Source organism: Streptomyces sp. RLA012 (assembly GCF_056270325.1).
The window spans coordinates 9677507-9734516 of record NZ_JBWDPA010000002.1 but is presented as its reverse complement, the minus strand read 5'-3'; the positions used below and the strand labels follow the sequence as shown (position 1 = coordinate 9734516).

General features: G+C 66.8%; 51 protein-coding genes and 15 pseudogenes (1 of these 66 only partly in view). 36 read left to right on the top strand and 30 right to left on the bottom strand.

All coding sequences use genetic code 11. From position 1 onward, the window contains the following. Window positions 1-715, top strand: the end of a protein-coding gene (locus tag RV986_RS44265; RefSeq protein WP_475922757.1) for a golvesin C-terminal-like domain-containing protein. It extends 1532 nt beyond the left edge of the window; 715 of the gene's 2247 nt are visible here — the last part of the coding sequence; its start codon lies off the left edge, out of view; its stop codon occupies window positions 713-715. 232 nt (window positions 716-947) lie between these two features. Here RV986_RS44265 and RV986_RS44260 read toward each other — a convergent pair whose 3' ends face one another. Beyond that, complete coding sequence (locus RV986_RS44260; RefSeq protein WP_266427633.1) at window positions 948-1577, bottom strand: DUF6461 domain-containing protein; 630 nt, start codon at window positions 1575-1577, stop codon at window positions 948-950. A gap of 647 nt (window positions 1578-2224) precedes the next feature. Here RV986_RS44260 and RV986_RS44255 point away from each other — a divergent pair. After that, window positions 2225-3853: a major capsid protein gene (locus RV986_RS44255; RefSeq protein ID WP_475922756.1), complete on the top strand. Its 1629-nt coding sequence runs from the start codon at window positions 2225-2227 to the stop codon at window positions 3851-3853. A gap of 72 nt (window positions 3854-3925) precedes the next feature. Here RV986_RS44255 and RV986_RS44250 read toward each other — a convergent pair whose 3' ends face one another. Further along, window positions 3926-4333, bottom strand: coding sequence for an HNH endonuclease family protein (locus tag RV986_RS44250; protein WP_475924655.1), 408 nt, complete (start codon window positions 4331-4333; stop codon window positions 3926-3928). A gap of 219 nt (window positions 4334-4552) precedes the next feature. Here RV986_RS44250 and RV986_RS44245 point away from each other — a divergent pair, with 219 nt between their 5' ends. The 3 genes from RV986_RS44245 to RV986_RS44235 all read left to right on the top strand — a co-directional run bounded on the left by RV986_RS44245 (window position 4553) and on the right by RV986_RS44235 (window position 7024). Continuing rightward, window positions 4553-5350 carry an IS5 family transposase gene (locus tag RV986_RS44245; protein WP_475922755.1) on the top strand — a complete coding sequence of 266 codons (798 nt, stop codon included), beginning with the start codon at window positions 4553-4555 and terminating at the stop codon, window positions 5348-5350. Between the two features lie 311 nt (window positions 5351-5661). Next, complete coding sequence (locus RV986_RS44240) at window positions 5662-6852, top strand: IS110 family RNA-guided transposase (protein ID WP_475922754.1); 1191 nt, start codon at window positions 5662-5664, stop codon at window positions 6850-6852. Then, entirely contained in the window at window positions 6803-7024 is a 222-nt protein-coding gene (locus RV986_RS44235; RefSeq protein ID WP_475922753.1) for a transposase, read from the top strand. Before RV986_RS44240 ends, RV986_RS44235 begins: the two co-directional genes overlap by 50 nt. Here the strand turns inward: RV986_RS44235 and RV986_RS44230 are convergent. The 3 genes from RV986_RS44230 to RV986_RS44220 form a co-directional block, all read right to left on the bottom strand. Beyond that, window positions 6981-7517, bottom strand: coding sequence for a hypothetical protein (locus RV986_RS44230; RefSeq protein ID WP_475922752.1), 537 nt, complete (start codon window positions 7515-7517; stop codon window positions 6981-6983). The two genes, RV986_RS44235 and RV986_RS44230, sit on opposite strands and share 44 nt — an antisense overlap. Window positions 7518-8226: 709 nt before the next feature. Next, the gene (locus RV986_RS44225) at window positions 8227-8697 is read right to left on the bottom strand and encodes an N-acetyltransferase (RefSeq protein WP_475922751.1); all 471 of its coding nucleotides are present in this window, start codon (window positions 8695-8697) and stop codon (window positions 8227-8229) included. Window positions 8698-8967: 270 nt separating this feature from the next. Beyond that, window positions 8968-9555 carry a TetR/AcrR family transcriptional regulator gene (locus RV986_RS44220; RefSeq protein WP_475922750.1) on the bottom strand — a complete coding sequence of 196 codons (588 nt, stop codon included), beginning with the start codon at window positions 9553-9555 and terminating at the stop codon, window positions 8968-8970. A gap of 310 nt (window positions 9556-9865) precedes the next feature. On the opposite strand from RV986_RS44220, the gene RV986_RS44215 reads away from it, so the two are divergent. Continuing rightward, window positions 9866-10740 (top strand): IS5 family transposase gene (locus RV986_RS44215; RefSeq protein WP_475922749.1). Its coding sequence is split into 2 segments (ribosomal slippage): window positions 9866-10210 and window positions 10213-10740, totalling 873 coding nucleotides; the frame shifts between segments, so codons are not numbered across the junction. A gap of 73 nt (window positions 10741-10813) precedes the next feature. Here the strand turns inward: RV986_RS44215 and RV986_RS44210 are convergent. After that, window positions 10814-11182, bottom strand: coding sequence for an ASCH domain-containing protein (locus RV986_RS44210; RefSeq protein ID WP_475922748.1), 369 nt, complete (start codon window positions 11180-11182; stop codon window positions 10814-10816). A 244-nt stretch (window positions 11183-11426) separates the two neighbouring features. On the opposite strand from RV986_RS44210, the gene RV986_RS44205 reads away from it, so the two are divergent. Next, window positions 11427-11897: a helix-turn-helix domain-containing protein gene (locus RV986_RS44205; protein WP_475922747.1), complete on the top strand. Its 471-nt coding sequence runs from the start codon at window positions 11427-11429 to the stop codon at window positions 11895-11897. A 26-nt stretch (window positions 11898-11923) separates the two neighbouring features. Then, on the top strand, window positions 11924-12568 hold the full coding sequence (locus RV986_RS44200) for an IS630 family transposase (protein WP_475918978.1): 645 nt from the start codon (window positions 11924-11926) through the stop codon (window positions 12566-12568). Between the two features lie 13 nt (window positions 12569-12581). On the opposite strand, the gene RV986_RS44195 is transcribed toward RV986_RS44200, so the two are convergent. From RV986_RS44195 to RV986_RS44175, 5 genes are all read right to left on the bottom strand, one after another. Beyond that, window positions 12582-13049, bottom strand: a complete 468-nt coding sequence (locus tag RV986_RS44195) for a nuclear transport factor 2 family protein (RefSeq protein ID WP_475922746.1) — start codon at window positions 13047-13049, stop codon at window positions 12582-12584. A 183-nt stretch (window positions 13050-13232) separates the two neighbouring features. Then, window positions 13233-13646, bottom strand: coding sequence for a nuclear transport factor 2 family protein (locus RV986_RS44190; protein ID WP_475922745.1), 414 nt, complete (start codon window positions 13644-13646; stop codon window positions 13233-13235). 118 nt (window positions 13647-13764) lie between these two features. Continuing rightward, window positions 13765-14526 carry a pirin family protein gene (locus tag RV986_RS44185; protein WP_475922744.1) on the bottom strand — a complete coding sequence of 254 codons (762 nt, stop codon included), beginning with the start codon at window positions 14524-14526 and terminating at the stop codon, window positions 13765-13767. 128 nt (window positions 14527-14654) lie between these two features. Then, window positions 14655-15053, bottom strand: a complete 399-nt coding sequence (locus RV986_RS44180; RefSeq protein ID WP_475922743.1) for a nuclear transport factor 2 family protein — start codon at window positions 15051-15053, stop codon at window positions 14655-14657. Window positions 15054-15553: 500 nt separating this feature from the next. Further along, window positions 15554-16051: a cupin domain-containing protein gene (locus RV986_RS44175; protein WP_121413285.1), complete on the bottom strand. Its 498-nt coding sequence runs from the start codon at window positions 16049-16051 to the stop codon at window positions 15554-15556. A gap of 148 nt (window positions 16052-16199) precedes the next feature. Between RV986_RS44175 and RV986_RS44170 the strand changes: the two genes are divergently transcribed. The 3 genes and pseudogenes from RV986_RS44170 to RV986_RS44160 form a co-directional block, all read left to right on the top strand. Continuing rightward, window positions 16200-16841: a TetR/AcrR family transcriptional regulator gene (locus tag RV986_RS44170; protein ID WP_475922742.1), complete on the top strand. Its 642-nt coding sequence runs from the start codon at window positions 16200-16202 to the stop codon at window positions 16839-16841. Window positions 16842-17734: 893 nt separating this feature from the next. After that, entirely contained in the window at window positions 17735-19969 is a 2235-nt protein-coding gene (locus RV986_RS44165; RefSeq protein WP_475922741.1) for an ATP-binding SpoIIE family protein phosphatase, read from the top strand. 57 nt (window positions 19970-20026) lie between these two features. Beyond that, window positions 20027-20491: pseudogene (locus RV986_RS44160) on the top strand (MOSC domain-containing protein); the annotation flags it as partial. 105 nt (window positions 20492-20596) lie between these two features. Here RV986_RS44160 and istB read toward each other — a convergent pair. Both istB and istA read right to left on the bottom strand, forming a co-directional pair. Next, window positions 20597-21370, bottom strand: coding sequence for an IS21-like element helper ATPase IstB (gene istB, locus RV986_RS44155; protein ID WP_475920473.1), 774 nt, complete (start codon window positions 21368-21370; stop codon window positions 20597-20599). After that, window positions 21367-22906 (bottom strand): annotated as a pseudogene (gene istA / locus RV986_RS44150) (IS21 family transposase). The gene istB and the pseudogene istA overlap by 4 nt, the downstream one beginning before the upstream one ends. Before the next feature lie 252 nt (window positions 22907-23158). Between istA and RV986_RS44145 the strand changes: the two are divergent. Continuing rightward, a pseudogene (locus RV986_RS44145) lies at window positions 23159-23227 on the top strand (hypothetical protein); the annotation flags it as partial. Window positions 23228-23529: 302 nt separating this feature from the next. Here RV986_RS44145 and RV986_RS44140 read toward each other — a convergent pair. Continuing rightward, window positions 23530-23742 carry a hypothetical protein gene (locus tag RV986_RS44140; protein ID WP_475924752.1) on the bottom strand — a complete coding sequence of 71 codons (213 nt, stop codon included), beginning with the start codon at window positions 23740-23742 and terminating at the stop codon, window positions 23530-23532. Here RV986_RS44140 and RV986_RS44135 point away from each other — a divergent pair. Then, window positions 23741-23965 (top strand): annotated as a pseudogene (locus RV986_RS44135) (sulfurase); the annotation flags it as partial. The gene RV986_RS44140 and the pseudogene RV986_RS44135 sit on opposite strands and share 2 nt — an antisense overlap. Further along, complete coding sequence (locus RV986_RS44130; RefSeq protein WP_475924654.1) at window positions 23862-24365, top strand: 2Fe-2S iron-sulfur cluster-binding protein; 504 nt, start codon at window positions 23862-23864, stop codon at window positions 24363-24365. The pseudogene RV986_RS44135 and the gene RV986_RS44130, both read left to right, overlap by 104 nt. Window positions 24366-24474: 109 nt before the next feature. Here RV986_RS44130 and RV986_RS44125 read toward each other — a convergent pair whose 3' ends face one another. After that, window positions 24475-25224 (bottom strand): glucose 1-dehydrogenase, encoded by a 750-nt coding sequence (locus RV986_RS44125; RefSeq protein ID WP_475922740.1) that lies wholly within the window; start codon window positions 25222-25224, stop codon window positions 24475-24477. Window positions 25225-25690: 466 nt separating this feature from the next. Here RV986_RS44125 and RV986_RS44120 point away from each other — a divergent pair, with 466 nt between their 5' ends. From RV986_RS44120 to RV986_RS44100, 5 genes and pseudogenes are all read left to right on the top strand, one after another. Further along, window positions 25691-26560 carry an IS5 family transposase gene (locus RV986_RS44120; protein WP_475922739.1) on the top strand — a complete coding sequence of 290 codons (870 nt, stop codon included), beginning with the start codon at window positions 25691-25693 and terminating at the stop codon, window positions 26558-26560. Between the two features lie 567 nt (window positions 26561-27127). After that, window positions 27128-27862: a beta-phosphoglucomutase family hydrolase gene (locus RV986_RS44115; RefSeq protein WP_475922738.1), complete on the top strand. Its 735-nt coding sequence runs from the start codon at window positions 27128-27130 to the stop codon at window positions 27860-27862. Continuing rightward, a complete protein-coding gene (locus RV986_RS44110) occupies window positions 27859-30267 on the top strand; it encodes a glycoside hydrolase family 65 protein (RefSeq protein WP_475922737.1) in 2409 nt (802 codons plus the stop codon). Before RV986_RS44115 ends, RV986_RS44110 begins: the two co-directional genes overlap by 4 nt. 117 nt (window positions 30268-30384) lie before the next feature. Continuing rightward, a pseudogene (locus RV986_RS44105) lies at window positions 30385-31208 on the top strand (IS5 family transposase). 23 nt (window positions 31209-31231) lie between these two features. Next, window positions 31232-31558: a hypothetical protein gene (locus tag RV986_RS44100; protein ID WP_475922736.1), complete on the top strand. Its 327-nt coding sequence runs from the start codon at window positions 31232-31234 to the stop codon at window positions 31556-31558. 21 nt (window positions 31559-31579) lie between these two features. Here the strand turns inward: RV986_RS44100 and RV986_RS44095 are convergent. Continuing rightward, a pseudogene (locus RV986_RS44095) lies at window positions 31580-31690 on the bottom strand (IS982 family transposase); the annotation flags it as partial. A 157-nt stretch (window positions 31691-31847) separates the two neighbouring features. Between RV986_RS44095 and RV986_RS44090 the strand changes: the two are divergent. Then, window positions 31848-32357 (top strand): ISL3 family transposase, encoded by a 510-nt coding sequence (locus RV986_RS44090; protein ID WP_475922735.1) that lies wholly within the window; start codon window positions 31848-31850, stop codon window positions 32355-32357. Further along, window positions 32245-32763, top strand: coding sequence for a transposase (locus RV986_RS44085; protein WP_475922734.1), 519 nt, complete (start codon window positions 32245-32247; stop codon window positions 32761-32763). The genes RV986_RS44090 and RV986_RS44085 overlap by 113 nt, the downstream gene beginning before the upstream one ends. 977 nt (window positions 32764-33740) lie before the next feature. On the opposite strand, the pseudogene RV986_RS44080 reads toward RV986_RS44085, so the two are convergent. Together RV986_RS44080 and RV986_RS44075 are read right to left on the bottom strand one after the other, a co-directional pair. Beyond that, a pseudogene (locus tag RV986_RS44080) lies at window positions 33741-34573 on the bottom strand (alpha/beta fold hydrolase). Between the two features lie 566 nt (window positions 34574-35139). Then, window positions 35140-35703, bottom strand: a complete 564-nt coding sequence (locus RV986_RS44075) for a winged helix-turn-helix transcriptional regulator (RefSeq protein WP_475922733.1) — start codon at window positions 35701-35703, stop codon at window positions 35140-35142. Between the two features lie 56 nt (window positions 35704-35759). Here RV986_RS44075 and RV986_RS44070 point away from each other — a divergent pair, with 56 nt between their 5' ends. From RV986_RS44070 to RV986_RS44040, 7 genes and pseudogenes are all read left to right on the top strand, one after another. Next, window positions 35760-37175, top strand: a complete 1416-nt coding sequence (locus RV986_RS44070) for an MFS transporter (protein WP_475922732.1) — start codon at window positions 35760-35762, stop codon at window positions 37173-37175. A 1346-nt stretch (window positions 37176-38521) separates the two neighbouring features. Further along, window positions 38522-38963, top strand: a pseudogene (cynS, locus tag RV986_RS44065) (cyanase). Between the two features lie 76 nt (window positions 38964-39039). Continuing rightward, entirely contained in the window at window positions 39040-39459 is a 420-nt protein-coding gene (locus tag RV986_RS44060; RefSeq protein WP_475922731.1) for a nuclear transport factor 2 family protein, read from the top strand. Between the two features lie 208 nt (window positions 39460-39667). Further along, window positions 39668-40114 (top strand): hypothetical protein, encoded by a 447-nt coding sequence (locus tag RV986_RS44055; protein ID WP_475924197.1) that lies wholly within the window; start codon window positions 39668-39670, stop codon window positions 40112-40114. A 52-nt stretch (window positions 40115-40166) separates the two neighbouring features. Next, window positions 40167-41006 carry a transposase family protein gene (locus tag RV986_RS44050; protein WP_475916468.1) on the top strand — a complete coding sequence of 280 codons (840 nt, stop codon included), beginning with the start codon at window positions 40167-40169 and terminating at the stop codon, window positions 41004-41006. Beyond that, window positions 41003-41167, top strand: a complete 165-nt coding sequence (locus RV986_RS44045) for a hypothetical protein (protein WP_475922730.1) — start codon at window positions 41003-41005, stop codon at window positions 41165-41167. Before RV986_RS44050 ends, RV986_RS44045 begins: the two co-directional genes overlap by 4 nt. A gap of 485 nt (window positions 41168-41652) precedes the next feature. Further along, window positions 41653-42084 (top strand): zinc-binding dehydrogenase, encoded by a 432-nt coding sequence (locus RV986_RS44040; protein WP_475922729.1) that lies wholly within the window; start codon window positions 41653-41655, stop codon window positions 42082-42084. A gap of 75 nt (window positions 42085-42159) precedes the next feature. Here the strand turns inward: RV986_RS44040 and RV986_RS44035 are convergent. The 4 genes and pseudogenes from RV986_RS44035 to RV986_RS44020 all read right to left on the bottom strand — a co-directional run. After that, window positions 42160-42337 (bottom strand): annotated as a pseudogene (locus tag RV986_RS44035) (IS630 family transposase); the annotation flags it as partial. Between the two features lie 94 nt (window positions 42338-42431). Further along, entirely contained in the window at window positions 42432-43220 is a 789-nt protein-coding gene (locus RV986_RS44030; protein ID WP_475922728.1) for an aquaporin, read from the bottom strand. 180 nt (window positions 43221-43400) lie between these two features. After that, window positions 43401-44309, bottom strand: coding sequence for an alpha/beta hydrolase (locus tag RV986_RS44025; protein WP_475922727.1), 909 nt, complete (start codon window positions 44307-44309; stop codon window positions 43401-43403). Between the two features lie 498 nt (window positions 44310-44807). Then, window positions 44808-46195, bottom strand: a pseudogene (locus RV986_RS44020) (IS1380 family transposase). A gap of 258 nt (window positions 46196-46453) precedes the next feature. Between RV986_RS44020 and RV986_RS44015 the strand changes: the two are divergent. Both RV986_RS44015 and RV986_RS44010 read left to right on the top strand, forming a co-directional pair. Further along, window positions 46454-47077 carry a cysteine hydrolase family protein gene (locus RV986_RS44015; RefSeq protein ID WP_475922726.1) on the top strand — a complete coding sequence of 208 codons (624 nt, stop codon included), beginning with the start codon at window positions 46454-46456 and terminating at the stop codon, window positions 47075-47077. A gap of 52 nt (window positions 47078-47129) precedes the next feature. Beyond that, a pseudogene (locus RV986_RS44010) lies at window positions 47130-47231 on the top strand (IS5/IS1182 family transposase); the annotation flags it as partial. A gap of 297 nt (window positions 47232-47528) precedes the next feature. Here RV986_RS44010 and RV986_RS44005 read toward each other — a convergent pair. Then, entirely contained in the window at window positions 47529-48008 is a 480-nt protein-coding gene (locus RV986_RS44005) for a LysR substrate-binding domain-containing protein (RefSeq protein WP_475924653.1), read from the bottom strand. On the opposite strand from RV986_RS44005, the gene RV986_RS44000 reads away from it, so the two are divergent. From RV986_RS44000 to RV986_RS43985, 4 genes are all read left to right on the top strand, one after another. Further along, window positions 47970-48209 carry a hypothetical protein gene (locus RV986_RS44000; RefSeq protein WP_475924751.1) on the top strand — a complete coding sequence of 80 codons (240 nt, stop codon included), beginning with the start codon at window positions 47970-47972 and terminating at the stop codon, window positions 48207-48209. The genes RV986_RS44005 and RV986_RS44000 overlap by 39 nt on opposite strands. A 58-nt stretch (window positions 48210-48267) precedes the next feature. After that, entirely contained in the window at window positions 48268-49191 is a 924-nt protein-coding gene (locus tag RV986_RS43995) for an NADP-dependent oxidoreductase (RefSeq protein ID WP_475922725.1), read from the top strand. Between the two features lie 143 nt (window positions 49192-49334). After that, on the top strand, window positions 49335-49964 hold the full coding sequence (locus RV986_RS43990) for a nuclear transport factor 2 family protein (protein ID WP_475922724.1): 630 nt from the start codon (window positions 49335-49337) through the stop codon (window positions 49962-49964). A 166-nt stretch (window positions 49965-50130) separates the two neighbouring features. Then, window positions 50131-50655 (top strand): DUF1622 domain-containing protein, encoded by a 525-nt coding sequence (locus RV986_RS43985; protein ID WP_475922723.1) that lies wholly within the window; start codon window positions 50131-50133, stop codon window positions 50653-50655. A 109-nt stretch (window positions 50656-50764) separates the two neighbouring features. Here RV986_RS43985 and RV986_RS43980 read toward each other — a convergent pair. The 4 genes and pseudogenes from RV986_RS43980 to RV986_RS43965 all read right to left on the bottom strand — a co-directional run. After that, a pseudogene (locus RV986_RS43980) lies at window positions 50765-50913 on the bottom strand (IS5/IS1182 family transposase); the annotation flags it as partial. After that, window positions 50907-50996, bottom strand: a pseudogene (locus RV986_RS43975) (Ku protein); the annotation flags it as partial. The pseudogenes RV986_RS43975 and RV986_RS43980, both read right to left, overlap by 7 nt. 131 nt (window positions 50997-51127) lie before the next feature. Beyond that, window positions 51128-51331, bottom strand: a pseudogene (locus RV986_RS43970) (dihydrofolate reductase family protein); the annotation flags it as partial. Window positions 51332-51596: 265 nt separating this feature from the next. After that, window positions 51597-52208, bottom strand: a complete 612-nt coding sequence (locus RV986_RS43965; protein ID WP_475922722.1) for a TetR/AcrR family transcriptional regulator — start codon at window positions 52206-52208, stop codon at window positions 51597-51599. Between the two features lie 237 nt (window positions 52209-52445). On the opposite strand from RV986_RS43965, the gene RV986_RS43960 reads away from it, so the two are divergent. Beyond that, entirely contained in the window at window positions 52446-52892 is a 447-nt protein-coding gene (locus RV986_RS43960; protein ID WP_143604809.1) for a nuclear transport factor 2 family protein, read from the top strand. A 502-nt stretch (window positions 52893-53394) separates the two neighbouring features. Then, entirely contained in the window at window positions 53395-55284 is a 1890-nt protein-coding gene (locus tag RV986_RS43955; protein ID WP_475924652.1) for a transposase domain-containing protein, read from the top strand. Here RV986_RS43955 and RV986_RS43950 read toward each other — a convergent pair. From RV986_RS43950 to RV986_RS43940, 3 genes and pseudogenes are all read right to left on the bottom strand, one after another. Then, window positions 55247-55663 (bottom strand): transposase family protein, encoded by a 417-nt coding sequence (locus RV986_RS43950; protein WP_475922721.1) that lies wholly within the window; start codon window positions 55661-55663, stop codon window positions 55247-55249. The genes RV986_RS43955 and RV986_RS43950 overlap by 38 nt on opposite strands. 332 nt (window positions 55664-55995) lie before the next feature. Then, window positions 55996-56699: pseudogene (locus RV986_RS43945) on the bottom strand (IS6 family transposase); the annotation flags it as partial. Window positions 56700-56732: 33 nt separating this feature from the next. Further along, complete coding sequence (locus RV986_RS43940; RefSeq protein WP_475922720.1) at window positions 56733-57008, bottom strand: hypothetical protein; 276 nt, start codon at window positions 57006-57008, stop codon at window positions 56733-56735. Window positions 57009-57010: the final 2 nt, after the last annotated feature.

Below are 57010 nucleotides of genomic sequence, written 5' to 3'. Positions count from 1 at the left end.
AGGCAAGGAAGAGATCACCCTCGGGTGGGGCATCACGGGGCGTATCTCTGCGTACCCGGAAGCATCGGGCGAGGCCGACCTCGGGAACACTCTCGGGGATCTGGACGTCCGCTGCGATGACATGACCAAGGGTGCTGCGAACGCCGGATGCGTCTTCCCCGCCTACACCCCGACGTTCACCGTGAACACAGACCGATACCCGGCGGCTGGCGCCTATTACTGGCTCATGAAAGAAAAGAACAGTAACCATTTCGGCAGTAGGGCGCACAACACGCCGCTGCACTACCTAAGAGACGGACAAACCGACAACCGGAAGGTGGTGTGCCCTGACAGTTGGGTGGGACGCATCGAGACTCCGGATGCCAGCTGCGACGAGTACGCTTTCGCCACAACGAACGAGAGCGCCGGCGTGCCGGACAACGGAGTCACCAAAGGCGACCAGTGTGCGCAGTACTACGCCACGCCACTGAACGACACCATCTGGACGCTGTACTACGACGACAACTACCGCCTGCCCACCTGGTCGGAGAAGTGCGGTCGGGCCAGCATCCCGTTGGGCCAGAACACCGGCGCCCTGGCACCATTCGGTCGCACCGGGGGCTTCGTCTGGTACAACCGGATGCTTGGAGATGACCCGTTCTGGCTAGCCACGCCGGGCTTCGACCACTGCACCTCGGCGGATACCTCGTGCACCTTCCAGCGTACCAATCCCTAGCCAGAATTTCCGGGCCGGATCGTCTCTCTGGCAGATTTTCCTGCTGTTCAATCACTATGCGAGGCAGATCAATTTGTGACACCCACATCGACATCTTGCAAGGAGACTCCTTGTAGGAGCGCTCCTCTTTACGGTTGGTGTCCAACGATTGCCCAGTTGGGAATTCGGGCCGGCAGTTAGTGACACATGAGGGGGTGGCGTCCGCCCGGACGCCACCCCCTCATTCGTGTATTCAGGCGTTGCTGTTCAGCGAGTCGAGGGAAGGACTTCCGCTCACTGCTACCAGCGGCAGCCTGCCATCCTCCAATAGATCGCGTGGCAGTGAGATCCCGAAGTGCTTCTCGATCACCCCCAGCGACATGGCGATCCGCAGGCTGTGCCGCGCACTGCTCACCTGAAGGTAATCGCCTGTCGGCAGAATGATGCCCGCCGCTTCCAGCTCCTCCTGGAGCAGATCCGGCTGGGATCCCCAGCGCCTCCGTTCCTCGCCGAGGCCGAACGAGCACAGCAGCTCGCTGTCGGCAGCGTACGAGAAGAAGGGAGGTGGATGGAATGCCTGAGGATCGAGATTTACCGCCTCGACACCATTGCGCGAAATGCCCTTGAGGATGTCGTGTCTGGTCCCGGGGGCTTCCCCGTATTCGGCGGCGAACGCCCACCCCTGCGTTTCCCCGACCCGGGCGACGCCGATGTCTGCATCGGTAAGAAGCTCGACGGCTTCCCGGGCAGTCGCCAGCGGCTTCGTGCCGCCTGGTGAAGCGCCAAGCCGTACAGCCAGCTCTTCCGGCGTGATCCCGCGGGCGAAGGTAACGCTGTAATGCCACTCGGACTCCACCAGCCAGCGCACACCGCGATTCGTCATGTCCTCATCTTGCCGCATGGCTTCGTCGCCGCGACAGCAATCTGCTCTGCAGGCTATCCCTGGAGCCCGGCCCTCCGGCTACACGCAGTGGTCTTGATTCAGAACTACTTGGCGGCCGCATGCACCATCGGCGTACCACCTGGCTTGCTGCGCCAGATGCTCGTGGCCATTCGGCGGCGCCCTTTCGCGCGGCCTGACTATAGCCGCGGACGGGACGGAGTCACCTGGCGGCCGGGCAGGCGCCGGGCGTCAGTTGGCTGCAAGGGGGTTCGGCAGGACAGGGGCACACAGCGGGCATCCGCGCAGTCCAGCGGAGCAGCAGGTTGGTCTTGCCGGGGAGGGTGGGAGAGGAGAGTAGGTGGCGATCTCGGGGATGTGGGTGTCCGCGCCGTGGTGCAGGAGTTTCCCTCCCATGGACTTGTCGGATCGAGCCGGGGGGCGGAAGGTGGCCCAGGCACCCAACCCCGAGCGCCCTTGGCCCGTGTGGTTCTCCGCACCGCCGGGATGCCCCAGAGGCTAAAATGGTCAGCTTCGCTCCTGATTGTCCACCTGGGTCCTCTCATCAGGGCAGCGGGCTACTATTCCCCCTGACGACCGCTGGTTTTGGGCCGGGTCCCTCCAAGAACGATCATTTGGAGTCCCGCCCCATGGAAGAGTTCTCCCTTCCCGAGGACATCACCGCCCTCACCGACGAAGAGCTGGATAACCTCCTCGACGGCGCCGTCAGGGCATTCGACGCGAAGGCGGGCAGCAGCACCGTCACCGCCGACGACCTGGCCAAGCTCCGCGAGCTGGCCACCGCGGTCAACGGCATCCGTGCGGAGAAGGCAGAGCGGATCCAGGCCGCCGAGCAGGCCGCCGCCGAGATCGAGCAGCTTGCTGCGGCCATTCGCGGCGACGACTCGGAGGAGCCCACCGCCTCCGCCGACCCGGAGCAGCCGGTCGAGCCCGAGCCGGCCGCCGAGCCCGAGCCCGCCAAGGGGCCCGTCACTGCCTCCGCGGTCGTCACGCAGCGCGCCCTCGATCTGTCCCGGGTCCGCGCCCACCAGCCGCGCGTACTGCCCGCAGACCCGAACCCGCGCCCGGAGATCACTGCCTCCGTCGACGTCCCCGGCTACCATCCCGGCCAGGCACTCGACATGGCAGGTGTCACCGAGGGCATCATCCGCCGCGCCAACGCCCTCAAGACCGCCGGCGGCGGCGTCGGCCTGACCGCCTCGTACCGGCTGCCCTTCCCTGAGCAGCTCATCGTCAACGACAGCTCCTCGGGTACCGAGGGCACCCGCGCCGTCGTCCTCGCCGGCGACCAGTCCCGCCTCAACGGCGGCGACCTCGTCGCCAGCGGCGGATGGTGCGCGCCGTCCGAGACCGTGTACGAGCTGACCGGCATGTCCTGCCCAGAGATGCTGTGGGACCTCCCGGAGATCCAGCTCGCCCGAGGCGGCCTCCGGTACTTCCCGATGCCGAGCCTCGATGTCGCGGCGATGACGTTCGTACACACCGAGGCCGACGACATCTCCGGCGCCGTCAAGCCGTGCTTCCGCATCCCCTGCCCGGACCCCGTCGAGGTCCGCTGTGAGGCCATCGGCGCCTGCCTGGAGTCCGGCATCCTGACGCAGCGCCACTTCCCGGAGCTGGTGGCGTACTACCAGTCCCTCGCGATGGTCGCGCACGAGATCCGCATCAGGCAGGAGCTGTTCACGCAGGCCGTCGCCGCGTCGACCGCCGTCACCATCGCGGCGACGTTCGGAGCGTTCTCGGCGATGTTCGCCGCCGTCGCCCTCCAGGCGGCGGACATGACGGAGAAGCTGTCGCTCTGCGCGAACATCAACATCGAGGTCGTCTTCCCCTGGTGGGCGCGCAACTTGTTCCTCGCGGACATCGCCCGCCAGAACGGCGTGCCGATCAGCGACATCAGCACGCGGGACGTCATCAACGCCTTCGCCGAGCTGGGCATCTCCATCCAGTGGGCACGCGGCCTCAATCCGGCTGTTCCCACTGAGATCGGCGGCCCGACCCCGGCCGTCGACTGGCCGAGCAGCATCCCGTTCCTCATCTACCCGGCCGGAACGTTCGAGGCCGGACGCGGCGGCGAGATCAGCCTCGGGGTAATTCATGACAGTACGAAGTTCTCCGTGAACGACTACACGGCACTTTTCACCGAGGAGTGCAGTGCGTTGATTACCCGTAATCAGGAGGCGCGCGTCGTGACCGTGCCGGTCTGCCCCGACGGCCGCACCGGCGAGCAGCTCGGCATCACCTGCCCGATCGCCTGACCCACAGACGGCCGCGGCCCCGTCCCCAGCGAAGGGGGCGGGACCGCTATACAGAAACGGGCCAGGATGTCTCTACAGGTTCCGCGCCTCCCAGTTCTGCCTGCACTGCTGGCACCTGACGTGCCCTCGTCCGTCGACCTTCACGTCCGCGGCGGGGCCAATCACCGGATGCCCATTGCGGTACACGGTGCGCGCTGGCTTCGGCGCGCGGCGGGAAGCTTGCCAGTGCTTCGTACACAGGCTCTTGGCGACGTAGGGCCGTCCACAGTCATCGGCGGAACAGGTGTCGTTGGCGGGCCGCCCGTTGCTCGACCGTTCGGCGCTCACGTTCTCAGCGTGCTTCACAGCCTTCAGGTGCGCAGGGTTCACGCATCGCCGGTGCAGACACGCCTGTCCGCCAGGACAGTCGGCGGGGACGTGGCACCTGTGGTCGATGACCAGCTCCCCCGGGACATGGCCCGTGGCGTAGACGTACGCCATCCGGTGTGCGGGGGCGTGCATCCAACTTCCGTAGTTCTGGCCCGTCAGAGTTCCTGTCCACGGCCAACAGGCCTCAGTAGCTGTTGTCGTTCCGATCTTGAGGTTTGTCGGTCGAACGGAAGTCTCGATTGGGTGGTCGCGGGGCGTGTGGCGCATACAGAGGGGGCCTCCTGAACAGCTCGTTGGTGTCGAATCACCGAGCTACATCAGGAGGCCCTGGTGCCGCAGTGTTCCGTGTCGATGGCCGGGCAGTCCAGTTCGGTCACCCGGGAGTGTGACTGCCTGGCTCACCGGTTCGGGAACGCCGCCGACAACCCGATGCGCGAGCGCCGGTACCCGACCGACATGACGGACGAGGAGTGGGCCGTGGTCCGCCCGCTGCTGCCGGTGCCGGGCTGGATGCGCGGCCGCGGCGGGCAGCCGGAGGCGTACTGCCACCGGCAGATACTGGACGCGGTCCGCTACCTGGTGGACAACGGCATCAAGTGGCGCGCCATGCCGGCCGACTTCCCGCCGTGGGACCGGGCATACGCGTTCTTCCGCCGCTGGCGTGACCATGGCCTGGTCAAGGAGTTCCACGACCGGCTGCGCGTGAAGACCCGCGAGAGGTTGGGGCGGGACACGGAGCCGAGCGCGGGTGTGATCGACTCGCAGTCGGTCAAGGCGGACGCCGTCGTCGGCTGCGACAGCCGCGGCTTCGACGGCGGCAAGCTGATCAACGGGCGCAAGAGGCACGTCGTGGTCGACACCCTCGGCCTGCTGCTGGGCGTGATGGTCACCGCGGCGGACACCGGCGACCGCGCCGCCGCGCAGGTCCTGCTGCGACGGGTGGCCGACGCGCACCACCGCCTCGCCCTGGTCTGGGCCGACGGCGGCTACACCGGCAGCCTCGTCGAGTACTGCCTGGCCACACTCGCCCTGGTCCTCGCGATCGTCAAACGCAGCGACGACCAGAAAGGGTTCGTGGTGCTGCCCAAGCGGTCCTACCTTGTTCGTGGGTTGGACGGGCCGTCGTAAGGTCCAGAGACCCAGAGACACCAGGTATGGCTTCCAAGCGGTTGCCCTCGATGGTTCCATCCACCTGGCCGCCCGGTCCTACCTTGTTCGTGGGTTGGACGGGCCGTCGTAAGGTCCAGAGACCCAGAGACACCAGGTATGGCTTCCAAGCGGTTGCCCTCGATGGTTCCATCCACCTGGCCGCCCGGTGTCTCACGACGACTCGGCCGCTGATTAGGAGCTGCGAACGCCTTCGAGCGGATCGCTGAGTAGGACCACGCCGGCGAGGTCGTCCGGGAGAACAGAGCGTCATCGAACGACCGGAGGAACAGGTGGCCCAGATCTGGGCGGGTACGGACATCGGCAAGACCCATCACCACTGCGTGGTCCTCAACGTGGAGGGCGCACGGTTGCTGTCGCGACGGGTCTTGAACGACGAGCCGGAGCTGCTGGCCCTGCTCGCCGATGTGCTGGCCCTCGACGAGGACGTGGTCTGGGCGGTCGACGTCGCCGACGGCATGGCCGCACTGTGGATCAGCCTCTTGCTCAACCACGGCCAGCACCTCGTCTACATACCCGGCCTGGCGGTTAACCGGGCTTCGGCCGGCTACCGGGGCATAGGCAAGACCGACGCGAAGGACGCCACCGTCATCGCCGACCAGGCCCGGATGCGCCGAGACCTGACCGTCCTGAAGCCGGACGACGAGCACGCCATCGAACTGCGGATCCTCACCAGCCGTCGGGCCGACCTGAACGCCGACCGCACCCGCCGGATCAACCGCCTGCGCGGCCAACTCACCAGCATCTTCCCGGCCTTGGAGCGAGTCCTCGACCTGGGCAACGCCGGGCCGCTGATTCTGCTGACCGGCTATCAGACGCCGGCCGCTCTGCGTCGAACCGGCCGCAGGCGCCTGGAGACCTGGCTGCGGAACCGTAACACCCGCAGTCCCGAAGCCCTGGCCGAGGTCGCCCTGGAAGCGGCTGAGCGCCAGCACACCGCCGTCCCCGGGGAGAAGATCACGGCGCAGGTGATCCATACCCTGGCCAAGGAGGTGATGAGCCTCAACGAGCAGATCACCGAGATCGACAAGCTCATTGCGGCCCGGTTTCGCGACCACGAACTCGCCGAAGTAATCTCCAGCATGCCCGGCATCGGCCCACTGTTGGGCGCAGAGTTCCTCGCCGCCACCGCCGGCGACATGAGCCGCTACGGCACCGCTGACCGCCTGGCCAGCCTTGCCGGAGTTGCCCCGGTCCCCCGGGACTCGGGCAACATCAGTGGCAACCTGCACAGGCCCAGGCGCTATCACCGCGGGCTGCAACGCGTCTTCTACACCTCCGCGCTGATCAGCATCCGCAGCTGCGACCAGTCGCGTCGTTTCTACGAACGCAAGCGCGCCGAAGGCAAGCGGCACATCCAGGCCGTCCTCGCCCTGGCCCGACGACGCGTGAACGTCCTGTGGGCTCTCATCCGTGACGGACAGTGCTACCAAAGCAACCTCCCCGTCACTGCTGCGGCTTGACAACATCATTAGGAGGTGGATCGTCGAGCGGTTCTTCGCCCACCTGATGCGCACCCGCCGCCTGGCGCGCGACTACGAGCGGCGCACCACCAGCGCCGAGGCGATGGTCTACTGGTCGATGACCCTGCTCATGACCCGCCGCCTGGCCCGGCCACGGCCTGCGCGAGCGTGAACCGGCCCGGCGCGGGCTCGGCCAGCCAGCCGCGCGCGACCAGGCGCTTCGCCTTCGACCGCAGTGCTTCCACCCGCGCCGGCACCACATCCATGCCGAACACGACGGCCAGCTCCTGGCAGGTCAGCGGCCCTTGATGGAGCCGGAACCGGTCCGCGAGCGTCTGCAGGATGCGCTGGTAGTCCACCGACAGCGCCGACCAGGCCAGCCCCTCACGCCACATTGGCACCTGCGACTTCGGCTTCGCCACATCCCGGGGCACCAGCCGCGCGTCCGCATCCCGCGGATCCGGGGTCACCTCCGTGCCGGCGGTGTCGCCGCCGTCCGGAGCCAGCACCGTATCGACCCGCCTGCGGGCGATCGCCCACTCCTGCCATTCCTGCTCGGCCGCCACCAGCTCGGCCTGGATACGGTCCGCCTCCTCCCGCAGCCCGTCGACCCGACGACGAGCGGCGAGCTCGTGCTGTTCCAGCAGTCCAACGACCGACGGCATCCGCGACCTCCCGGCAAGAAACGACCCGACAGGCCACGACTCCCACCGAATCACCGACCCCATGCCCGACCAGCGGAAACGCGGCGATCACATCCGGAAAGACAACAGCTTCTTAGGCCAGACGGGACACCTGGTGATGGCGCTATTTGAGATATCGCCATCAACGTTCGGATCGTCCACGAGCTGAGCGTGCTACTCGAACCCGGGACACGGGGCCCCGCCCGATCAGGCTCGGGCGGGGTCTCGTCATGCGGCCGGTTCGACGTCGTCTCGAGTGGCCTCCGCCCATAGGGCGAGGAGGCGTTCGTAGTCGGCGGTCCGCTTCCGTCCGGCGGGGCCAGCCATGAGCCGGCGGATTCCGTTGTTGATCTCAAGGGCAGGAGTCACCCGGCCGTCAGGCCCGGAGGAGTGGGACATACCCCCACCGTACGGGGAGGGTCTGACAATCGAGACGCGTGTTCTGTTCTTTGTTCGAGGTGATGAGCGCTCGTCGCCCAGATGAGGACACAGACATGACGACCTCAGTGCCACCGATCACGGAGCCCGACCCCAGCACCATGATCTGCCCTGGCAGTCACGTCGGATTGTGCGCGGGATGCCAGCGGCAGACATGGCGGTACGGCCCGGGCGGGCTCCCCCTGTGTAGCTGGTGCTTCGCCGACCAGAAGGCGAAGTGGGGGCCCGGGGTGCGGTTCACCAGCACCCGCGGCTAGCCCAGGGTGAGCATCATCGCGTCGTAGAGCGGCGCGTCCTCAAAGGGGAGAACCTCACCGAAGTGCTGGTACCCCCATGCCTCGTACAGGGCGTGTACGCGCGGATGGTCCCGCTCGACGAGGAGCGTGACCCGCTCCTCGGATCTGCCGCGCAGCAGCTCGCCGTGAATCTCGTGGGCGGCGCCGGTACCGCGGACCTTCTCGACGACCATCAGCTCCGACAGTGCGAACGTGGGGGCCCCGGTCTCTACCGCCGCGCTGTCGGCGAGCGGTGTCCGCAGACCGCGCCACCAGCGGGTGCCCTCCTGCAGAGTGCAGCCGTACGCGTAGCCGAGCGGGATCGTGTCCATGTAGGCGACGACGGCGGCGAAGCCGGGAACCTGCGTGCTCCAGCCCAGGCGCTCGTCGAACCGGGCGACGCTGTGGAACTCCTCGCCGAGCCGATCGGCGTACACCTCGGCATACACGGCGAGGAGCTGGGGAGGGATGTCCTCGAGTCCAGCCGCGTCACGTCGCCCAGCCGTAGCCCGTCCACGTCATGCTCCCGAACGGCCTGACGGCAGTGCAGGAGCGCCATGAGCCACGGGTCGTTCTTCGCCTGCCGAGTCTCGACTGCGACCCGGCCGATGCGGACAGCTTCCTGATTGCGGGCCACCGTATCCGTTTGCCCTCCGGTGCCTGCCGGATGTGCGGGGCATAGGGCAGCGGTGTCGCGGGGAGCGGGCCGAACCGCCGGGTCAGGGTCGAGGCAGCTGGGACAGCGCGGCGCGGCCGATCTGCAGGAGGGCCGAGCCGTCCATGTTGGTCTTGGCGAGGAACTCGATGCCCTGCAGGACCGCGAGGAGCAGGCGTCCGAGCTCTTGCGCGTCGGCACTGGGATCCAGGTCTCCTTCACGCTGCGCCTCCTTGACGCAGGCGATCAGAAGGTCTTCGACACCCTGATAGGTCGTTCGGGCTCGGGAGACCACCTCGGGATCCTGGCTGTGCAGCTCGGACGTGCTGTTGACCATGAAGCAGCCGCGTCGCTGCGCGTCTCCCGCGAAGCCGTCGGCCGTGCCTTCCAGGAGGTGGGTCAGGCGCTCCAGGGCCGGGCCTGGTCCTGTGAGGATTTGCCGGACGCTGGTGAGCTGCTCGTCGCGATAGCTGTCCAGTACGTGCAGGAAGAGCTGGCGCTTGTCACCGAACGCTCCGTACAGGCTTCCTTTGCCCAGCCCTGTGGCGGCCATCAGGTCCTGCAGCGATGTGGCTGCATAGCCGCGGTTCCAGAACTGCTCGCGCACGGACTCCAGAACCTGGTTCTCATCGAAGTTTCGGGGACGCGCCATAGCGTTCACACTACTGCTTTTTGACCTTTCGGTCCATATTGGCTTTGCATGCAGCTGGCACCGGTGGGCCACCCGAGCGGGTCTGTCGTCTTGCTTCATGTCCACCCGTCCCGCACGTCTGGAAGGACCGCGCCAACCATTGATGGGCTGTCGTGGGTGAGCGATGCTGAGGCGGGGTGGCCGTGTCGTTGAGGCGCGCAGGGCGCGAACGGGGTCTGGCCAGCACGAATGAAGAGACGCTGGTGGAGTACCAGAGGCGTACTAGGGTCTGTTGCGAAAGTGGATCAAGGTCGTGAAATGATCACTTGCCGTGGGGCGTGGTGATCTGACGCATGGCCAGTGGGCCCGGCTTGAACGGCTGTTGCCGACGGGCAAGAAGCCAGGACGGCCGCCGACGTGGACCCGTCGGCAGCTGATCGACGGCATACGGTGTCGGACCAGGACTGGTGCGCCGTGGCGGGATCTCCCCGAGCGGTACGGGCCGTGGGATCGGACCTACGACCTCTTCCGGCGGTGGCAACGCGACGGCACGTGGAAGCGGATCTTCGAGCAACTGCAGGCCGACGCCGATGCGAAGGGCCTGATCACGTGGGATGTCAGCGTGGACTCCACGATCGCCCGCGCGCACCAGCACGCCGCCGGGGCTCGCAAAAGGGGGATCTGCAGAAGGAGCCTCCTGGTGGCGTCGACGCCGAGCCTGACGACCACGGCCTCGGACGCTCGCGCGGCGGACTAACCACCAAGCTGCACCTTGCGGTCGAGCAGGGACAGAAGCCTCTGTCCCTGCTCGTGACCGCCGGACAGAGGCACGACAGCCCGCAGTTCCAGCCCGTGCTGGAGGGCATCCGGGTGCCCCGTATTGGCCCGGGCCGGCCCCGCACCAAGCCGGACAAGGTCCGTGCCGATAAGGCCTACGGCTCTCGCGCGAACCGCGCCTACCTGCGCAGACGAGGTGTCGCGTGCACCAATCCGGAGAAGGCCGACCAGGTCCGCAACCGCAAGAAGCTCGGCTCCCGAGGCGGCCGACCGCCCAAGTTCGACACGGCCGACTACAAGGAGCGCCACGCGGTGGAATGCGGGATCAATCGGCTGAAGCGCCACCGAGCCGTAGCCACGCGATATGACAAGCTCGCCGACCGTTACGAGGCAACCGTACTGGTCGCAGCCATCAACGAGTGGCTATGACCAGCTGCCGTCCCAGCACCCACAGGGCATGTCCGGTTTGATCCTCCCGGACTCCCATCGAGTCGGACACGGGTCACGGACCACCCGAGTCGTCGGGCTCGACCACTCGGAAGCGTTCCGCAACGACAAGAGTGTCGTCATCAATGACCGGGGTGCGTCCCAGGTACTCGCTCACGCCATCGCTCCGGAAGAACTCTTCGTGCGCTGCCCGCCACTCCGCCACGTCGGAGTAGCCGCGTCCCTCTGCTCGCGCGAAGTCGTCGTCGATCTCCTTCATGGGAACGATGCGCACGTCGACGAGCTCGATCGTGACGGCCGGACGACCTTCGGAATCAAGCACCCAGAATCGCTGTCCGGTCACCGGTACTGCCTCGCCGGCGTGTTCGTAGATCTCCAGGAGACCCGTGAGCGCGGTCTTCTGACCGCTCAGGATCGCCGCCACACCACGGTCACGTTCCGGACCCGGGAAGGCGAGTTCAAGAGTCGGAAGGTCGTCATTTCCCATCAAGCGAGGTTATGAAGCCCGGCCGCGTTGATCAAGGGCCACCGCTCCGCTCGCCCCCGAACCCACAGCAAGCACTTTCACAACACGCCCTAGTAGCGCGTCGCTGCTTAGTTATGGCATGTCTGGTTGGGATGCTGGCGTCTGGTGGGTACCTTCCTTTTTCCCAGACAGGACTGTCGTTGTGGGTTCGCAGAAGAAGCGGCCGGTCAAGTTGACCGCGCAGGATCGTGAGGAGTTGGTCCGGGTGACCACGACGGGTGTTCGTGGGGCCTCGATGATCATGCGTGCGCGGGTGCTGCTTGCGCTGGACACCTCAGTGGGTGACGTGGATTCCAAGGAGGTGATCGCGGCCCGGCTCGGCGTCTCCGGTGAGACGTTACGGCTGGTTGCCAAGCGTTTCGCCGAGACCGGTGGCGATGTGCACGCCACGATCGCGCGGAAGAGACGTGACCTCCCACCGGTGCCCTCGCCGGTGACCGGCGAGGTCGAAGCCCGACTGATCGCGATGGCGTGCTCACAGCCACCCCAGGGCTATACCCGGTGGTCGCTGCGGCTGTTGGAGAAGCACGTCGCGCTGGCCGAGGACATCCCCGATCTGGACCACTCCACCATCGGGCGGGTCTTAAAAAAACGGAACTGCGTCCTCATCTGAGAAAGTGCTGGACCATCCCACCACGGGTGAACGCGGAGTTCTCGGCCCGGATGGAAGATGTGCTGGCCGTCTATGCCCGGCCCTACGACCCGGCACGTCCGGTGGTGTGCATGGACGAGAAGCCCTACCAGCTTCTCGCCGATGTCCGCGACCCGCTCCCGGCCCGCCCTGGTCACGACGCTTGCCGGGACAGCGAGTACATCCGCTGCGGCACGTGCTCGATCTTCGTGTGGGTCGAACCCCTGCGTGGGTGGCGTCGCGTTCAGGCGCTGTCCCAGCGGACCCGGATCGACTGGGCCGGCCAGGTCAAGCAGCTGCTGAGCGTGGACTACCCCGACGCCGAGGCCGTGGTGCTGGTGATGGACAACCTCAACACCCACGGCATCGCCTCACTGTACGAGGCATTCGAACCAGAAGAGGCATTCGCCCTGGCCCAACGCCTCGAGATCCACCACACGCCCAAGCACGGGTCATGGCTCAACATCGCCGAGATCGAACTCTCCGCGCTGACCCGGCAATGCCTCGACCGCCGGATCAGCGACCTCGACACCCTCAACACTGAACTCTCGGCCTGGCAGAACGCCACCAACACTGACCAGCGTCAGGTGGACTGGCAGTTCACCACCCACGACGCACGCATCAAACTGCGCCACCTCTATCCCAAAAATTAGCCGCGACAATCTACTAGAGGCCCAGATCGCTCAGCCCGGGATGATTGTCCGGGCGACGTCCCAACGTCCAGTGGTACTTGCGGTCCGACTCCTGGATGGGCAGGTCGTTGATGCATGCCAGCCGTACACGCATCAGCCCCTCGTCGTCGAACTCCCAGTTCTCGTTTCCATAGGAGCGGAACCAGTTCCCCGAGTCGTCGTGGCACTCGTAGGCGAAGCGCACGGCGATGCGGCTGCCGTGGAATGCCCAGAGTTCCTTGATGAGCCGGTAGTCCTGCTCTCTGGTCCACTTCCGGGTGAGGAAGTCGATGATCCCCTCGCGCCCGGTGATGAACTCGGCACGATTGCGCCACCGGCTGTCGGGGGTGTAGGCGAGGGCCACCCTGCGGGGGTCGCGGGTGTTCCAGGCGTCCTCGGCGAGCCGCACCTTCTCGATGGCGGTCTGTTCGGTGAAGGGAGGTGCCGGAGGGTTCGAGGGCATGGTGCCTCCTGCCATTGAACGGTGCGGCCCCTCGGCCGCCGTTGCGGCGTGCCGTGGACGCCCTCATCCCACACCGGGCGGGTCGTGATCGCAACGTTTCCGGGTCCATCCGGCGGGTGCCAGCGCCCAGCGCCATCGTGCTCCTCACCGCGGGCAAACTGGGGTGAGGAGCGCGCTGGAACGTCACGCAGGGATGTCCGCCACTCCGTTTGGCAGCATCGCGCGCGCGGCCCGGACCAGGTCCAAAGACTCGCGGAGGAGCTTGATCTTTCCGTTCTCGGCCACCAGGCGTCCGGCGTAGGTTTGGCTGAAGGGACGGCCAGTGGTCGTGGTCCTCTCCACCGACCACTCTCCGAAGACCTGATCTTCAGTTTCGATCAGGATGTCCACCGTGTCGAAACCGAAGCCCGGGACGACTTGAAACAGACCGGTCATGAACTCGCGAATTGCTTCGGGACCGACCGTTCGGGTCGGGAGGCCGATGGATTCGAGGTACGGAAGTTCAAGGACGCCGTCCTCGGCGAAGAGGGACGAGGTGACCTCTGGGTCTGCGATGTTGTCCGTGTAGGCGAGCAGCAGCTCGCGGGCATTCATCATGTGTTGCTCATTTCGCTTTCCCTGGGCTTCCCAGTGGCGGACGTTCGACTCGGGCGGCGCAGATATGTTTCTGGCGCCCGATGCGGCGTGCGTGAGGTCCCAGGAGCGCCAGGAGGGCTCACCGGAGAATCACAGTGGCGTCCATCTCCCACATGAGCACCTCCGCGCCCCGATCTGCTGCGGTGATCCGCTGGCCCTCGGCAGCCGTGATCCGCGCCGCGTCTCCTTGAGTGAGCGGACCGCAGCCTTCCAGGGAGAGCGCGCCCTTGGCGACGAAGACATGGACGAACGGCGCGGTCGCGATGTGCAGGGACTCGGCGGGACGAAGCCGTGCGACGTGCAGTGCGGCATGCTTTTGACGGATGCTGATGGCCCGGGTGCCGGAGTGCTTGGGCATGCCCGAGGCCAGGGTGGCCCATCCGCCTTGTGTGAGCTGGGCGTTGATGTCCAATTGCTCATACCCGGGAGACACGTTGGCAGTGTCGGGCAGGACCCACATCTGGATGAAGTGCACGTCGTTGTTGTGTTCGGGATCGCCGGTCAGCGTCCACGAGTCGTTCTTCTCACTGTGAAGGATGCCCGAGCCGGCGGTCATGCGCTGGGCGAGGCCCGGATAGATGATTCCGTTGTGGCCGGTGGAGTCCTGGTGGACAAGCGCGCCCTCCAGCACCCAGGTGACGATCTCCATGTCCTGGTGAGGATGGGTGTCGAACCCCGTGCCAGGTTTGACGGTGTCCTCGTTGGACACGAGCAGCAACCCGAAGTGAGTGTTGGCTGGTTCGGGTCGGGCTCCGAAGGAGAAGGAGTTCCAGGACCGCAGCCAGTCGGTGCGGGAGAGGCGGCGGGAGGAGGAACGGTGTATGTCGATCGCAGCGCGCACGACGGTTTCCTTGAAAGATGTGGAGGCCGGGGCTTCTGCGTGGGGGCGGCGCAGAGTCAGCCGCCGGCCACCGCGGCTGCGGCACGAGGGGCCTGATCGGTGTCGTCGAAGGAACGGAGGTCAGGCCCTCACTGCGCGTATGCCTGCGCGACCTTGAAGGTGTCTTCGTAGAGGTAGAGCTTGACGATCTTGCCGTCGGCGACCTGGAGGTGCATGGCGATGGGCATCTGGTACGAGCGGCCCGTGCTTCGCGCCATCCGGGAGAACTCTCCGAGGAGGACTGCGTGGTCACCTTCCACGACGAGAGCTTCGACGTTGTCGACGTTTTCCTCCGGCACGATGTTCTCGCCCAGTGTGCGGAGGTAGTCGGCGACCTCGGCGCGCGTCGTGCGCCGGCCCGTCCAGGGCAGTCGGGGGGATCCGGGCACGTACCAGTCGATCTCCTTCGCGAACACTTCGGCAACGGCGTCAGGGTCTCCGGCGGCAAGCAGCCCGAGGAACTTCTCGACGACCTCGCGTGTAGTCATGATCAGGGAACCTTTCACGGAGAGGGGTGCGGGGGAGGCGCATCCGGCGCTTCACGCCACTTACGGCGCTGGTGGCCGCTGCGCGTCAGAAATCGGAGGACCACAAGGGCGCGATGGCCCGGGGCTCCGCAACGTCTCTGTCGAGTAGAACAGATTCGGACCGGCCGGTCAAGAATTGTCGGGCGGCGTGATCCCGGGCGCATCGCGCCGCTTCGACGGCGTACAGAGTTCGCGATTGCAAGCGTTGCGGCGAGCGCGGGTTGCCTCGTGACGGTTGCCGTAAGAGGCGGCCGAGCGCTCCGTTGCGGGAGACGAGACTGTGGTCATCGCCCATCACGTCTGGGTCAGCATGCTCTCCGCGCCGCGATGGCGAACGGCCCTGAGGCCGATGATCCGCGCCCTTTGCCGACCCGGGAGCGGCCAGGCGTCGATGCCCAGTTGCCGGGCCTGTCCGGACCGGCAGGCTGATCCCGCCGCTCGCCGGGACCGCCTTTCGCGAGCTACTGGCCGGGGCGGTCCAGATCTGCGGGGATCATGCCGGGCGGGCCGAGAACGACATCGCCGAGTTCCTCGGTCACCGCCATGAACAATTCCGCGTCCAGCTCAGTCTCCGGCGTGGCCAGGTGAAGCGGTGTGGCGGCCCGAGCGATGAGCTCGGCGAATCCGGCCGGCGAGCTGATGTTGAGCGCCCGGGCCCCGTCGGGGCCGGACTTGATCGCGTGAGGCACGTCCCTGGGAATGGTGAAGAAGTCACCGGACCGCAGCGTCACGGTGTCGGGCCCGGCCCACACGGTCAGCGAACCAGAAACCACCCACAGCCGCTCCTCGTACCGCGTGTGCAGGTGCAGCGGCGTCGCCGCACCCGTCTCCATGACGGAGTCGGTGACGTCGTGGCGTCCCTCGGTCTCCGCTCCGGAGGTGAGGATGGTGACCCGCAGCTCCTGCCCCAGGACATACTGACGTGCCGCAGCGCCGGTGGCAGGCGTGAAGAGACTCATGATGGGTGACTCCAGACAGAGAAGACGGGGGCGCCCGGCACGATTGGTATGGGGTGGGCCGGGTGCAGACGATCGCAGGGAAAGGCACCCAATATTCAATAGATGGTACCTATATCGAAAGTAGCATGCGTTGGTTGAAGATGGAACTATGAGCAGTCGGCCGGGCGACCGGCGGCCCTACCGTGCCGGCAGGCGTGCCGAGGCGGCCGCGGAGACACGGGCGGCCATCCTCGCCGCCGCTCTGCGCCTCTTTCTGGAACAAGGCTATGGAAAGGTCACCGTCAGCGACATCGCGCGGGAGTCCGGAACGGCCGTTCCCACGGTGTACGCGAGCACCGGAGGCAAGGCCGCGATCCTGGCCCACCTCATCGGCGAGGGCATGGCCGACCCGATCGTCGACGAGACCCTCGCAGCGGTGCGCGCCTCATCCGATCCCCGGGAGACGGTCGCCGCCGCTACGCATGGGGTCCGGATCGACAACGAGCGGTACTCCGCCCTCCTCCAGGTACTGGTCACAGCGGCCACACTGGACGAAACCGCCGCGGAAACCCTCACCGACGCCAATCGCGCTTACCGCGAGGCCCTCGCGGTCGTGGCCGGCCGGCTGGCGGATCTGCATGCCCTGCGCGAGGGCCTGACGCAGGGCCGCGCCACCGACATCCTGTGGTTCTTCCTCAGCCACCAGTCCTGGCGCCTGTACGTGGCGGACTGCGGCTGGTCATGGAACGACACCGAACACTGGCTGGCAGAACAGGTCTCGGCCACCTTGCTGGGTGACCGCATCGACTGATGGCGGGCAAGCCGCCGACGCACGTCCACGTCAGGTGGCATGGTGAGCTGGAGGACCAGGCGAGGTAGGGACAGCCGGCTGCGGTGGCGGCACAGCAGCTACCTGTCTGGTGGCTCGCACCGCGTCAAGGGCCGGCTCACTCCCTACACGACCTTCCTGACGCACGAGCTCGCGCGTATACCAGGCATGCCGATCCGGGAATTTGATGTACGGGAGCATATGGCGTGATAGCGGGTACGCCGGGCACGGAATCATTTGCGCGCATTCCGGGCGATGTGAACCGAACTCGGGGAACGGTTGCGTCGCGCGCCCTGGGGTGTGACTCGCGGTACGGCCGGCCGGGCTCGTGCGCATACTGCATCGGCGTCAAAGTTACGTACGGTGCCGCGAGCAACGAGCTGGGGCCCACATCCGCGTCGGGGACCGGTTGGAGGCGCCTGGCTCAGGGCGACAATCCGGTGCTGCTCCTGTCGGCAGGGATCGGCGTGACAGCCGTACTGGCCATGCTGCACAGCCTCGCTCACGGCCACTCCGCCCGCCAGGTGCTGGTGGCTGCACGGAGCGAGGCTGTTCGCTGAGCGCCGGGAGCGTCGTGACGGTTGTGCTCAGAGGCGGGCGAGCCGTTCATTCAGCGAAATGAGAACGCCGTCATCGCCCATGACGGCTGGGTCAGCGTGCGCTGTGTGCAGCGATGACGAACGGCCTGGTCGCACGGCGGCACCGGAACGCCATGCCCACCGACCGGGATGAGCAGCGCAGGGGGCTATGCGCTCAGCTCTCCGGGCCCTCCCACACATGGTCTCTCCCGGAACGTGGACCGTATCCTCGAAGGGAGCCCGGACTTAACCGCGGTCCCGTGTCCCACCCGAACGCACCCCACGAGTGGGGGAAATGTGGCAGGCAAGCAGGAGGCTGGTTACAGCCACCAGGACATGATCCCCCCTGTGGTCCTGACTGGCAGGGGTCGAGTATTGACCGAAGTCTTCTACCAGCTGGTGCAGGAGCTAGGTGCATTCCACGGCATCGTTTACCTGGCATCACGCGAGCGGGACCAGCTTTTCTCAGTCGCCGTCGGGGGAGCACCGCCTGGTATCTTCGCCGTGCCCGAGTGCATTCTCTCCAATAGCCCCTATACCTCGGCCGTCGCATACCGCACAGCTCGCACAGTGTCCCAAGCCGATCTCAAGGACGAATACTCGCTGAGGCTGATGCCTTACCCCCACTACGTCGTTGCTGTGCCGCTGACAGTCGGTGACGAGACATTCGGAGTGCTCACAGGTCAATGGGCACCAACGGATCCCCACGAGCAAAGACGTATCCTTTTGCGGATGGAGGAACTCGGACGCAATTTCGGACCCGAACTAGCCAAGCATTTTCTTCGCTACGCGGGCGTATGGCCGAGGGAATCCCCGCTGATCATCCCGATGTTTCCTCGCTCTTCGACAGCGGACGGCCCAGACCTCAGCGGAGAGCATCGCTGGGGTCTTAGCGACGTCCCAGGATCTCCAGCGCTCTCGAAGATGTATCAGGTCCATAAGCTGTCAGCGGCTCTTAACGAAGCATTCGAACTGGGCGCCGTGATGCGAGCCGCCCATGAGTGCATGATGCACCCGTTCGGCGCTCAGTCCTTCGTGGCAGTGATCGCTCAAGAAGGCAGACTGCGAGTCGTCGGACATGCCGGGGCCACGGACGTGGCCCGAGCTCTGCACGGGGCCAGCCTCGACCGGAGGCTTCCGGGCGCAGATGTGCTGCGTACGGGTGTGCCCCTGTTTCTGCCCGATCGTGAGGCAATGCTCGCGCTCTACTCCGACACTGAGATCGGAAACCTCCAAGCGGCAGCGATCATCCCCCTCGTCGCAAGCGGCGGCCTGCAAGGAAGCTTCCTGCTCGGCTTCGAGACCCCACGACGAGTCTCGGCGGAGGAGCAAGCCGTCCTGCTGATGATGACGACGCAACTCGCCGTAGCCACGGAGCGTGCCCATCTCGGTGAGAGCAAGCGCGCTTTCACCGACGCACTTCAGCAGAAGCTCCTCCCGCGTACCCTCCCGGAATTCCCTGACGTGGCGGTTACGGCTCGTTATGTGCCGGCCGAGTCCGTCGCCTCTGGCATGGGCGGCGACTGGTACGACGCCATCCCTCTCCCGGGTGGCCAGATCGGCCTGATTGTGGGTGACGTTGAAGGTCACAATGCCGACAGCGCGGTGATCATGGGCCAGCTCCGGAGCGGGTGCCGCGCCTATGCGGCGGAAGGACATAAACCCGCCGACGTACTGTCCAGATCCAGTGATCTGCTCACTGAACTGGATACCGACCTCTACGCTACCTGCTGTTTTGTGCGCATCGATCCTGAAAGCGGCATCGCCGAAATAGCCCTGGCCGGCCATCCTGCTCCCCTGGTGCGATGCCCGCTCTCTGGGATCCTTGTTCCGGATGTACCTGCAAACGTTCCGCTTGCCGTTGTGCCCGGCCACGTATATGTCAGCAAGGAGATCGACATCCGCCCGGGTACCCTTTTCTTTCTGTATACGGATGGCGTGGGTGGCGATCCCGTGTCCGATGCTCACGCTCTTCTTGCGTCCGTCGGTAACGCTGGTTGCCACTCCCTGCATGAACTTGCCGACGCCCTCGTCGCCAATGCCTCGAAGGGTGGCCGGAGATCGGACGATCTCGCACTCCTACTCGCCCTTTACGAGGGAAATCTCATCGGGTCAGCCGACCGGGTCGCCCGGATGGCCATCAAGAAGCGCGACATCCGAAGTGTGAGGTCCGCGCGGAAATTTGTAAGGAACTATCTGCTCAGTCGGGAGCTCGAGGCGCTGATCGACGATGCTGAGATCATGATTTCCGAAATCGTCACCAATGCGCTGATCCATGCTGACAGCGATGTCGAAGTGATGCTCCGAGAGTATCCTGACAGAATTTACTTCGAGGTCCGTGACACGGATGCCAGGCCCCCTGTGCCCACCTCCGTTATCCATTCAGATGAGGAGAACGCTGTGGCAGAGCACGGAAGGGGGCTCGACATCGTAGAAGACCTCTCTGCAGCCTGGGGAACCTCCCCTCATGGTCATGGAAAGTCAGTGTGGCTTGATCTCAGAAAGACGGGGGCGTTGCGAATTTCCGGCTGATCATAGTCGCTTCCCTGCCACAGCTGCAGGGGAAGCCGCCACAGGAGAGGTGGCGTGGTGGCCACGTTGACAGCAGTGAATGTCGGGATGCCGAAAGACGTTCCCTGGCATGGCAGGACCGTTTACACCGGCGTCTACAAGCACACGGTTTCCGGGCCGCGGATGGTGCGACGGCTGAACATCGACGGGGACGGGCAGGGAGATCTGGGCGGGCACGGCGGTGAGCAGCGGGCGGTGCTGGTGTACCAGCTCGACTCGTACCGCTTCTGGGCGAAACAGCTGGGGCGCGACGACCTGAGTCCCGGCCAGTTCGGTGAGAACTTCGCCGTCGACGGCCTGCCTGACGACGAGGTCTGCATCCGGGACCGCTACCGCATCGGAGAGGCCCTCTTCGAGGTCACCCAGCCCCGGGTGACCTGTTACCGGGTGGGCCTGCGGATGAGAGAGCCGCGGATGGCGGCACTGCTCGTGGCCCACCACCGCCCCGGCTTCTACCTCCGTGTGATCGCGGAGGGCGAGGTCGATGTCAACGGTCATTGAGATGCCCAGGTAGGTGGCCGTTGGAGGCCCAGGCTGGTGGCCATCAGAAAGCCAGGCGTGTGGCCGGTGGTGTTCCTGGGGTGGGGGTCAGTTCAAGGGGACCACTCCCTTCCCTGCGAGGGCCTCGGCGAGGCGATGCGAGTCCCCGGTGGTGTTCACAAGGTGTGCGTGATGCATGAGGCGATCGGTGCTCGCGCCCGCGAGAGTCTTCGGCATGATCGTGTCGAAGCCCGAGGGGTGGATGTTGCTGGTCACCGCGATGGACCGGCGCTCATAGGCGGCATCGATGATCCGGTAGAACGCCTCGGCGGCGTCCTCACCGACCGGCAGCAGGCCAATGTCATCAATCACGATCAAATCAGCCCGGCAGATCCGGGCGACAGTCCGTGCGGTGGACCCATCGACCTTCGACTTGCCGATCGCGGCGCTCAGCGTCTCCAGAGTGAACCAGGACACCCGCATGTCGGTTTCGATCGCAGCCTGGGCCAGGCCCTCGGTGAAGTGGCTCTTGCCCGTCCCCGACGGGCCGGCGATCACCAAGTTTTCGGCGCGGCCGATCCATTCCAGGGTGGTCAGGGAGTTCTGGGTGGGTTCGGGGATGGTGGAGTCCTCGGCCCGCCAGGAGCCCAGGGTCTTGCCGGTGGGGAAGTTCGCCGAGTGGCGGCGAAGACGCCGGGTGGCCGCGTCGCGGCCGGTGACCTCCTCGGCTATCAGCAGCCGCAGAACCTCGGCGGGGTCCCAGCGTTGGGCTCGGGCGGTGGCCAGGACGTCCGGGGCCGCTTTGCGCATATAGGGCAGGCGCATCCGGCGCATGAGCTTGTCGAGTTCCTCGGGGATCGCGGGCGGGTTGGGAAAACTCATGGAGGTGCCGTTCTCTTGGGTGAGGTGTCGTCAGAATGATGTGGTGGGCTGCGTGTTGGCTCAGTTGCCCAGGGCCTGCCAGCCGATGGTTCCGTTCTGGACGGAGTGGGCTTCGTCCGCGCGGACGACCTCGCCGGCGGGCTTGCTGTCCGCGATGTGTCCCAGGATCGAGAGCAGGTCGTCGTCGGCGAAGCGCCCGGCCGTCGCCGCAAGTCCGAGGGCCTGGTCGACCTTGTCGTTGCCCAGGACGGTGGCCAGCTCGACCGCGCGGGCCATCTTGGCGCGGATACGGACCGCGCCGGCGGGTCCGGCTTCCTTGAGCCAGCGTCCGGCTCCGGGGCCGATGCCCACGAACGCGATCTCCGCTTCCGAGCGGGGCCGCAGCCTGGGCTGGTGGATGCTGCGGCCGTCGGGATGGTCGGGATAGTGGGCGTCGATGATCTGCGGAACACCCGGGGTGGAAAGCCTGTGGCGCCAAATCTCCGAGAGATCACCGGAGTTGGTACGGGCGGTGATGGAGAGTTCTTCGCCGACCACCCGGCACCACACCCTCACGCCGGTATAGCCCGGCGGGGTCGAGTAGCGCACCGCGTTGAAGCTGATCGTGCGGTCCGAGCCGACCAGCCTCTCCTCGCCCAGCGCGAGCGCGAGCGGCTCGATGGGCAGGACATGCAGCGTGGTGCGTTCGACGTCCAGACGGCTCGCGGGTATCTGTCCGGTCGCCCGGTGACGGCGCGAGTTCACCGCATCGCACCAGGTCAGGCAGGCATCGGCGAGATCGGTGAAGGTGTCGTAGGCGGCCAGCAGGTTCGCGCTGGTGGGCACCAGGTCGGCCTTCGCGATGCGGACCGTGGCCTCCGCACCGCCCTTCGACTCAGGGTCGTAGGGCACGCAACTGACCACCTGGCAGCCGTAATGCCGGCCTGCGGCGACCATCTGCGGATGACGTACCGGGATCCCGGCGATGTGCTCGACGGTCACCGTTTTCGCGTTGTCGGTCAGCACATACGTCGGAGCCCCGCCGATCCGCCTGAGCGTGGTGTCCAGGCAGGCCACCAGCGTGCCCAGCGTGCAGTCCCAGACCGGGATCACAACTCGGAACCGCGACCAGGACAGCCACGCGCAGAACAGCCAGGTCCGCCGGCCGCCGATCCGCGGCCCCTCACCCCAGTCGAACTGCAGCCACCGGCCCGGCTCGGGAATCCACGGCCGGTAGGTGCGGCGCTTACCCGCCTTCCACGCGCTCTTCGACGCGTTCACCGCACGCCTCGTCGAACGCTCGCTGCCCCGGTAGCCCATCTTCACGAGCTTCTCGTGGACCACATCGGCGCGGATCGTCGCCTTCGACTGCTCGACCCACTCCTCGACCTTCTCCCCGAACGCGTCGATCATCTTCGGCCGGGGCTCTCGCTCATAGGGATTGCGCCCGCCGTTGCGGGCCTCGACATACCGCTTGACCGTCTTCGGGTCGTGCCCCGTCAAGGCCGCCGCCGACCAGACCGTCCCGGTCAGGTCGTACGCCTCAAGGATTTCCATAATCTCCGTGTCAGACTTCGTCACAGGACCTCTCCGGCCGGTAGCTGATGCGCGCAAACACCAGCAAACGGTCGGAGGGGTCTCCTCCAGTTAAGGAAGTGATCAGGAACACCACTGGTCAGACGGCCATCCACCTGGAATTCCGGTGGCCATCAGCCTGGACTCGGCTGGCCGCACATCTGGACTTTGCCACGGCCGCCGTCAGTCGAGGCCGGCCAGGAGATCGTCAAGGTCGCCACCGGGCCCGAGGCGATGACCGTCGAGGAGATCGACCGGGTGCTCTACCTGCCCGGGCACACTCGCGAGCAGGTAGAGCGGGCCCTGCGGATACCCGCACTCAGTCCCGGTTGGCAGGGCTCCATGCGGACGCTTCTGGAACAGTCCAATGGCGAGGGCCGCGGTTCCTCGGGCAGCGCGGGGCTCAGTGCCGCGGCTACCGCTCCGCCGCCTGCCTGGCGGGGCTTCCGGCCGCTGACCGTCGCACGCATACAGTCCGAGAGCCGCAGTGTGTTTTCCATGCACCTGGCAGCCGCTGACGGCTCCGAGTTGCCGACCGCGCTGCTGGGCCAGTTCCTCACCGTGAAGGTCCAGCCCGAGGGCGACGTGCCGCCGCTGGTCCGCAGCTACTCGCTGTCCGGCCGGCCGGCCGCGGGCGCATACCGCATCAGCGTCAAAGTCGAACCGTACGGTGCCGCCAGCAACGAGTTGCGGGCCCACATCCGCGTCGGCGACCGGTTGGAGGCCACCGCGCCCCGCGGCACCTTCTGCCTGGCCCAGGGCGACAATCCGGTGCTGCTCTTGTCGGCGGGGATCGGCGTGACACCCGCACTGGCCATGCTGCACAGCCTCGCTCACGGCCACTCTGCCCGCCAGGTGTGGTGGCTGCACGGAGCGAGGAACGGCACCGAGCATCCCTTCGCCCAGGAGAGCCGCGACCTGATCGCCACACTCCCCAATGCCCGGTCGACCGTCTACTACAGCAGACCGACCGCGGCGGACCGCGAGGGCGTCGACTACGCGGAGGCGAGCCGCTTGTCGGCCGACCGCGTTCGCGGGCCCGGCCTGCCGACCGACGCCGATGCGTACCTGTACGGACCCGTGGGCTTCATGGACAACGTCACCGCCGCGCTCATCGATTCGGGGCTGGAGGCCGGCCGGATCCATCGCACCCGCGCCCCACCAGCCCCCGGGCCCCGTCGGCAGCGGACCCGAGGTCTCCTTCGCCCGCAGCGGTCTTCACGTTCCCTGGAACGACGTCCAAGAGTCCCTGCTCGAACTTGCCGAAGCCTGCGATGTCCCGGTCCAGTGGTCGTGCCGCACCGGCGTGTGCCACACCTGCGAACTCGCCATGATGTCCGGCACCGTCGACTATTACCCCGACCCCGTCGAGCCGCCGGCCGAGGTCAACATCCTGATCTGCTGCTCCAAGCCCACCGACGACGTTGTCCTGGACCTGTAGCGCAGCCGAATCGTGGTCTGGATGACTTTCATCGGCCTGACCAGTGCGTTCACCGGCCTGTGGCGCCGGCTGCGGATGCGCCGGTCACAAAAAATGGTCGAAGCGGCGGTCAGATCTGGTTGAGGCCACCGTCGACGAAGAGCTCGGCTCCGGTGATGAAGCTGCTCTGGTCGCCGGCGAGGAAGAGCGCGGCGGCAGCGGCCTCGTCAGGGCGGCCCATCCGGCCCAGGGGGATCTGACTCACCAAGAATGCCTGCATCTTGGCGGCCTCCTCCGCGTCGGCAGCCAGGCCGGAGTTGCCAGGGGTGTCGATGGGACCGGGGACGAGGGTATTCACACGGATCTTTCGGCCCTTGAGCTCATTGGCCCAGGTACGAGAGAAGGAGCGGATAGCCGCCTTGGACGCGGCGTAGACGCTAAAGGCTTCGGCACCTGAGGTGGCGGCGGTCGATCCGGTGAGAATCACCGACGCGCCATCGTTGAGCAGGGGAAGCGCCTTCTGAACGGTGAAGAGCATCCCCTTCACATTGATGCCGAAGGTCGAGTCGAAGTGCTCCTCGGTGACCTGCTCAAGAGTGGCGAACTCACCGCCGCCGGCGTTGGCGAACAACACGTCGATCCGGCGACCCTGCTCAGCGACAGCCGCGTACAGACGGTCGATGTCGCCAAGGTCGGATACATCGCTCCGGACGGCGGTGGCGCCCTGGCCGATCTCGGCCAGCGCGGCGTCAAGAGCCTCCTGACGACGGCCGGTGATGAACACGTGTGCGCCCTCACGTGCGAATCGCTTGGCAGTTGCCAGCCCGATCCCGCTGTTACCGCCAGTGACGATGGCTGTCTTGCCCTCAAGCTGTCCCATGATCAAGGCTCCTACTCGGCGTGGATGGCCTTGCCACCCACGCGATGACTGTCGCTACAGGGATGAGTCCCGAACCGGGTGTCACGGGCTCAGTTTTGGACTATACGGTAAAGAACCTGGTTGCGGACCGTGCGGTCAAGAAATGTGACGCGGGCGACGTCGCCCGGGGCGGCTCCGAAGCCGCGCACCAGCCCTGGCAAGGCCGTCTCGCAACCGCGCGCCAGTGATCCCGCACTGGGCCGGATCTCCTGCAGTGGACCGGGCGGCCGACCGGACCCCAATGAGTGAGCCCTTGCAGTGAGCAGACCCTGCAGCAGCACTGTGCACCCCCCGAGGCTGCTATGTCGTGTCAAGCCGCTTGAGTAAGAGCTCGCGCATATAGGCGGTGTGAGGAACCCGGCAGCAAGGCGGGCACAGGTCTCGGCGATCATGAAGTTGCGACGCTCTGTGACCACTGGGGAGACCTGTGCCCGTTCTGCCGTCATGGCTGACCGACCCGCTCTGGGACCAATTCGCGGCGCTCCTGCCGCAGCGCCCGACGGTCGATCCAGCCCATCCGCTGGGCTGCCACCGCCCGCGCATCAGCGACCGGATCGTGTTCGACAAGCTGCTGCAGCTTTTACGGTTTGGCTGCTCGTACGAGGCGATCGCCGACACCACCTGCTCGGCGACCACCATCCGCAACCGCCGTGACGAGTGGATCCAGCTCGGCACCTTCGCCCGGCTCAAGCAGATCGCGCTGGAGTCCAACGACCGGATCGTCGGGCTCGTGCTCGACCAGATCGCCATCGACGGCTCCATCACCAAGGCCCCCGGCGGCGGCGAGGTCGCCGGGCGCTCACCGGTCGATCGAGGCAAGCAGGGCTTGAAACGCTCGGGCATGACGGATGGCTACGGAATACCGCTCGGCAGAGTCCTGGCCGGAGCGAACCGCCACGACTCCCCGCTGCTTGCCCCGACCCTGGACCGGCTGGAGGACTTGGGGCCACTACCCGACAACATCACCGTGCACCCGGACGCCGGCTACGACTCGGACAAGACGCGCACTGAACTCGCCGCGCGCAGTCTGCACGGCCGCATCGCGCACAAGGGCGAGAAGGCGCCGATCCAGGCCAGCCAGCGGTGGCACGTCGAGCGCACCCACGCCTGGCAGAACGCCTTCCACCGGCTCGCCCGCTGCTATGAACGCCGAGCCACGGTCATCGACGCCTTCTTCGACCTCGCGGACACGATCATCACCGTCCGTAGCCTGATCCGCCAGGCATGGACGACCCACCGCTGGGACGACCGCCCGAACCGCCGCCCACGAGCGCACGCCTATCTGCGCGAGCTCTAAGCTCCTTGAACTCCGGCGCTTCGCGCCTCCGTGCCAAGGATGCGTTTCCCTCCCCGGCTGAAGCCGGGGATACCCACGCAAGATTAGGGATGGCATGGCCGCCGGCCATGGACGATTGGTTTCGGCAGACAGGCAGTGGGGGCGCGGTTCGATTGAGGGCCCGCCGGCGCGCAACAGCTCGCGGCAGATGTCGCGTATCTGGCGGTCGTCGACGTGTTGTCCTTCGCGGCTCGGTGGAAGTGGAGTCCGGGACGCGGGTCTTCCGAGCGATGCCCGGCGGGCAGCCTGCGCCCCGCGCAGGAGGACCTCGTCGGCCGCGACCGACGGCCCGGCCAACGCCACCATCGCCCGCGAGCTACGTGTGCACTATGTGGAGGGACTGATGCACCCCGGCGGTCCCGGGGTACTCGTCTGTTGCACCCGGCCGGAACCGGGAGGATCGTAATTCATGGGCACGGGCGCAGTCGGGAAGTTGCCGCACGCCGGACAAGGCCCCCAGCGCAGAGCGGCAAAACATCACAATGCTCTCTGCTGAGCCGGTCACGTTCTCCGGGGAGGGTGTACTCAATGACCCCGTACGGCCTGCCGGAATCGGTTGAAGCGTGCCTGTTCGATCTGGACGGTGTCATCACGAAGACGGCCGTCATACATGCGGCTGCCTGGAAGCAGACGTTCGACGACTTCCTCCTCCGGCACGACGGATCCGGCTTCACGCCGTTCGACGCCACCCAGGACTATGACGAGTACGTGGACGGAAGGCCGCGCACCGACGGGGTGCGCAGCTTCCTCGCCTCGCGCGGTATCAAGCTCCCCGAGGGCTCCCCGGATGACGAGGGGGATACGGTGCAGGGTCTAGGGAATCGCAAGAACGATCTGTTGCTGGAGAAGATCCGCACGAAAGGTGCCGAATCATACCCGGGCACCATGCGCTATATCCGGAGGGTCCGGCAGCACGGCCTGAAGACAGGCGTTGTGTCCTCCAGCGTGAATTGCCGGGAGATCCTGGTGTCGGTGGGGGCCGAAGCGCTGTTTGACGTTCGCATCGACGGGCTGGTGGCCGCGGAGCGCGGGCTTCCCGGCAAACCGCATCCCGATACGTTCCTGGCCGCCGCCCATGATCTGGGCGTCACAGCCCGGGTGTCGGCTGTTTTCGAGGACGCACTCGCCGGGATGGACGCCGGCCGGTCCGGCCACTTCGGCTATGTCGTAGGGGTCGACCGGGTCGGCCAGGCGGACGCCCTGCGCGCCCACGGCGCTGACATCGTCGTGCAGGACCTCGCGGAGCTGGAGCGCCGGGGATGATCACAGACACTTGTTTCGCCGTCGATCCCTGGGCCCTGAAGGAAACGCCTCTCAACTTGGATCTGCTGCCACAGAGCGAATCGGTCTTCGCGCTCTCCAACGGTCATGTCGGCTGGCGCGGAAACCTGGACGAGGGCGAGCCTCATGGGCTGCCCGGCTCCTACCTCAACGGCTTTCACGAGTTGCACCCGTTGCCCTACGCGGAAGGAGGGTACGGCTACCCCGAGTCCGGCCAGACCGCGATCAACGTCACCAACGGCAAAATTCTGCGGTTGCTGGTCGACGACGAGCCCTTCGACCTGCGCTACGGCAGGCTCCGCGCTCACGAGCGTGTGCTGGACCTGCATGCCGGTCTTCTCCACCGCAGCTGTACGTGGACCTCGCCGGCGGGCCACACGGTCCGGGTGCGCTCCACTCGGATGGTCTCCTTCACTCAGCGCTCCATCGCCGCCGTCGCCTACGAGGTCGAAGCCGTCGACATCCCAGTGCGCATCGTGGTGCAGTCCGAACTCGTCGCCAACGAACAACTTCCCGCAGTCGCGGGCGATCCCCGCGCCGCTGCGGCCCTGGAGTCACCACTCGATGCGGAAGAGAACCACGCGCTGGGAAGCCGTCTGAGTCTGATCCACTGCACGCGCAACAGCAAGCTGCGGGTCGCGGCCGCAGCCGACCACACCGTACGGGGGCCCGCGCAGACGCAGACCAGTGTCGAGAGCAACGACGATGTCGCGCGCCTGACGGTCACATCGCTGCTGGCCCCCGGCCAGCAGCTGAGGATCAACAAGCTGGTCGCCTACGGCTGGTCACGCATCCGTTCCTTGCCCGCCGTACGGGACCAGGTGGAAGCCGCGCTCGCAGCAGCCGGCAGCACCGGCTGGCAAGGACTGGTGGACGAGCAGCGGCACTACCTGGACGAGTTCTGGGCACGCTCCGATGTCGAAGTTGACGGAGACGAGGAAATCCAGCAAGCCGTGCGGTTCGCGCTGTTCCACGTGCTGCAAGCCGGCGCCCGCGCCGAGCAGCGGGCCATCCCCGCCAAGGGGCTGACCGGCACCGGCTACGACGGCCACTCATTCTGGGACACCGAGACCTTCGTCCTGCCGCTGCTCACCTATACCTCGCCCGGAGCCGTCGCCGAGGCGCTGCGCTGGCGGCAAAGCACCCTGCCAGCGGCCCGGGACCGGGCGCGGCAGCTCGGGCTGCGCGGAGCAGCATTCCCATGGCGGACTATCGACGGTTCGGAGTGCACCGCCTACTGGCCGGCTGGCACTGCCGCGTTCCATGTCAACGCCGATATCGCGGACGCCGTCATCCGCTACGTCTCCGCCACCGGCGACGAGGACTTCGAGCAGACCAGTGGGGTGGAGCTCCTCGTGGAGACGGCCCGGCTGTGGATGTCGCTGGGCCATCACGACCACCGCGGCACCTTCCACATCGACGGCGTGACCGGTCCGGACGAGTACAGCGCGGTCACCGACGACAACGCCTACACCAACCTCATGGCCGCCAAGAACCTGCGCGGAGCGGCCGACAGCGCCGAACGCCGCCCCCACCAGGCGGCGGCTCTTGGCGTGGACGACGAGGAGACAGCAGCCTGGCGCGACGCCGCGGAAGCCATGCACCTGCCCTACAACGACGAACTGCAGGTGCACGAGCAGCATGCCGGGTTCACCCGCCACCAGCCGTGGGATTTCGCCGCCACCCGGCCCGACCAGTACCCCTTGCTGCTGCACTTCCCCTACTTTGACATCTACCGCAAGCAGGTGGTGAAGCAGGCGGACCTGGTGCTGGCCATGTACACGTGCGACCAGTCTTTCGACACCGAGCAAAAGGCCCGCAACTTCGCCTACTACGAACCGCTGACGGTCCGCGACTCGTCGCTGTCCGCATGCTGCCAAGCGGTCATAGCAGCGGAGGTCTGCCATGAACACCTTGCCTACGACTATGTCGTAGAAGCGGCACTGATGGACCTGAATGACCTGGAGAACAACACTCGGGACGGGCTGCACATCGCCTCACTGGCCGGAACCTGGATGGCCCTGGTCTGCGGCTTCGGAGGCATGCGCCACAACGGCGACACGCTGTCGTTCATGCCCCGACTACCCGAGAAGCTCAGCCGGCTCACCTTCCACATGGGGATCTGGGGCCGCCGCCTGCGCGTGGAGATCAAGACAGGGACCGTCACCTACACCCTGCTGGCCGGCACAACGATGACAGTCCGGCACCACGGCGAAGCACTCACCCTCACCGTCGGCTCCCCTGCGAGCCGCCCCGTCCCCGACTCAACCCTGCGCCCAACCCCCGAACAGCCGCAGGGCCGCCGCCCTGGTCACCCCGGCAGCAACGCGGAGGGCTGTGAAAGTCGGGCGCCGACACACAGCCAAACGACTCCTCGCACTCACTGAGCAGGACACGATCTCAGAAGCGTGTATGTGGGTTGGTAGGTGATTTGTCGTCACCTGAATGTGTGGAACTGCGGCATCCCTGCCGGTCGGCCGGCTTGGGGTGCTGGGCTGAACACTGTGAGCGAGCGCAAGCCCTACAACACCGACCTGTCCGACGCACAGTGGGCGCTGATCGAGCCGGTGATCGCCGCGTGGAAGGCCGCACACCAATCGGTCAGCGGCCACCAGGGCCGGTACGAGATGCGGGAGATCGTCAAGGCGCTCCTCTACCAGGGCCGCACCGGCGGCCAGTGGACCTGCTTCCGCACGACCTGCCGCCGCGTGGCGCGGTGATGTACTACTTCACCAAGTGGGGCGACGACGGCACCGACCAGACCATCCACGACCTGCTGCGCTGGCAGGTGCGGGAGAAAGCGCGGCGGAAGGCGGACCCGAGCCTGGTGGTGCTCGGCCCGGAGCGTGGACGCCGCGGCCGGGGTGCCCGCTCAGTCGACGGGGCGTGATGCGGCAAAAAAGTGCCGGGCCGCAAGCGCGGCCTGGCCGTTGAGTTGGGCCTGGTGATCGCGGTGGTGGTGCTCGCCGCGTCCGTGCACGACAACGCCGCCGGCATCGCGCTGCTGGACAGGGTCGTCGCCGACACCGACACCGTTCAGAAGTCCCTGGTCGACCAGGGCTTCAAGAACGCCGTCGTCGCGCACGGTCAGACGGTGGGCATCGAGGTGGAGATCGTCGAGCGCAACCCGGCCCGGACCGGGTTCGTGCCGATCCCCAAACGGTGGATCGTGGAGCGCGCATACGGGATCTTGATGCTGCACCGCAGGCTGGTGCGCGACTACGAGCACCAGCCGCGCAGTTCGGAGTCGCGGGTGTACTGGGCGATGACCACGGTGATACTGCGCCGGCTGACCGGGGCCACTGCTACGGCCTGGCGCAGTACATGACCGGGGAGCTGACCCTCGGGGCCGTGCCAGCGCGATTGGAGGAACTGGAACGGCAGATCGCCGCGCAGGCCGAGACGACGACGGAGCAGATCGCGCAGCTGACCGCGCGGCTGGACGAGCTCGGCCGGGCCGCCGAGGAGGACCGGATCACCCGCAAGGCGCTGCTGGAGCTGCCCGATCCGGCACCGCCGGCGCCACCGGCCCCGAAGCTGCCGGACCATCCGGCCTACCAGCAGATCATGGCGGTGTTCGCCGCGGCAGACACTCCGCTGCGGGCGCGGCAGGTGTGCGAGGGGATGGACCACCACGCCAGTGCTCTGGCCCGGACGGGGCCGGTCGCGGGCTGGTAGAGGTCGTGGTTGGAGCCCGCTGGAACTCCGGTCCAGCATGGCTTGCATCATCGCGAGGGTGACCAACTCGGCGTCCGTGAGCTGCGGGGCTATCCCCACGGCCGGCCGCCACGGCGCCAAGTCCGGACGCTCCGGCCTGTCCTCGCAAGTCGTTCACCGAGCAGATCCCGCAGATCCCGGCCGGCGCCCGGCTGACCGGGAGGCTGCGCAGTGCGGCCGGGCGCCGGATACGGGACGCCGGCGCCACGGTATCCAGGCCGCCCGCGATCTGCATCTGTCCTGGCCGACCGTGTTGGACGCCTTCAAGGCCGCCGCCCGCCAAGTCCTCGAAGCACCGCTGCCAGAGGTCGAGGTGCTGGGCATCGACGAGAACCGGCGCGGACGCCCCCGCTGGGAACAGCACCTCGACAGCGGCAAGTGGCAGCTGACCAGGGACCGGTGGCACACCGGGTTCGTCGACGCGCTTGGTGTCGGTGGCCTGCTCGGCCAAGTCGAGGGCCGCACCGTCGCCGACGTGCTGGCCTGGCTCGCCACTACCCCCCTGACCTGGCGCAAGAACATCCGGCACGTCGCCATCGACATGTCGGCCACCTACCGCGCCGCCCTGCGCACCGGCCTGCCCCACGCCACCGTCGTGGTCGACCACTTCCACGTCGTGCAGCTCGCCAACAAGATGCTGCCCCCTGGTGCGGCGCCGCACCACCGCCGAAGTCCGCGGACGACGCGGACGCGCCACCGACCGGAATGGAAGGCTCGTCCAGCAGCGGGTTCCACATCTTCGCGAACTGCTCGTCGGTGAGGTCCTCGCGGTTGCGCAGCAGACGCCTGCGAGGGAAGGTCAGACAGACACTGCTGACCGCCTGGATCGCCAAGGAAAGCCTGCGCCACCCCTCCTTGCTCTGGCCCGCACCGGCGCCGATCGCCACCGCATCGGCCAGGCCCGCTACAAGTTCCTCACCTGGTGCGCGGACGCCGACATGCCGGAAGTGCGTACCCTCGCCACCACCGTGGACCGCTGGTGGAACGAGATCGCCGCGTTCATCGACACCGGCCACAACAACGCCAAAAGCGTGGGCATCAACCGCGTGATCAAGCTCGTCGCCCGCGCCGCCTTCGGGTTCCGCAACGCCACGAACCAGCGGCTACGTACGCGCTGCGTCACCACCCGCCGAGCCCGCGGACACCTCCGCACCGCTCAACTTTGAAGACCCGGGAAAGACCCGCTGGTCGGGGAAGCCAGCCGAGGCGGTCAAGGGCATGGTGGCTCTGTACGCGACAGGGAGCAGCAATTCGACAGCAGCTTCGGAGGCACTGCAGCGGCGGGTGCTCGCCGGATGTTCACGGTGCCGGACAGCAGCGCGGGGCATCCAGGAAACGACGAATGGGGTCCAGCTGTCTGGCGGGGACAAAGACGCTGACTACGGGGACAAGCGGTCTGTGGTGGCTGCGCCGTTGTCGGCGGAACAGCACTCAGCCAGGACCCAGGGCTTCGGCGTAGTCGGCGGGCGTCCGTTTCGTGACCACTTGCGGTGAAGGGAGCGCGAGCGGACGGTTCCTGTCTCATGTCCATTGCGCCTCGGTGGCCTGCGTCTCCGCGCACCGTCGGGCGGAGACAGCCGACGGTGCCGGGGGATGATCCCCTGCGTGGCTGAAGAGACAGGTGCAGATGCGGACGACGCTCGTGCATGGGATGAGCGGCTGGGCTGGGCGTTCGGGCTGATAGCAGATGATCCGGCTGCGAGGAGTGCGGCACGATACGGCCACCGCGATCATGAACGTTTGTGACGATGTATCAAGCGCGGTGGCCGTGGAGGCCACGATAGTCGAGCGGGCGTGTCAGAAGTTCGGGACGGCGATGGCGGTGGTCTCGGTCTGCTTCGCGCGATGCGAGACGCGCACGACAGCGGGGAGTTGGTCGCCGGACCGTTGCGACGCCGCCCTGGTCGTTGAGCCAACATGCCCGTGTGGTTGGCCATGGCCTGGGCGAATCAGCCGCTCGGGGACCCGCATCTGGACGGACTGTAATGGGAGCTGCCGCAGGCCCTGAAGAGCTGAACCGAGGGCGGGCTCGCGCCCCGGGCTCTGCCGGGTGGCCTGCCGCCGCTGCTTCCTCGACGCAGCCGATGGCCCCGCTGGCCCGCCGGCACAGGGATCACCGCCCGGATACCGCGCTTGCGGGAGCTTAACTGCGTGCGAAGGCCAGCAGGTCCTGGTTGAACTGTTCGGCGAACTTGGGGATCATCGACAGGCCGTGTGGGGCGCCCGGGTAGACCTTGAAGGTCGCGTCCTTGACCAGTTTCGAAGACTTGTTGCCGGCGGCCACGATGGGAACGATCTGGTCGTCGTCGCCGTGTGCGATCAGGGTGGGGACGTCGAACTTCTTCAGGTCCTCGGTGAGGTCTGTCTCGGAGAACGCCTTGATGCAGTCGTAGGCGCCCTTGATGCCCACCGACATCGACCAGAGCCAGAACTCGTCGCGGGTTCCCTGGGTGACGGTCGATCCCTCGCGGTTGGCGCCGTAGAACGCTGCGCTGAGGTCCTTGTAGAATTGTGAACGGTCCTTTGCGACGCCCGCTCGGATCTCGTCGAAGACCTCGATCGGCAGTCCTTCGGGGTTCGCTTCGGTTTTCAGCATCAGTGGTGGGATGGCGCTGAGCAGTACGGCTTTGGCGACCCGGCCGGAGCCGTGCCTGCCGATGTAGTGGGCGACCTCGCCGCCGCCGGGCCGGTCGAGTGTCCGACCAGGATGGCGTCGTGCAGGTCGAGCGTTTCGATGAGCGATGCCAGGTCGTCGGCGTATGTGTCGAGGTTGTTCCCGTCCCAGGTCTGACCGGAGCGTCCGCCCCCGCGCCGGTCGTGGGCGATCGCCCGGAACCCGTTGTCCGCCATCAGTTTCAGCTGAGGGTCCCATGCGTCGGCGATCAATGGCCAGCCGTGCGAGAACACGACCGGCTGACCCGATCCCCAGTCCTTGTAGAAGATCTCTGTACCGTCTTTGGCAGTGACGAAGGGCATGGTGCGGTTCCTTTCGAAGATATCCAGAACGCCACGCTGGTCCGGATTCCGGGGTCCGGTCGGAAAACTGAGGTCAAGCCGCCGACCAACAGCGGACCTGCGAGAATCGACGGGGAAGGCAGGCGGTCGAAGGCGACCGGAATGAGCACGCCCTCTTAGCCACGGTACTCAAGAGGTAGCACTGGCTTCATTCACGACTCGCGGCAGCCGCAAGGGCGATTCACGACTACTGGAGGCGGTCCTGGCTCAGGGATTCGGCGTAGTTTGATGTCGTCCGTTTTGTTCATGTGAGGCCGAGAAGGGCAAGGGGCCGGGTTTGGGCTCGGGCTGCCCGTCGGAGGCCGGAGGCGATGTTGCGGGCGCCGGTCAGGCGGAGAGCTCCGATCGCGAGGTTTCTGCAGGTGGCCATCGCTCTGGGGGTGTTTCCGGTCCGCAGCTGGGAGGCGTCCTCGCCAGCCGAATTCAGACCCGGCCGACCCCACCGCATAGCCGGGCCGTCGATACACCACTCCAGCGGACGTGACCGAACTTCTGCGTGCCAGGAATGGTCTGGAGCGGAGTTGACCTCACCTGTCACGGTCCTCTGCGGGGTCGGTCGCGACCCGACCGTGCTCCGAGGATGCAGCCACGGGGCTGGGCCCCGGTCCGTCCGGCGGGAAGGCGATCCCGACCTTGCCGAGTGGCACCTCGTGCCCCAAGTCGCAGGTGACGCTCGCCCGCAAGGGCGCGCCGCATTCGTGGTGGGTGAAAAGGAGGGGCGGCCCGGCCGGGTCGGCCAGGTAGCGGTCGCCCCATTGGATGAGGGCCATGGCGACGGGGAGCAGGTCGCGGCCCATTGCGGTCAGGACGTACTCGTGTCGGGTGCGCTTGCCCGGCTCCTGGTAGGGGTTGCGTTCAAGAACGCCGACCTTGACGAGCTCACGCAGGCGCGAGGCGGTGACGGCTTCCGTAATGCCCACCCGTCGGGCGAAGTCGTCGAAGCGCCGGGTGCCGTAGAGCGCCTCGCGCATCAGCAGCATCGCGGAGCGGCTGCCCACAGCGCGCATAGCGCGCTCCAGGGAGCAGCGGTCCGCGGTCCAGCTGTCCCTGTCGGCTACGGGTCCTTCCAGGTGTGCGGTCTTGATGGACATGGCCCAAGGCTACCGCTGGCTTGTGTTTTGCATACCCAGGCCCTAGCCTCCTGGCTATGGCAAAGGATAGTCAGAGGGGGCGGGCGGGCTGGATTCTGCCAGTTCTGTGCGTAGGCGCCTTCATGGCCAGCTTGGATCTGTTCATCGTCAACGTTGCCTTCGGTGACATCGGCCGCGAGTTCCGAAGCAGCTCAGTAGTAAATCTGAGCTGGGTCCTGAACGCCTACGCGATCCTCTACGCGGCCCTTCTCGTCCCGCTCGGCCGCTTGGCCGACCGCTTGGGACAGAGGACCGTGTTTCTAGTCGGCCTTGCCTCGTTCACGGCCGGCAGCGCCGCCTGCGCGGTGAGTGACAACCTGTGGGCACTGGTGGCCTTCCGCGGGATGCAGGCGATGGGAGCCGCCGCACTCACACCCGCCAGCCTTGGACTGCTGGTCGCAACAACGCCTGCTGACCGGCGAGACCGCGCGGTTCGCATCTGGGCGGCGACAGGCGCCCTGGCCGCCGCTGTTGGACCTGTCGTCGGTGGGCTACTGGTCGAGGCGTCCTGGCGATGGATCTTCCTGGTTAACGTTCCCATCGGCCTGGTCGCACTCCTCGGCGCCCACTGGTCAATCCCCGACACCCGGCACAACACCACCGCCGAGTGGCCTGACTTCCTGGGCGGGGGCGTTCTCCTGATGTCGATCGGGACCTTGTCCCTCGCGCTGGTCAAAGCACCAGCCTGGGGATGGGGGAGCCCGGCTGTCATGACCTGCTTCGGGTCGGCAGCGCTGGGAGTCGCCGTCTTCTGGCGCCGCTCTCTGCACCATCCCTCCCCGGTCGTCGAGCCAGACCTGCTGCGGGTACCTACCTTCGCCTGGTCCAACGCGACCGCGCTGGCCTTCAACGCCGCGTTCGCCGCAGATCTGCTCAGCGTCATTCTCTGGATGCAGGAGGTATGGCACTACAGCGCCCTGCAAACGGGATTGGCTGTGGCGCCAGGGCCATTGATGGTGCCGCTCTTTGCCGCACTCGCCCAACGCGTCGCCCACCGCGTCCCATCCGGCGCGATCGCTGCCGCCGGCTGCCTCCTTCTCGCGCTAGGCAACGTCGTTCTCGTGCTCGCCAACGGTGCGGCACGCGGCTACGCCGTCGGGCTCCTACCCGCTTGGCTGGTCATCGGCGCCGGTGTCGGACTGGCGGTCCCAACGATCCTGTCCGCAGCCACGGCGGACCTGCCTCCGACTCGCGCCTCGACAGGCAGCGCCGTGGTCAACATGAGCCGACAGATCGGCGCCAGTCTCGGCGTTTCCCTGCTGGTGGCGATCCTTGCCTCCGCCTCCGTCGCTCATGACGTCCAAGCCGCGTTTGTCTGGGGCTGGTGGGCGATCGTCATCACTGCGTTCGTCGGCGCTCTCACTGCCCTGGGAATGACACCTTACTCACCCAGCATCGCGCCTACGGCCGCCCTCTCCTCGGACACCCCCTGACCTGGCTGAGCTACCACACAGCCAGAACCGAGGGCCATTCATCGCGCCAGACACCGGCGTCAGGTGCCGACACGCCCGCTCCTTTGCCATCGCCCCAACCGCTGCCGCGCACCAGCCCATCGGCACCATCAGTCCGTCACCGGTGCGGATCTGGTACGCGAGGCAGATGTATGTACTCGCCTCCGACCCGCTCCGTCTCTTTTGTTCCAGGATGCGGCGTCCCGGGTGCGCCCGCGCTGGCTGCAAGTCCACCACGTCCGCAAACTTGCCGACCCCGATGAGCCGGAACGGCCGCCGTGGGTACACCTGATGGCGGTGCGTGGAAAGACCTTGGTGGTCTGCGAACGTCGCCATCAGGACATTCACCCGGGGCGGAGTAGCACCCGTCCGGAAATGATCACTGGAGAGCGGTATGCCAGGCGGCCCGTACCGTTCGGGAAGGAGCTGCCGGAAAAAAGGGCCCGAGCCACGCGCACGTCGTCGGCGGCCTACTTCACTCGGCGAGCGGCACGGAGAACCGGACCTGGTGGCAACTCCGGCACCGCGCTCCGTGCCGATTCAACAGGGCCCCGGCACCCGCGGTCGGACTGGAGGTGCTTGCCTGGCGCCTTTCCGGTCGCGCCGCCCGCGCCGCGGTCGAGGTCAACAGGCTCTCCGCCGAGGCCGGCAAGAAGGCGCCAGGTCTGGCTGCGGCTCAGAGCTGACCCGCGGCCACTTCGACCGTCGGGAGAACCCTGAGGCATGGATCCACGACCTCGGCTCCATCTGACGCAAACTCCGATGATGTGTATCCGGAAAGCGCCAGATGCATGGACCCGCAGGAGTTGGATGCAGCGGACCCATCAACCAGTCGCTTGAGGCCAGGGGAGAGAAATGAGCATCCTTCCGGCGGTGCGGCGTGCCAGAGATCTTCGTGCGCGTGATCGTGGGGCTAGTGTCCTTGGAGGTGGTCAGCCCGTACGCCTCCATGAGGTGGGCGACGATCTCGCCGGAGGTCGAGTCCCTGGCGGTGAGCGCGAGGACCGTATCTCTAGCGCGCCGGTCCCTGGCGCGTGCACTGTCACCTTCGGTTCGGCGACGGCCGCGCGGGGCGTCCTGAGTGCCTGACCCATAAAGGTGACAGCGAGCGGGACTGGTCTGCATTGGGGATCGTGGGACTGCGTGGGCAACGGGATCGCCGTACGGTTCAAGTGCAGGGGATGGTCCTGATGCCGCAGCAGAGGACTCGCCGGGCCAACGCCGCAGGCGAGGGCTCTGTGCTACCCGGAATGCCGCGTCGGCGCGGGGGCGGGCCCCGACCCGCCGAAACTCGTTCACCACAGCGGAGCGGTACTGGGAGGATCACGATGATGACGAAGCAGGAAGCGGCGGACGCGGTCCGCAGCGCCCTGATCGAGCCCGGTGTGACCTGGGCGCAGCTGGCAGAGGCGGTCGGCCGTCCGGTCGTCTGGTCCACGGCGGCCTTCCTGGGGCAGCACCCGATGGGGGCCGTGGAGGCCGAAGCCGCCGCGTCCGCCCTGGGCCTGGGCCGGGACGTCGTGAAGGCGCTCCAGTTGCAGCCCACTCGCGGGGCGCTGGGCGCCGCGGTCCCCACTGACCCGACGATGTACCGCCTGTGAGGCGCTCCAGGTGTACGGGCCGACCCTCAAGGAACTCATCCACGAGGAGTTCGGCGACGGGATCATGAGCGCCATCAACTTCCGCATGGACGTCAAGCGCGTGCCGGACCCTGAGGGCGACCGGGTGGAAATCGTGCTCAACGGTAAGTTTCTGCCCTATCAGTGGTGAACAGCGCGCCGGGGTTTTCCCCTTGCCGGGTATCCGCGCCCCTCTGTGAGGCAACGACACGGAGTCAGGAGTCGACATGACTGACGAATCGCGCCCCCCGTTTCCTCCGTTCACCCGGGAGACGGCCATCGAGAAGGTGCGTCTGGCCGAGGACGGCTGGAACTCCCGCGACCCGGAGAAGGTCGCTGGCGCCTACACCGTGGACTCACGCTGGCGAAATCGCGCCGAGTTCGCCAACGGCCGCGAGGAGATCATCGCCTTCCTCACGCGCAAGTGGAAGCGGGAGCTGGACTACCGGCTGATCAAGGAGCTGTGGGCCTTCGACGGCAACCGGATCGCGGTGCGCTTCGCCTACGAGTGCCACGACGACTCGGGCAACTGGTACCGCTCGTACGGCAACGAGAACTGGGAGTTCGACGACAACGGCCTGATGCGCCGGCGCTACGCCTGTATCAACGACCTTCCGATCAAGGAGTCGGAGCGCAAGTTCCACTGAGTGGTGTGCATCGTGAAGTCGCAGGTCACGGGTCTGGTGTGAATGGCGAGTTGGGTACTCGTGCCGGTCGGCGGCCGATGACCATGGCGTAGATCGTCGGGCAGGTCCGGCTCCGGCGGGATGCCGGGTTCGGCTGCGCCCACGACAGGCCCCCGCCTACGATCCGTCAGCAGGTCGGCACACCGTGAGAACGCGGGAGGGCGCGGGGATGCAGGAGCGGCAGTGGATCACCGCCCGCCGGAGCGAACTGGACGCCCTCGCCGAGGAGTTGGCCAAGCAGCTTCAGGAGGTCCAGGTCGAGCGGGACGAACTGGCGATCGCGGAGCGGGTGTTGAACCGCCTGGCCGAGCAGGTCCAGGCCGATGCCGAGGCTGTCGCTCCGGTATCGGCGAAGGTGGCCGGGCGGGCAGTCCTGCTCATCCCGCACCGCAGCGACGCGGCCGACGAGGGCGCGCTGCCCGGCGACTACCGCAAGATCCTGTCGATCGTGCGGGAGGCCGACGGCCCGGTGCAGGTCAGGGCGGTCGGCGAGCGGCTGGGCCTGGACGCCTCGGTGCGCGGCAAGCTGGAACCTTTGCGGGCGAAGATGACCAAGCTCGCCGACCGCGGCTGGCTGCACAAGCGGGGCGACGGCCGGTTCACGGCACGCCCGTAGTCACGCGCGGTGCGCCCGTAACTGACGGGCCCCCAACGGCAGTTGAGTTTGTGTGACGAAAAACAACAGTTCCGTCGAGGGCCCTGACGGCCTTGTCTACACCGCCCGCCTGCCGCTGTCGAGCGCCACCCTGAACCATCTCGCCGACCTGATACGCGGCCACCTCAAGAAGATCGGCTCGCGGTGGCGCGTCCTGCCCGCCGGGAAGATCGCCACCATCGTGCTGGCAGTGCTGCGCTGTGACCAGCGGCCCGGCGACCTGGCCGGCGGCAACGGAGTACACCGCACCACCGTGACCCGATGGGTGAGGGAGGTCGTCGGCCTGCTCGCCGCCCGCGCCCCACGCCTGGACCGGGCCCTGAAGAAGATCACCCGAATGGGCGGCGGCATCGTACTGCTGGACGGATCGGTGATCCGCACCCGGCGCAGAACCGGGAAGGAAAACCGGAAGAACTACTCCGGCAAGAACAAATGCCACGGCCTGCTCGTGATCGCCCTCACTGACGACCGGGGCCGACTGCTGTGGATCTCGGCGGCCCGCCCCGGGCGCACCTCGGAGATCACCGCCTGCCGGCACGACAAGCTCACCCAGAAACTGCGGGAAGCCGGGCTCGGCGCCATCGCCGACCTGGGATTCGTCGGCCTCGACGACGGCGGCCCCGACGCCGACCCGGCGGTGATCACCGGCTACAAGGCCGCCCGGAACCGGCCCCTGACCCGAGGCCAGAAGCTGTCCAACACGGCACTGGCGGCCGTCCGGGCACCCGTCGAGCACGGCTTCGCCCACCTCAAGAACTGGCGCATCCTCGGCAAGGTACGCACCGACCCCTCCTGGGCGACCGCCCTGGTCCGGGCCCTGCTGGTCCTCACGAACCGCGAAGTCGCCCGATGACCGACGATCTTCACCAAAGTCACCTGCCGGCGACCAGCACGAGCATCCCGATGCCCACGCACACCAGCCCCGTGACCAGCAACTTCAGCTTGCACACCTCTCACTGGCCGTTGGGCCGCCGCCCCGACGACCACCCGGGTCTGAGCGAACTCGACCTCTGACGTCGTAGGAGGGTGCGGCCCTGCCGGGTGCGTTCGGCAAGGCCCAGGAATCTGCGGTTCCGGCCGAGAGAGCGGTAGAAGACCAGGCGGCGCTGGGCGGCCTCGGCCACGGTGTGGCCGGCGGCGAGGCCCGGGCCCGCTGCACGGCGTGCAGGATCAATGTCCACGAGGGCCGGGCCGAGCCCGTCGGGCAGGGGTTTGCGGAGAGGTCGCGAAGCGGGCGGCGGGGCCGAAGACCTCTCGCAGGACGGGCAGGTCGCGGATGACCAGGGGCACGCCCTCCGCCAACGCCTCCATCGCGGCCAGGCCGGAACGCTCCTTGACGGCGGTGAAGGCGAAGGCCCCGGCCGGGCCACGAGAGGCGGCAGTTCGCCCTCGGGGATCTGGCCCAGGACGATCGGTGGGACGCCAAGTTCGGCGGCACAGATCTCCCACCGACGCAGTGATCGGCAGGATCTCCAGCGCCGAAGAAGCCGACGCAACGCGTGCCGCCGGTGCCGACGAAGTCATCGTCTCCACCACTGGGGACTTCGCGGACGAAGTACTGCGGCTCACCACGGTCAAGGCGTGCATGTCGCTCACGATGGCGCAGGCGCCGAGACGTTCTACGGTTCCCTGGCCTCCCTGCGCTACGACGGAGTTCTCGCCTACTACGGGCAGACCATCAAGGCGTCGTCGCCGCCGCCGATCGACTTGCTGAGCCTGCCCAAGAGCGTCCTGGTGACCTACTCCGTCGTCCAGCACGACGCCACCACCCGCGAGCAGCTGCTTACCCACACCGCGAACTGTTCCGGTGGGTGGAATCAGGACAGCTCACCGTGCGGATCGGCGGCCGGTACCCCCTCACCGTCGCAGCCCGTGCGCATGAAGACCGCCAGGCGCGCCGCATCACCGGAAAGCTGCTGCCGATCCCGTGACTGCGCGCTACTGCAGGGCTGACCCCGGTATCGGGCGCATAGGGGCCCCGCCGACTGATTATTGACCGCACGGTTCGACTTGACTCCGCCGGCTCCCCGCTCCTGCCGGCGCCAACGCTCCACCGAACGCTCTCACCCTCAGCGCGGCGGCGATCTCCCCGCCCCCCTCGAAGCGGACGACTGCCCCCAGTCGGATCCGCTCCCACGCGACCCTCTCGGCGTCGGTCAGGCCGCGGCGCTGCGCGTATCTCACCGTCCAGCCGTACACAGGACGACCCCGTCAGGCAAACGGCCCCGACATCGCCCGATCAAGTTCAGTAGCGAACTGCGACTGGATTATTAGATTCTCATTCAGTCCGGCGAAATTCGGTGTAGAAACAGTTTTTGAGGCGGCACGCGTAAGCCCTATCATGTATTAGCTTCCCGCATGGAATGGTACGCCGCCTCACCTGATGCATTATCGCCGCACCGAGAGCACCGCACACAGGGGCCAGCAGGTACACCCACAGATCAACCCACGTGTTACTGATGGCGGCGGGAGCGAGGCTCCGTGCAGGGTTCAATCCAGCTCCCGAGACAGGTGCCGCGAGGAAAACCAATATGATCCCCAGTGCACCAGCCGACGCTGCGGCAAATGGCATCAAGCGAGGCCTCTCAAGAAGAACCAATATTAGAGAAATGAGCAGAAAAGTCGCCGCCGCTTCGACTGCCAAGGCTGCCCACGTTCCCGCGGGTCCAGGAACCGTAACCATCAAACGTGAATTCTTGACTCGGTGTCCCCAGATAAACGACACAATCACTGCCCCGGCCACGGCTCCAGCGACCTGGGCCGCTATATAGGCTATGGCACTCTTCGCGCTTATTTTTCCTAGTCGCAAGAAGGCCACAGTAACAGCTGGGTTGATGTGTCCTCCACTGATGCGACCCAACGGGGAGTAGATAATGAGAGTTCCACAGAGAGAGAAGATTACAGCTGTGAGGAGTCTCCGCAAATCCACGCTCGGAACGAGTGTCATCATGGGAGAATCCTGCGAAAAATCCATAACTATTGCGCTTAGGCCAAAAAGCAGCAGGAGCGCGGTCCCGGCAAACTCGGAAAAAACCTCACGCCATCCGACCACATTACCTCCCCTCATGCACCCCAAGCACACTCGCACGAAACTCGGCGCCCGCTTGTATGCTGCGAGGATGCAGAATTTTTAGTGAACAGTCCCACTCAGACTGAATGCAGCCGACGCCTTAAGGGCCGGCCGGTTGCTCGGCGGCGCTAAAAAAGCAGCACCCGCGAACAACCCGGCTCCCAGGTGTTGGCCGTATCAGCTTCGCTTGGTTCGACGGGCTGTCAGTGCCAGAGGTACCCCCAGGGCTGCGAGTCCCGCGGCTGCACCAAGCAACTTCCAGGTGCTCGCACCGGTAGCCGCGAGAGCTGGTGTTGACGGTCCAGAGGTCCGGGCGGCGGCCTGCTCGACGAGGTCGGTGACAGCTTCGGGGTGTGATACCGGGGCGACATGAGAGGAGTGAATCTCAACAGTCACCGCGTGGGCTCGCTTCGCCATCCAGCGTTGGGCCGCCGCCGGAATGTTTTTGTCCTCTGCCGTAATCAAATCGTAGGTAGGAATACTCTTCCACGCCGCACCACTAGCTCTCTCATCCAGAGCTTTGGCGTCCACCGGACGCTGGCTGACTGCCAGAATGGAGGAAACTGACAACGGAAGGTCGGCCGCGAACTGTTTCGGGAACTGGTCCTGCTTGACATAGAGTTCGGTGCCAGTTCCGCCGCAGAGCAGCGGGTAAGACACCTTCTCTAGGGTTCCTGCCAGCGTACTTCCAGGGTACTTGCTCACTAGTTCTGCAGGGCTCTCTCCCTTCTCGGGGAGAAAACCTGCGATTGCGACCAGCGCCTTGACATTCTTGCTGCCGAGCGCCGCCTCGTTGACCACAGCAGCGCCGTATGAGTGACCGACGAGGATGACGGGGCCCTTGATGCTGCGCAAGCCACTCGCCGTATAGGCGGCGTCATACTTCAGGCCACGCAGGGGGTTGGTCGATGCCACAACCGGGTAGCCATCGCGTCGCAGCCGTTTCGCAACCTCGGTCCAAGTTGACGTGTCGAGGTTAGTACCATGGACGAGAACCACCGTAGGCTTGGCCGATCCCTCTTTCGAATTCAGAGAATTCCCATCGCCCGCAGAAGCGGCCATCGAAAGCGAGGAACTAGTGGCCACGAGAGTCGCGATGATGACTACTGTACGTCTCGCCCGAAGGGTGATAGGCGATATGCCTACGTCCATGTTTCCATATCCTCTGTGAGGGGGCAGGGCTTACATCTTCTGAGTCCGTACACCCATAGGCACCCTGCGTGGCGCAATCGGGTGAAATTCATGCACCGAAGCTAGTCTGCCCAGTAATCGTCGAAACGCCATTCTGCAACGATCGCTGTCGGGTATACGTCGACGCCGACCGAGTTGACCAGGCAGGGAAGCCATGTCAGGAGAAGTTCAGAGTTCAACTCAAGGACCAGGAGGACGGACTCGCTCACAACAGTGAGTGGAGCAGCGACTCAGCCCGGATCCACCGGCTTGATTCCCGGTTGATCGTTTCGGGGTCGCGCAGGCCGTGTCGGGGCTGAGTTGCGGATTCGGGCATGGGGTGGCCGCTGGTCTACCCAGCTCTTCCACTTTTTCCACAGGTCTCGGGCCCTTTCGGGCAGGTCGGTCAGGGAGTCAGAGGACGGGTGGTGCATGCACCGTGCTGAACAGCTGGGCGAAGTCCTCGCCCCAGGGCCAGCGTTCGGGCAGGTGCAGGGTGAGGCGGCGGGCGGATCGGGCCAGACGGGCGGGCACGTTGATCAGGTGGTCACGGATGGTGGCGGTGGTCGCCCTGGCATGGAATGTTCCGGCCAGGGCGCCGGCGGCGCGGGTCAGATTGTGTGCCAGGGCCGCCAGGGCGAGCCACGCGGCATTGGCCTGGAAATGCCCGGACGGCGCGTGGGCGAAGGCGCTGTTCTTGACATCGGCGATCACCTGCTCGACGACAGCGTGCCGACGGTGATCACGCTCGGCATCCCTCAAGGCGAGCGGGGAGTCGGTGAACGCGGCGTGGTAGCGCCAGGTGTTGAACAGGGTGCCCTGCCCGACGGGGACGGCGTCAGGGTTCAGGCGCTTGACGCGGCGCACGATCAGACGGGCGGTGACCTGCTGCTTCTTCGGCTTGGAAGTGAACGCGGTGTAGGGGACCTCGGCTATCTCTGCGTCGGAGATCCAGCACTGGCCCTCCTCGTCCCAGACAGCCTTGGGGTACTTGATCGGCGTCCAGGCGGTCTCGTCGATGTGGGCGATGGCGGCCTTGACGGAGGCGTTCATCCGCACGGTGACGGAGAAGCGGGCACCCAGAGCGCGGCAGGCGTTGATGACGTCGGCGCCGTAGAACGCGGAGTCCGCCCGCAGTACCAGCAGGCCGCTCGCGCCGCAGGCACGGGCGGTGCGGATGGTCTCGGCCACGAACGCTGCCGCCCCGCGCGCTGAGTTCGAGGGCCCTTACGCAGCCTGGTGGCGGCGATCACGGGGGCGGACAGGGGTGTGGAGACGATGCCGAGCAACGCGTTCAGGCCCTTGACCTTGCTGTATCCGTAGCCTGCACCCTGTTTGGCGTAGCCGTAGGTGCGGCGGATGGTGTCGTCGATGTCCACGTAGGCGACCTGGTCCGCGCCGGTCAGCAACGGGGTGTGACGGGCCAGTTCGGGCAGGAACCGGCGGGCCACGGCATGCAGTTGCTTCACATGCCCGTGCGTGAAGGAGCGCAGGAACGACCCCAGCGTGGACGGGGCCCGCACCCCGGAGAACAGGCGGCCCATCGCGCCATGCCGCAGCCGGTCCATGTCCTCGATGCTGTCGGCGCCCGCGGCCATGCCGCCCACCAGCGACATCAGCTTCGCGGCGGGGAAGGCGCCGGTGCCGTCCTTCGAGACCGGCAGCCTGATGTGCTCCCCGGCCAACGCCGGCAGACCGCACCGCTCGGCCAGCCGCACCACCGGCTCCAGCCCGCCGTACGCGACCAGGTTCGGATCATCGAACGTGGAAGAGACCGCCGCCGCGGCATGGGAGGATTGCATCTCGGAAGTGCCTTGCCGATCGTGCCTGATGTGGTCCTAGAGAAACCCCATCATCGCAGGTCACAAGGCACTTCTTCGTTTCCGGAGAAACTATCCACAGGCATCAAGCCGGTGGATCCGGGCTCAGTCTGCGCACTTCGGCCCGCGCAGTAGGTCCGGACAGCTCCTACCTCTCCCCCGGGAGCGCCTTACAACTCGGCGCCGCGCGTGCTGAGGGAGACGGACATAGGCTCGTATGAGACCCGCCGGAGGGAGAACATGTCCACGTACGAGCCGGGGCGAATCGGCTTGCTTCTCATCGACACTGTCAACGAAGTCTTCTCCGAAGGAGGAAAGGCCTACCCGGCCTACAAGGAGGAGTTCGAGCGGATCGGTACGTTCGAGAACCTCAAGCGCCTCCTGGCTGGCGCGCGCGAGCTGGGGTTTCCAGTCTTTTTTGCGCCTATGTCGTACACCGAGGAGGACTACACCTCCTGGAAGCACATCTCCGGCATCCACCACGAGATGTTCGACAACCGCGCGTTCGAAGCCGGAAGTTGGGGGGCCGACTTTCACCCCGAACTTTCCCCCGTTGATGGCGAAGTCGTGATCGCCCCACACAAGAACATCGACGTCCTGGCCAACACGGATCTAGAGGTCCAGCTGCGCCAACACGACGTGGAGTACATCGCCATCGCAGGCATGATCGGGACGATGTGCGTGGAGTCGACCGCCCGCAGCTGCATGGAGCACGGCTATCACGTGACCACCTTCACCGATGCGACCGCGGCCGCAGGCGGGCAGCCAGCCTACGACGCAATGATCCTGCGGTATCCGCTCATCTCCCACGCCACGCTCACAGTCGACGACTTCCTCGCGGCGACCCGCAAGGCTCGGAGCTAAGGGCTGTGCCATAACTGCTGGTCACGGATAAGATGATCTTTCTGTAGCTGGTGTGATCGCGTCGTCGGAGCCGTCGTGGATAGCCCCGCTCACCGGGCTGAGTCCGCGTCAGTTCGACAAGTTGGTCACCGCGCTCGGACAGCGTCCTGGGGCCCTCTCCGCCGGAGGCGGAGGAGCGACGTTCACATCTTCGACAAGACATCGTCTCCAGGGCACATACAGCTCAGGAGACCTGTGAGTGTGACCTACTGCGGCAGACGCCCGCGGACGGGGCGGCACTTCTCGTCGCCCGCACCCATTTGTTGAACCCGGAGAACGTCGCAATCTGGAGCTACGCCAGCGAACCCCCAGCCGTCGGGCGGGCCCGCAAGGACGTCGCACGCCGCCTTGCGTAAGCGGGCACACAGGTCGACACCCGGAAGTGCGTTGCAGGTGCCCTGCGGGGACGGGATCAGGAGGCCCAACGCTGCTGCTCGGTGCGGGAGGCGACGGTGTGCGCGGTGCGGACGAACTGCGCCAGGCCCTGGTGCGGCACGCGTAGGCGCCACGACAGCACCAGTTCGCTGTGGGGGAGGTCCAGCACCGGGATGGCCGTGACAGAACGCCCGAGCCGGTCGGTAACACTCTCGCCCACGATGACCACTAGGAGGCCGAGGGCGACCCGGTCGACGATCGTGTCCAAGGAGTCGGGGGGACACAGGGGTTGGAAGGCGTCGTCGCGCTGGAGTTCGGCGGCGGTGACGGCGCTGCGCCCGGCCAAGCGGTGGCCGGCGGGCAGCAGCGCCACCGGTCGCTCGGAGACCAGCTCCGCGACTTCCAGGCCGTCCAGGTCACCGCTGCCGCACATCAGCGCCATATCGGCAGTACCCTCTCGCAGCGCGCGCACCTGGTCGTGGGTGAAGACGATGTCGACGTCCATGGCGCCCGGCAGCCGGCTGTAGGCCTGGAGCGCGTCGGCGAGGCGGCGCGGCCCGCCACCGGATGGCCCGCCGGCACCTTTGGCGCGCAGGGCACCGTCACGCCCATCGAGTCCGGTTACTACGACACCGACCTGCACAAGATCGACGGCGAGTGGAAGATCACCCGGCACCACGTCCTGATGGACGTGAACATCGCGCTGCCCGGCGCCTGATTTTCCTCATCGGCCGCGAAACCTCGCCGGTCGACCCGATACACCTCAAGGAAGGCGAATGATGAAGGCGATCGTGTATCGCAGCTACGGGGGCCCCGAGGTCCTGGAGGTCGCTGAGCTCACGGAGCCGAAGGTGCAGCAGGACAGCGTCCTGGTCCGGGTCAAAGCGGCCGGTGTCAATCCTGCGGACGCCGTCCTGCGCGACGGAGCCGCCGACAGTATCTATGAGGCGATCTTCCCCGTCGTCCCCGGGTGGGACCTGGCGGGCGTCGTGGAGGAGGCCGGACTCGGAGCACCGGAGTTCCGGCCCGGCGATGAGGTCATCGGGTACGTCCGCGGCCAGATCCTGCGCTACGGCACCTACGCGGAGAAGGTCGCCGCCGACGTGCACACCCTGGTACGCAAGCCGCACAATCTGACCTGGGCGCAGGCCGCGGGTCTGCCGCTGGCCGGCCTGACCGCCTACCAGGCGGTCGTGCGCGCGTTGAAGGTGACCGCGGGCGAGACCTTGCTCGTCCACGGCGCCGCCGGCGGGGTGGGCTCCCTGGCCGTGCAGATCGCCGCGGCCCGGGGCGCGCGTGTCATCGGTACCGCCTCCGAAGCCAATCACGCCTATCTCGCCTCTCTCGGGGCGGAGCCCGTGCTCTACGGCGACACTCTGGTGGAGCGTGTCCGGGCGATCGCCCCGGACGGTGTCGACGCCGTGTTCGACGTCGCCGGTCGAGGTTCGCTTGCCACGACCGGCCAGGTCGGTCGCCCCAGCGTCCGTACGGCCTCCGTCGCGGAGTTCTCCCACCCCGGAGTCATCCCCGTCTTCGCCCGTCTCAACGGTGCCGACCTCACTGCCCTGGTGGAGCTGGCCGAGGCCGGCAAGCTCACCGTGCGCGTGGCCGACACCTACCCGCTGGAGCGCGCCGCCGATGCCCAGCGGGCCCTGGCCAGCGGGCATGCTCCAGGAAAGATCATTCTCGAGGTCTCCTGAGGCATGCTGGGCGCCGGCCGCTAGCGGCGCCCGGCCGCAGCACACCCCATCGAGCAGTACTTGAAGGTCTCGTGCATGTGGATGACTCACTCCTCACGGAACCGCGAGTCCTCCCGAACCAATCACACGAAAGTTGCACGACCATGACTGCAAGTGTCACCCGCAGCCCCCTTCTGCGCAGGGCCGCCGCCGGCGTTGTCGCCGCCGGCAGCCTCGCCTTCCTCGGCACCAGCCTGGCCACCGGCGCCAGCGCCGCCCCGGCCGCCCAGGCACAGGCGCCGAGCAGAGCCAGCACCGAGAGCCAGGTTCAGCGGGTCCTCGCGCACTACGTCCGCGACACCGACCACCGCGATGGCGCCGCCCTCAGCGCCCTGTTCACCACCAACGGGTCCGTGAAAATCTCCGCCAAGGACGACAAGGGCGCCTACACCGCCGTCGGCACGCTGACCGGCCGGGACGCCATCTCCTACGCGGTGACGCACCTCCAGGCCCCCCTGGGTGAGCTGGCTTCGGAGCAGCACTCGATCACCGCTCCCGTCACCGAGGTCAAGGGCAACAAGGCCCACCTGAACATGCAGTTCATCACCTTCGCCATCCAGGGCACCAAGGAGCCCGTCGGAGGCTGGCCGGCCGGTACGGCGGGCGTGCAGGGCACTGTCAAGCCCTACGAGTCCGGCTACTACGACGCCGACATGACCAAGGTCCACGGCTCGTGGAAGATCACGCAGCTCCGCATCCTGGGCGACCTGCCCATGGTCCTGCCCGGCTCCTGACCCCGAACCGCCGCCGCCCCATACCCGTCCGTAGACGAGACAGCTGTCGGTGCCCCCGCCCGGACCGTCGTGGCGGCGAAACCGCCGAGTTCGCCTCGGCCGCCCCGGAAGCCGGCGCCTCGGCCCAATCCGCGACCGGCACCGCAGCACATCAACCTCACGCACCGTGACTTTGCCGACTGGTGACAAGGTGCCCCTCGGCACCGCCGCCGACGGTACGGGTCACCCGCTCCACGCAGACACCGCCGGCGGCCGCTACCTCCTGGTGGTCAAGGGCAACCAGAAGAAGCTGCGCAAGCAGCAGCGGCGCCTGCCCTGGAAGCAGATTCCGCTGCAGGCACGCACCACCGGCGCCGGACACGGCCGCCGCGAGGTCCGCCGCCTGAAGGTCTGCACCGTCCGTCCCGGCCTGCTCTTCCCGCACGCCGTCATAGTCGTGGAAACGCTCTTGGCGACCGTTCTCGCGGCTATCCGGCTCAGTCGCCGACAGGCGGGTGTGTACCGCGGCTATCGCCGTCGCGTCGGGCGGTCGATCCTGCTGGGGCTGGAGTTCCTCGTAGCCGGCGACATCATCCGTACAGTCGCCGTCGCACCGACGTACGCAAGCGTCGGAGTGCTGGCCGTGATCGTGGGCATCCGCACCTTCCTCAGCTTTTCTCTCGAGCTCGAGATCACCGGGCGGTGGCCATAGCAGAAGCCAGTGGCCGAAGCCGAAGACTGACCCCGCGTGACGCCGGCGGGCAGCGGAGCGGCGCCATCCCTGCCGTGAATTCCTAGGCCGGAGCTCAGTCTCATCGATCTCAATTGGTGAGTCTGCGGTAACAGATGAGAGTGCAGGCGATGCTCGTGAAGCGAGGAAGTGCTCGGCTTTGCGCTCGTAGCGTCGGTGGAGACGGCAGCAGCCGGCGAGCCAGGCCATGGTGCGTTCGACGGTCCAGCGGTGACCGAGTGGTCCTCCCGGGCGGACTGGACATTGACCGGAACGGTCACGAGCCCGAACGAGATGGCACCTGACCAGATGGTTCGGGGCATAGGGCACCTCCGCAACGACCCGAGCACGATCAGGTGTAGGATTTCGCGGCTGATGTCGTAATCTCACGGGCCGTGTCGTACCGATGTCGTATACGACATCACCGTGAGACTAGCGCGTGGGGTGCTGCTGCTCAGCGCCTCGTCTCGTACCTGGACAGGACCACGCCGCCGGGAAACGTCCGCGCCTCCACCAGGTTCAGGTTCACCCAGCTGTCCAGCGCGGTGAAGAACGGCGTGCCGCTGCCCACCAGGACCGGATGGGCGGCGATCGCGTACTCGTCGATCAGCCCGGCGCGCATGGCCGCCCCGGCGAGCGTTGCGCCGCCGATGTTCATTGAGCGGTGTGCATCGTGAAGTCGCAGGTCACGGGTCTGGCGTGAATGGCGAGTTGGGTGCTCGTACCGGTCGGCGGCCGATGACCATGGTGTAGATCATCGGGCAGGTCCCGGCTCCGGCCCATTCGATCACTTGGGAGCCTGCCGACCGCGAGGGCCCCGAAGTGGCGCCCTGCCGGGGCAACGAGGGCATTCGGTCACGGGACTTCGGGCTCGCGGACGGCGGACCTACGGGATCCTGACAGCCGGCTGGGGCGGCCCGTCGTCAGCCCCGGGTGGCCCGGTTGGCGCCGTAAGCACGGCTGACGGTGTCCACGATGCCTGCCTTCGCCTCCTGGAACTGTGCATCGTCAATGCCGGACTTGCGCAGGAATTCGATGCCCTGCATGGCCGCGAGCAGGCTCAGCGCGGCCTTTTCGATGTCTGTGTCCGACCGGATCTCACCTGCGGCCCTGGCCCGCTGCAGTGCGGTCGTGAAGACGGCGATGATGCGGTCATACGTGCGCCGTGCCGCTTCGCTGACGTCATCGTCCTGCCGGGCCAGCGCGGCGGCCGAGCCGGAGAGGTAACAGCCGTCCTCGGTCAGTCCCAGGCGGCCGCTGTCACCGAAGGTCACCGCGGCCATGAGCCATTCCCAGGCGCTCTCGGCCGACTCCTGGTCCGCCTGCAGCCCGTTCACCTGCTGCTCGCAGTAGTCCCGCAGGCTCTTCACGAACAGACCGTGCTTACTGCCGAAAGCACCGTACAGACTCTGCGACGCCACCCCCGTCGCCTCGCAGAGGTCCGCCATGCTCGTGGCCGCGTACCCAGTGCGCCAGAACTGCCGCCGAGCGGCCTTCAGCACCGTGCTCTCGTCAAATTTTCGTGGTCGCGCCATGGAGAGACTCTACCCCGCAATTTGAGTACACGACCAAAAACGGCGGCGCCGGGCCCTGGCGGGCCGTCCACCCGGAGGCGATGGAGCAGGTTTTTGGTTGTTTAACCAGAAACGGTGTTACGGTGGTGCCATGCCGCGTACTCCTCGGCGGGCCGACGCGACTCCTGAAACGAATCAGGTCGAAACGGTGCTCCATGGAAACCACGAGCATCGGCAACACGGAAAGCGGAACGAACCATGAACGAAAACGACCTCCACGCGCAGCGCGAAGCAACAGCCATCCAGTACTTCCGCCTGGTCGATGCCGCCGATCCGGCACTCCTCGAACTCTTCGCGGACGACGCGCAGATGTTCTTCCCGAAGTTCGGAACCGCCAAGGGCCTGGCGCAGATCGGGGCCTTCGCCCAAGGCTTCGCCCGGGGCATCGCTGACATCGAGCACGACATCGCGCACTTCAACGTCCTCACGTCCGGCGACTACGTCGTCGTCGAAGGGGCCGTCAAGGGAGAGACGACATCCGGAGTGGAGTTCCCTGACGGATCCTCATCCTTCGGACTCTTCTGCAACGTGTTCGAGTTCCAGGGCGAAAAGATCAAGAGGCTCCACATCTACGAAGACCCCGACTTCGCAGGCACCCACACAGACGGAGCGTCCTGGGGTCAGTCCGTACGTGACAGCATGTAGCCGGCACGACCTGTTCGTGACTGCACCAAGGGGACCGATGGGCTCCGCTCTCCCCCCGCGCGTCAGCGGCCAGCCAGATTCTAAGCGAACGGCAGCGGGAGGGTTCGTCAGGCGGCTGCTGCGAGGGGAGTCGGGGCAGCTTCGGTCCGGCGGTTTCGTCGGGTGAGGCGGCGGGTCATGAGGGTGATGAAAGCCCAATGAGACCCGTGCATCATGAAAACTGCACGTCAGACGGCCTGGTGTGCGTAGGCATCAGGAAGCTCGGGCAGGTCCGGAGCGGTAGTCGACCGACAAGATCATCCGTCAGCGGGCGACTCAATGCCAGAAAGTTATGTGAAGTTGCCGCTTGTCAAGCACCCGGCGTCGGGGTGGCGGGTCGGGAGAACAGAACGGGACCCCTGGAAGTTGAGTCGTCGACCAAGACAGACCAACACCGGAGGTCCCGTTGACGGACCAGTGTGGCACGACGGCGCTGACTCAGACCTTCACAACGGCCTGCGGAGTGTTCGCTCCGGGGCATCTCGGCGCCCTGACCCGATATCTCCCCTTCGAATTAGTCGACGATGTCCTTGACCAGCCGGGCCGCCGGGGGCAGACGCGTACGGTGCCGGCCCGGGTGGCGGTGTACTTCGTGCTGGCGCTGGCCCTGTTCCCAGGCGCTTCCTACGGCCGAGTGTGGGACACCCTGGCCGGAGCGTTGCGGCAGGCGGGGCACCTCGTGGCGTCGGTGACTACGGCAGGTCTGGCCTGTGTGCGTCGGCGGGTGGGACCGGACCCGCTACGGGAGTTGTTCGAAGTTGTGGCAGGTCCGCTGGGCCGTCCGTGCACGAGGGGTGTGTCCTGGCGGGGCCTGCGCACGGTCGCGTTCGACGGCTGCCGGTCCACCCGGGTCCCCGAGACCGGCGACAACGTGGCCTGGCTGGGCAGGTACAAGGTCGCCGCCGGGGTTGCCGCCTACCCGCTGCTGGCGGTGATGGCCCTGGCGGAGACCGGGACGCGGGCCCTGCTCGGCGCGGTCGTCGGCCCGTATCGCGGTGAGGTGGAGGCTGCCCTGCAACTGGTCGACCATCTGCGGCAGGACATGGTGGTGCTCGCCGACCGCGGCTTCGACGCGAACGCCTTCATCCGCGCCGTGCACGCCTCACGGGTTGCGCTGCTGCTGCGGATCTGCTCCTCGCGCAGGCCCGCCGTGCTGCAGGTCCTGGCCGACGGTTCCTTCCTGTCGGTCATCGCCGGAGTCCCGGTCCGTGTCATCGCCGCGACTGTCACCGTCACCTGCACGGACGGCAGCACCCATCGGGGCGAGTACCGGCTGGTGACCACGCTGACCGATGCGCGCCGCCACCCGGCCGAAGACCTGCTGGCCCTCTACCACCAGCGGTGGGAGATCGAGGTGACGTTCCTGGCGATCCGTCACACCATGCTCAAGGGCCGCGTACTGCGCTCGGGTGACCCTCAGGGCCTGCGCCAGGAGATGTGGGCACTACTGACGGTCCACCAGCATTTGCGGATGGCGATGCTGGACGCCACCGATGCCGTGCCCGGATGCGATCCGGACCGGGCCTGCTTCACCGCGGCCTTGGTCGCCGCCCGCGACAGCGTCACCCGTGGCGCTGCCATCGTGCCCGACGCCGGCAGCGAGCTGACCGGCCCGATCACCGAGGCAGTCACCGGCGCCCTGCTGCCACCGCGCCGACCACGGATCAGCGCGCGCACCGTCAAGGGCGTCTCCGCTCGTTACGGACACCGCCGGTCCGACGAGGACCACCCCTGCGTCAGCACCCCGGTCACCGCCCTCGACATCATCGTCCACTTCCCTCAGCAGGACACTTCCGTCCCCGCACCGACAACTGCTCTGCCCGGCCGGAACCCGGCCCCGCAGCAGGACCCGCCCGTGACGGCCCAGACGCTGCTGCCGCCCGCGGTCCCGATGCACACCAGCAGGCTCGAGGATGTGCTCGCCGCGATGGGCACCGCTCCGGAGCGTGAGTGGCGGGCCATCGAACTGGCCACCCTGCTACGGCTGGACCGCGGCGACCTGACCGGCGAGCTGATCCGGTGGTCCAGGCGCCAGATCCTCATCAAGACCGGACCGGCCACCTTCAAGATCCCGGACGGACCGCCGCAGCCGTCCAGGCTCGCCGTCCATCCTGAAGACGTCCTCGCGGTCATGGCCACCGATCCTCACCGCCCCTGGCACGCCCGTGAGATCACCGATGCGCTGAACACCGTCAAACACAGCACCCTCGCACAACACCTCAGCGCCTGGGCACGCAAGAACCTGCTGGTCAAGACCGCACCCGCAACCTACCGACTACCCAAACAGCCAGTGCCGGCCGCCTCCACGAGGCCGCTCACCGCCACGAACACGCCGACCCGCAGAGCCGCTTGACAAACAAGAATGAATCATACCTTTCCGGCATTGCTTCCCGGTTCGTCAGCACGAGCAGGGCCCGCACCAGCGCGGTCGCCCAGTTCGGGTCGGTGCGGACCTTGCCGAGGACGCGCCAGTTCTTGAGATGGGCGAAGCCGTGCTCGACCGGGGCCCGCACCGCGGCCAGTGCCTTGTTGGACAGCGTCTGACTGCGGGTCAGGGGCCGGTTCCGGGCCGCCTTGTAACCGGTGATCACCGCCGGGTCGGCGTCCGGAGGACCGTCGTCGAGGCCGATGAACCCCAGGTCGGCTATGGCGCCGAGCCCGGCGGCCCGCAGGTGGGCGGTGAGCTTGTCGCGGCGGCAGGCGGTGATCTCGGATGTGCGTCCGGGCCGCACCGCGGAGATCCCACACCAGTCGGCCGCGGTCGTCGGTGAGCGCGATCACGAGCAGGCCATGGCATTTGTGCTTGCCCGAGTGTGCGCCGTGAGGCGCTCGTTGTTCGAGTGGAGGTGAAAGACCACCGCCATCGTCCTGTCGCAGCAGGGCGGTTGAAGCTGGGGGCAGCCTGAACCGGGAGGTGCCGGGGACGGCGGGAAGCAGCCCCGACAAAGCCGGGCCGTGCCAGTACTGCCAGAGGCGTTGTCACGTTGTTGGGTGCGTGAGTGTCTGATGGTGCGTCGGGGTGTGGTGGGTCTGCGGTCCGGGCCTGTGGCCAGTCCGTGGCGGGCAGGCTGGCAGTGCCGGTGATCTGGTCCCAGATGGCGAAGCGGATGGTCATCTCGGCTCGGTGGTCGAAGGCTGTCATCAGGTGGCGGTGGGGTCGGAAGTGGGGTGAGATGCCGCTGAACGCGGACAGGAACCGCTGGGCTCCACCGGTACTGCGGAATCCCTTCATCGCGCGTTCACGCTGCCTGGTGGGCTGGTGGCTGTTCTCGGCCCGGTTGTTCAGTCCCTTGTGCGAGCGGTGCTCGACGGAGGACATGACCTCACGGTGGGCCGCGCCGTAGGAACGCAGCTTGTCCGTGACGACCACCCGCGGCACCGCACGCGTCCTCTTCATCAGACGGCGGAAGAAGCGCCGGGCCGCGGCCTTGTCCCGCCGGTTCCGCACGAGGATGTCGAGCACGCTGCCGTCCTGGTCGACGGCCCGCCACAGGTACTTCAGCTCCCCGTTGACCTTGATGAACACCTCGCCCAGATGCCATTTATCCCCGGGCCGGGGACTGCGGCGGCGCAGTCCGTTCGCGTAGGCCTGGCCTAACTTGGCGCACCAGCGGCGCACTGTCTCGTAGGAGACGATCACGCCGCGCTGAAGCATCAGCTCCTCGACCTCGCGGAAGCTGAGCGGGAAGGGAAGTACAGCCACACACAGTGCGAGATCACCTCGACCGGGTACCGGTGCCCCCTGTACGACGGCGACGCACTCCCCACCGACAACCCCCCTACAGCAGATCAACCCGAAGATCATCCCACCCGGTCAGCCAACGTGACAGCGCCCCGGATCTGGCCCATGGGCTGCAACTTCATCGGCATTGCAGAACCACCGACCACCCCAGGCTCAAAGCGGATGTCGTCGTCGCGGTCGACGGATTCGCGTCCGATGCCGAGCAGCAGATCGACGACAGAGGCACAGTCTGGGGCCGCGGGGTCGTCGGCCAACGCGAACAGGAACGGCAGACTCGCCGTCGTGCACGCGTACACGTCGCCCTGGCGGTGGGCCGCGCTGTAGAAGTCGCTCAACG

Bases quoted from the DNA above. Each gene is read 5' to 3' on its own strand.
- RV986_RS44115 (WP_475922738.1), top strand. From the start codon at position 27,128: ATGACCCCGTACGGCCTGCCGGAATCGGTTGAAGCGTGCCTGTTCGAT.
- RV986_RS44140 (WP_475924752.1), bottom strand. From the start codon at position 23,742: ATGGCCAGTGCGGGTGTCACGCCGATCCCCGCCGACAAGAGCAGCACC.
- RV986_RS44045 (WP_475922730.1), top strand. From the start codon at position 41,003: ATGACCGACGATCTTCACCAAAGTCACCTGCCGGCGACCAGCACGAGC.
- RV986_RS43960 (WP_143604809.1), top strand. From the start codon at position 52,446: ATGAACGAAAACGACCTCCACGCGCAGCGCGAAGCAACAGCCATCCAG.
- RV986_RS43965 (WP_475922722.1), bottom strand. From the start codon at position 52,208: ATGGCGCGACCACGAAAATTTGACGAGAGCACGGTGCTGAAGGCCGCT.
- RV986_RS44260 (WP_266427633.1), bottom strand. From the start codon at position 1,577: ATGACGAATCGCGGTGTGCGCTGGCTGGTGGAGTCCGAGTGGCATTAC.
- RV986_RS44250 (WP_475924655.1), bottom strand. From the start codon at position 4,333: ATGGCGTACGTCTACGCCACGGGCCATGTCCCGGGGGAGCTGGTCATC.
- RV986_RS44130 (WP_475924654.1), top strand. From the start codon at position 23,862: ATGCCCGGTCGACCGTCTACTACAGCAGACCGACCGCGGCGGACCGCG.
- RV986_RS44030 (WP_475922728.1), bottom strand. From the start codon at position 43,220: ATGAGGGGAGGTAATGTGGTCGGATGGCGTGAGGTTTTTTCCGAGTTT.
- RV986_RS44190 (WP_475922745.1), bottom strand. From the start codon at position 13,646: ATGATGAATGCCCGCGAGCTGCTGCTCGCCTACACGGACAACATCGCA.
- RV986_RS44255 (WP_475922756.1), top strand. From the start codon at position 2,225: ATGGAAGAGTTCTCCCTTCCCGAGGACATCACCGCCCTCACCGACGAA.
- RV986_RS44070 (WP_475922732.1), top strand. From the start codon at position 35,760: ATGGCAAAGGATAGTCAGAGGGGGCGGGCGGGCTGGATTCTGCCAGTT.
- RV986_RS44230 (WP_475922752.1), bottom strand. From the start codon at position 7,517: ATGCCGTCGGTCGTTGGACTGCTGGAACAGCACGAGCTCGCCGCTCGT.
- RV986_RS44075 (WP_475922733.1), bottom strand. From the start codon at position 35,703: ATGTCCATCAAGACCGCACACCTGGAAGGACCCGTAGCCGACAGGGAC.
- RV986_RS44110 (WP_475922737.1), top strand. From the start codon at position 27,859: ATGATCACAGACACTTGTTTCGCCGTCGATCCCTGGGCCCTGAAGGAA.
- RV986_RS44175 (WP_121413285.1), bottom strand. From the start codon at position 16,051: ATGAGTCTCTTCACGCCTGCCACCGGCGCTGCGGCACGTCAGTATGTC.
- RV986_RS44055 (WP_475924197.1), top strand. From the start codon at position 39,668: ATGCAGGAGCGGCAGTGGATCACCGCCCGCCGGAGCGAACTGGACGCC.
- RV986_RS44180 (WP_475922743.1), bottom strand. From the start codon at position 15,053: ATGACTACACGCGAGGTCGTCGAGAAGTTCCTCGGGCTGCTTGCCGCC.
- RV986_RS44195 (WP_475922746.1), bottom strand. From the start codon at position 13,049: ATGCCCTCGAACCCTCCGGCACCTCCCTTCACCGAACAGACCGCCATC.
- istB (WP_475920473.1), bottom strand. From the start codon at position 21,370: ATGAGTTTTCCCAACCCGCCCGCGATCCCCGAGGAACTCGACAAGCTC.
- RV986_RS44170 (WP_475922742.1), top strand. From the start codon at position 16,200: ATGAGCAGTCGGCCGGGCGACCGGCGGCCCTACCGTGCCGGCAGGCGT.
- RV986_RS44220 (WP_475922750.1), bottom strand. From the start codon at position 9,555: ATGGCGCGTCCCCGAAACTTCGATGAGAACCAGGTTCTGGAGTCCGTG.
- RV986_RS44125 (WP_475922740.1), bottom strand. From the start codon at position 25,224: ATGGGACAGCTTGAGGGCAAGACAGCCATCGTCACTGGCGGTAACAGC.
- RV986_RS44015 (WP_475922726.1), top strand. From the start codon at position 46,454: ATGTCCACGTACGAGCCGGGGCGAATCGGCTTGCTTCTCATCGACACT.
- RV986_RS43995 (WP_475922725.1), top strand. From the start codon at position 48,268: ATGATGAAGGCGATCGTGTATCGCAGCTACGGGGGCCCCGAGGTCCTG.
- RV986_RS43990 (WP_475922724.1), top strand. From the start codon at position 49,335: ATGACTGCAAGTGTCACCCGCAGCCCCCTTCTGCGCAGGGCCGCCGCC.
- RV986_RS44060 (WP_475922731.1), top strand. From the start codon at position 39,040: ATGACTGACGAATCGCGCCCCCCGTTTCCTCCGTTCACCCGGGAGACG.